59 protein-coding genes (1 of these 59 cut by a window edge) are annotated in these 54,202 nt (G+C 61.0%); 23 read left to right on the top strand and 36 right to left on the bottom strand.

All coding sequences use genetic code 11. From position 1 onward, the window contains the following. From RBR25_RS10280 to atpD, 8 genes are all read right to left on the bottom strand, one after another. On the bottom strand, positions 1 to 340 hold the 5' portion of the coding sequence (locus RBR25_RS10280) for an alternate F1F0 ATPase, F1 subunit alpha (RefSeq protein WP_432819458.1). Its footprint begins 1,211 nt before the window's first position; only the first 340 of its 1,551 coding nucleotides appear in the window; its start codon is at positions 338 to 340; its stop codon lies beyond the left edge, outside the window. Next, positions 316 to 1,134 (bottom strand): hypothetical protein, encoded by an 819-nt coding sequence (locus RBR25_RS10275; protein WP_432819457.1) that lies wholly within the window; start codon positions 1,132 to 1,134, stop codon positions 316 to 318. The genes RBR25_RS10280 and RBR25_RS10275 overlap by 25 nt, the downstream gene beginning before the upstream one ends. Beyond that, a complete protein-coding gene (locus RBR25_RS10270; protein WP_432819456.1) occupies positions 1,135 to 1,416 on the bottom strand; it encodes a F0F1 ATP synthase subunit C in 282 nt (93 codons plus the stop codon). A gap of 265 nt (positions 1,417 to 1,681) precedes the next feature. Next, entirely contained in the window at positions 1,682 to 2,380 is a 699-nt protein-coding gene (locus RBR25_RS10265; RefSeq protein WP_432819455.1) for a F0F1 ATP synthase subunit A, read from the bottom strand. Next, on the bottom strand, positions 2,377 to 2,670 hold the full coding sequence (locus RBR25_RS10260; protein WP_432819454.1) for an N-ATPase subunit AtpR: 294 nt from the start codon (positions 2,668 to 2,670) through the stop codon (positions 2,377 to 2,379). The genes RBR25_RS10265 and RBR25_RS10260 overlap by 4 nt, the downstream gene beginning before the upstream one ends. Further along, a complete protein-coding gene (locus RBR25_RS10255; RefSeq protein ID WP_432819453.1) occupies positions 2,660 to 3,019 on the bottom strand; it encodes an AtpZ/AtpI family protein in 360 nt (119 codons plus the stop codon). Before RBR25_RS10255 ends, RBR25_RS10260 begins: the two co-directional genes overlap by 11 nt. Then, positions 3,016 to 3,399: a F0F1 ATP synthase subunit epsilon gene (locus tag RBR25_RS10250; protein WP_432819452.1), complete on the bottom strand. Its 384-nt coding sequence runs from the start codon at positions 3,397 to 3,399 to the stop codon at positions 3,016 to 3,018. Before RBR25_RS10250 ends, RBR25_RS10255 begins: the two co-directional genes overlap by 4 nt. Further along, positions 3,396 to 4,787, bottom strand: coding sequence for a F0F1 ATP synthase subunit beta (gene atpD, locus RBR25_RS10245; protein WP_432819451.1), 1,392 nt, complete (start codon positions 4,785 to 4,787; stop codon positions 3,396 to 3,398). Before atpD ends, RBR25_RS10250 begins: the two co-directional genes overlap by 4 nt. Positions 4,788 to 4,970: 183 nt before the next feature. Between atpD and RBR25_RS10240 the strand changes: the two genes are divergently transcribed. After that, positions 4,971 to 5,801, top strand: a complete 831-nt coding sequence (locus RBR25_RS10240) for a carbohydrate deacetylase (RefSeq protein ID WP_432819450.1) — start codon at positions 4,971 to 4,973, stop codon at positions 5,799 to 5,801. Then, positions 5,789 to 6,793, top strand: a complete 1,005-nt coding sequence (locus tag RBR25_RS10235) for a glycosyltransferase (RefSeq protein WP_432819449.1) — start codon at positions 5,789 to 5,791, stop codon at positions 6,791 to 6,793. The genes RBR25_RS10240 and RBR25_RS10235 overlap by 13 nt, the downstream gene beginning before the upstream one ends. Here the strand turns inward: RBR25_RS10235 and RBR25_RS10230 are convergent. Beyond that, positions 6,790 to 7,422: a cytochrome b/b6 domain-containing protein gene (locus RBR25_RS10230; protein WP_432819448.1), complete on the bottom strand. Its 633-nt coding sequence runs from the start codon at positions 7,420 to 7,422 to the stop codon at positions 6,790 to 6,792. The two genes, RBR25_RS10235 and RBR25_RS10230, sit on opposite strands and share 4 nt — an antisense overlap. Before the next feature lie 42 nt (positions 7,423 to 7,464). Next, a complete protein-coding gene (locus RBR25_RS10225; RefSeq protein ID WP_432819447.1) occupies positions 7,465 to 8,103 on the bottom strand; it encodes a cytochrome b/b6 domain-containing protein in 639 nt (212 codons plus the stop codon). A 216-nt stretch (positions 8,104 to 8,319) separates the two neighbouring features. Between RBR25_RS10225 and RBR25_RS10220 the strand changes: the two genes are divergently transcribed. Further along, entirely contained in the window at positions 8,320 to 9,840 is a 1,521-nt protein-coding gene (locus tag RBR25_RS10220; protein ID WP_432819446.1) for a SpoIIE family protein phosphatase, read from the top strand. A 51-nt stretch (positions 9,841 to 9,891) separates the two neighbouring features. On the opposite strand, the gene corA is transcribed toward RBR25_RS10220, so the two are convergent. Next, positions 9,892 to 10,959 (bottom strand): magnesium/cobalt transporter CorA, encoded by a 1,068-nt coding sequence (gene corA, locus RBR25_RS10215; protein ID WP_432819445.1) that lies wholly within the window; start codon positions 10,957 to 10,959, stop codon positions 9,892 to 9,894. 163 nt (positions 10,960 to 11,122) lie between these two features. On the opposite strand from corA, the gene RBR25_RS10210 reads away from it, so the two are divergent. Beyond that, the gene (locus tag RBR25_RS10210) at positions 11,123 to 11,326 is read left to right on the top strand and encodes a GSU3473 family protein (RefSeq protein ID WP_432819444.1); all 204 of its coding nucleotides are present in this window, start codon (positions 11,123 to 11,125) and stop codon (positions 11,324 to 11,326) included. A gap of 64 nt (positions 11,327 to 11,390) precedes the next feature. On the opposite strand, the gene RBR25_RS10205 is transcribed toward RBR25_RS10210, so the two are convergent. The 6 genes from RBR25_RS10205 to RBR25_RS10180 all read right to left on the bottom strand — a co-directional run bounded on the left by RBR25_RS10205 (position 11,391) and on the right by RBR25_RS10180 (position 16,751). Further along, positions 11,391 to 12,521: an LbtU family siderophore porin gene (locus RBR25_RS10205; protein WP_432819443.1), complete on the bottom strand. Its 1,131-nt coding sequence runs from the start codon at positions 12,519 to 12,521 to the stop codon at positions 11,391 to 11,393. A 53-nt stretch (positions 12,522 to 12,574) separates the two neighbouring features. Further along, a complete protein-coding gene (locus tag RBR25_RS10200; protein ID WP_432819442.1) occupies positions 12,575 to 12,883 on the bottom strand; it encodes a DUF2325 domain-containing protein in 309 nt (102 codons plus the stop codon). 267 nt (positions 12,884 to 13,150) lie between these two features. Then, positions 13,151 to 13,873, bottom strand: coding sequence for a DUF3793 family protein (locus tag RBR25_RS10195; RefSeq protein WP_432819441.1), 723 nt, complete (start codon positions 13,871 to 13,873; stop codon positions 13,151 to 13,153). Between the two features lie 177 nt (positions 13,874 to 14,050). Further along, complete coding sequence (feoB, locus tag RBR25_RS10190) at positions 14,051 to 16,261, bottom strand: ferrous iron transport protein B (RefSeq protein ID WP_432819440.1); 2,211 nt, start codon at positions 16,259 to 16,261, stop codon at positions 14,051 to 14,053. Beyond that, entirely contained in the window at positions 16,258 to 16,485 is a 228-nt protein-coding gene (locus tag RBR25_RS10185; RefSeq protein WP_432819439.1) for a FeoA family protein, read from the bottom strand. Before RBR25_RS10185 ends, feoB begins: the two co-directional genes overlap by 4 nt. Next, the gene (locus tag RBR25_RS10180) at positions 16,482 to 16,751 is read right to left on the bottom strand and encodes a FeoA family protein (RefSeq protein WP_432819438.1); all 270 of its coding nucleotides are present in this window, start codon (positions 16,749 to 16,751) and stop codon (positions 16,482 to 16,484) included. Before RBR25_RS10180 ends, RBR25_RS10185 begins: the two co-directional genes overlap by 4 nt. Before the next feature lie 276 nt (positions 16,752 to 17,027). Between RBR25_RS10180 and RBR25_RS10175 the strand changes: the two genes are divergently transcribed. The 3 genes from RBR25_RS10175 to RBR25_RS10165 all read left to right on the top strand — a co-directional run bounded on the left by RBR25_RS10175 (position 17,028) and on the right by RBR25_RS10165 (position 19,313). Beyond that, positions 17,028 to 17,207, top strand: coding sequence for an SAP domain-containing protein (locus RBR25_RS10175; protein WP_432819437.1), 180 nt, complete (start codon positions 17,028 to 17,030; stop codon positions 17,205 to 17,207). Beyond that, complete coding sequence (gene pgi, locus RBR25_RS10170; RefSeq protein ID WP_432819436.1) at positions 17,204 to 18,850, top strand: glucose-6-phosphate isomerase; 1,647 nt, start codon at positions 17,204 to 17,206, stop codon at positions 18,848 to 18,850. The genes RBR25_RS10175 and pgi overlap by 4 nt, the downstream gene beginning before the upstream one ends. Before the next feature lie 115 nt (positions 18,851 to 18,965). Further along, positions 18,966 to 19,313 carry a cytochrome c3 family protein gene (locus tag RBR25_RS10165; RefSeq protein ID WP_432819435.1) on the top strand — a complete coding sequence of 116 codons (348 nt, stop codon included), beginning with the start codon at positions 18,966 to 18,968 and terminating at the stop codon, positions 19,311 to 19,313. An 81-nt stretch (positions 19,314 to 19,394) separates the two neighbouring features. Here RBR25_RS10165 and RBR25_RS10160 read toward each other — a convergent pair whose 3' ends face one another. Together RBR25_RS10160 and RBR25_RS10155 are read right to left on the bottom strand one after the other, a co-directional pair. Further along, the gene (locus RBR25_RS10160) at positions 19,395 to 20,219 is read right to left on the bottom strand and encodes a CvfB family protein (protein ID WP_432819434.1); all 825 of its coding nucleotides are present in this window, start codon (positions 20,217 to 20,219) and stop codon (positions 19,395 to 19,397) included. 21 nt (positions 20,220 to 20,240) lie between these two features. Beyond that, a complete protein-coding gene (locus RBR25_RS10155; RefSeq protein ID WP_432819433.1) occupies positions 20,241 to 20,570 on the bottom strand; it encodes a pyrimidine/purine nucleoside phosphorylase in 330 nt (109 codons plus the stop codon). Between the two features lie 156 nt (positions 20,571 to 20,726). Between RBR25_RS10155 and serB the strand changes: the two genes are divergently transcribed. Next, positions 20,727 to 21,923 carry a phosphoserine phosphatase SerB gene (gene serB / locus RBR25_RS10150; RefSeq protein WP_432819432.1) on the top strand — a complete coding sequence of 399 codons (1,197 nt, stop codon included), beginning with the start codon at positions 20,727 to 20,729 and terminating at the stop codon, positions 21,921 to 21,923. Further along, on the top strand, positions 21,920 to 22,618 hold the full coding sequence (gene sfsA, locus RBR25_RS10145) for a DNA/RNA nuclease SfsA (RefSeq protein ID WP_432819431.1): 699 nt from the start codon (positions 21,920 to 21,922) through the stop codon (positions 22,616 to 22,618). The genes serB and sfsA overlap by 4 nt, the downstream gene beginning before the upstream one ends. Before the next feature lie 53 nt (positions 22,619 to 22,671). Here the strand turns inward: sfsA and RBR25_RS10140 are convergent, their stop codons facing one another. From RBR25_RS10140 to RBR25_RS10125, 4 genes are read right to left on the bottom strand one after another with little or no spacing between them, the layout of a single operon-like run. Then, a complete protein-coding gene (locus tag RBR25_RS10140; protein ID WP_432819430.1) occupies positions 22,672 to 25,461 on the bottom strand; it encodes a BPTD_3080 family restriction endonuclease in 2,790 nt (929 codons plus the stop codon). Then, a complete protein-coding gene (locus RBR25_RS10135; protein ID WP_432819429.1) occupies positions 25,458 to 26,021 on the bottom strand; it encodes a DUF4276 family protein in 564 nt (187 codons plus the stop codon). Before RBR25_RS10135 ends, RBR25_RS10140 begins: the two co-directional genes overlap by 4 nt. Continuing rightward, a complete protein-coding gene (locus RBR25_RS10130; RefSeq protein WP_432819428.1) occupies positions 26,018 to 27,214 on the bottom strand; it encodes an AAA family ATPase in 1,197 nt (398 codons plus the stop codon). Before RBR25_RS10130 ends, RBR25_RS10135 begins: the two co-directional genes overlap by 4 nt. 3 nt (positions 27,215 to 27,217) lie before the next feature. Next, complete coding sequence (locus RBR25_RS10125) at positions 27,218 to 30,403, bottom strand: site-specific DNA-methyltransferase (protein ID WP_432819427.1); 3,186 nt, start codon at positions 30,401 to 30,403, stop codon at positions 27,218 to 27,220. A gap of 283 nt (positions 30,404 to 30,686) precedes the next feature. Between RBR25_RS10125 and RBR25_RS10120 the strand changes: the two genes are divergently transcribed. The 7 genes from RBR25_RS10120 to RBR25_RS10090 all read left to right on the top strand — a co-directional run bounded on the left by RBR25_RS10120 (position 30,687) and on the right by RBR25_RS10090 (position 35,999). After that, the gene (locus RBR25_RS10120; RefSeq protein ID WP_432819426.1) at positions 30,687 to 31,922 is read left to right on the top strand and encodes a tRNA(Met) cytidine acetate ligase; all 1,236 of its coding nucleotides are present in this window, start codon (positions 30,687 to 30,689) and stop codon (positions 31,920 to 31,922) included. Between the two features lie 223 nt (positions 31,923 to 32,145). After that, entirely contained in the window at positions 32,146 to 32,871 is a 726-nt protein-coding gene (locus tag RBR25_RS10115) for an MlaE family ABC transporter permease (protein ID WP_432819461.1), read from the top strand. A 58-nt stretch (positions 32,872 to 32,929) separates the two neighbouring features. Then, positions 32,930 to 33,730 carry an ABC transporter ATP-binding protein gene (locus tag RBR25_RS10110; RefSeq protein WP_432819425.1) on the top strand — a complete coding sequence of 267 codons (801 nt, stop codon included), beginning with the start codon at positions 32,930 to 32,932 and terminating at the stop codon, positions 33,728 to 33,730. Then, positions 33,717 to 34,163 carry an outer membrane lipid asymmetry maintenance protein MlaD gene (gene mlaD, locus RBR25_RS10105; protein WP_432819424.1) on the top strand — a complete coding sequence of 149 codons (447 nt, stop codon included), beginning with the start codon at positions 33,717 to 33,719 and terminating at the stop codon, positions 34,161 to 34,163. The genes RBR25_RS10110 and mlaD overlap by 14 nt, the downstream gene beginning before the upstream one ends. Positions 34,164 to 34,171: 8 nt before the next feature. After that, on the top strand, positions 34,172 to 34,882 hold the full coding sequence (locus RBR25_RS10100; protein WP_432819423.1) for an MlaA family lipoprotein: 711 nt from the start codon (positions 34,172 to 34,174) through the stop codon (positions 34,880 to 34,882). A 44-nt stretch (positions 34,883 to 34,926) separates the two neighbouring features. Continuing rightward, positions 34,927 to 35,535 carry an MlaC/ttg2D family ABC transporter substrate-binding protein gene (locus RBR25_RS10095; RefSeq protein ID WP_432819422.1) on the top strand — a complete coding sequence of 203 codons (609 nt, stop codon included), beginning with the start codon at positions 34,927 to 34,929 and terminating at the stop codon, positions 35,533 to 35,535. Next, the gene (locus RBR25_RS10090; protein WP_432819421.1) at positions 35,532 to 35,999 is read left to right on the top strand and encodes a Crp/Fnr family transcriptional regulator; all 468 of its coding nucleotides are present in this window, start codon (positions 35,532 to 35,534) and stop codon (positions 35,997 to 35,999) included. Before RBR25_RS10095 ends, RBR25_RS10090 begins: the two co-directional genes overlap by 4 nt. A gap of 168 nt (positions 36,000 to 36,167) precedes the next feature. Here the strand turns inward: RBR25_RS10090 and RBR25_RS10085 are convergent, their stop codons facing one another. The 9 genes from RBR25_RS10085 to RBR25_RS10045 all read right to left on the bottom strand — a co-directional run bounded on the left by RBR25_RS10085 (position 36,168) and on the right by RBR25_RS10045 (position 46,142). After that, positions 36,168 to 37,538 carry an MFS transporter gene (locus RBR25_RS10085; protein WP_432819420.1) on the bottom strand — a complete coding sequence of 457 codons (1,371 nt, stop codon included), beginning with the start codon at positions 37,536 to 37,538 and terminating at the stop codon, positions 36,168 to 36,170. Positions 37,539 to 37,625: 87 nt separating this feature from the next. After that, positions 37,626 to 38,123: a peptide-methionine (R)-S-oxide reductase MsrB gene (gene msrB / locus RBR25_RS10080; RefSeq protein WP_432819419.1), complete on the bottom strand. Its 498-nt coding sequence runs from the start codon at positions 38,121 to 38,123 to the stop codon at positions 37,626 to 37,628. 18 nt (positions 38,124 to 38,141) lie between these two features. Next, the gene (locus RBR25_RS10075) at positions 38,142 to 38,777 is read right to left on the bottom strand and encodes a TPM domain-containing protein (protein WP_432819418.1); all 636 of its coding nucleotides are present in this window, start codon (positions 38,775 to 38,777) and stop codon (positions 38,142 to 38,144) included. A 158-nt stretch (positions 38,778 to 38,935) separates the two neighbouring features. After that, entirely contained in the window at positions 38,936 to 39,655 is a 720-nt protein-coding gene (locus RBR25_RS10070) for a TPM domain-containing protein (protein WP_432819417.1), read from the bottom strand. A 3-nt stretch (positions 39,656 to 39,658) separates the two neighbouring features. Then, positions 39,659 to 40,249 (bottom strand): LemA family protein, encoded by a 591-nt coding sequence (locus RBR25_RS10065; RefSeq protein ID WP_432819416.1) that lies wholly within the window; start codon positions 40,247 to 40,249, stop codon positions 39,659 to 39,661. Positions 40,250 to 40,433: 184 nt separating this feature from the next. Continuing rightward, positions 40,434 to 41,261, bottom strand: a complete 828-nt coding sequence (locus tag RBR25_RS10060; RefSeq protein WP_432819415.1) for a tellurite resistance TerB family protein — start codon at positions 41,259 to 41,261, stop codon at positions 40,434 to 40,436. 28 nt (positions 41,262 to 41,289) lie between these two features. Further along, positions 41,290 to 41,979, bottom strand: a complete 690-nt coding sequence (gene aqpZ, locus RBR25_RS10055) for an aquaporin Z (protein ID WP_432819414.1) — start codon at positions 41,977 to 41,979, stop codon at positions 41,290 to 41,292. A gap of 130 nt (positions 41,980 to 42,109) precedes the next feature. Beyond that, positions 42,110 to 45,013, bottom strand: coding sequence for an AAA family ATPase (locus RBR25_RS10050; protein ID WP_432819413.1), 2,904 nt, complete (start codon positions 45,011 to 45,013; stop codon positions 42,110 to 42,112). Position 45,014: 1 nt separating this feature from the next. Then, a complete protein-coding gene (locus RBR25_RS10045) occupies positions 45,015 to 46,142 on the bottom strand; it encodes an exonuclease SbcCD subunit D (RefSeq protein WP_432819412.1) in 1,128 nt (375 codons plus the stop codon). A gap of 221 nt (positions 46,143 to 46,363) precedes the next feature. Between RBR25_RS10045 and RBR25_RS10040 the strand changes: the two genes are divergently transcribed. The 5 genes from RBR25_RS10040 to brnA all read left to right on the top strand — a co-directional run bounded on the left by RBR25_RS10040 (position 46,364) and on the right by brnA (position 50,269). Beyond that, the gene (locus RBR25_RS10040) at positions 46,364 to 47,200 is read left to right on the top strand and encodes a TRAP transporter TatT component family protein (protein WP_432819411.1); all 837 of its coding nucleotides are present in this window, start codon (positions 46,364 to 46,366) and stop codon (positions 47,198 to 47,200) included. Positions 47,201 to 47,282: 82 nt separating this feature from the next. Continuing rightward, complete coding sequence (gene dctP / locus RBR25_RS10035) at positions 47,283 to 48,278, top strand: TRAP transporter substrate-binding protein DctP (RefSeq protein WP_432819410.1); 996 nt, start codon at positions 47,283 to 47,285, stop codon at positions 48,276 to 48,278. Beyond that, positions 48,275 to 48,757 carry a TRAP transporter small permease gene (locus RBR25_RS10030; RefSeq protein WP_432819409.1) on the top strand — a complete coding sequence of 161 codons (483 nt, stop codon included), beginning with the start codon at positions 48,275 to 48,277 and terminating at the stop codon, positions 48,755 to 48,757. The genes dctP and RBR25_RS10030 overlap by 4 nt, the downstream gene beginning before the upstream one ends. Next, the gene (locus RBR25_RS10025; protein WP_432819408.1) at positions 48,748 to 50,022 is read left to right on the top strand and encodes a TRAP transporter large permease; all 1,275 of its coding nucleotides are present in this window, start codon (positions 48,748 to 48,750) and stop codon (positions 50,020 to 50,022) included. The genes RBR25_RS10030 and RBR25_RS10025 overlap by 10 nt, the downstream gene beginning before the upstream one ends. Before the next feature lie 22 nt (positions 50,023 to 50,044). Continuing rightward, complete coding sequence (gene brnA / locus RBR25_RS10020; protein ID WP_432819407.1) at positions 50,045 to 50,269, top strand: type II toxin-antitoxin system BrnA family antitoxin; 225 nt, start codon at positions 50,045 to 50,047, stop codon at positions 50,267 to 50,269. A gap of 7 nt (positions 50,270 to 50,276) precedes the next feature. Here the strand turns inward: brnA and RBR25_RS10015 are convergent, their stop codons facing one another. Beyond that, a complete protein-coding gene (locus RBR25_RS10015; RefSeq protein ID WP_432819406.1) occupies positions 50,277 to 50,999 on the bottom strand; it encodes a hypothetical protein in 723 nt (240 codons plus the stop codon). Positions 51,000 to 51,571: 572 nt separating this feature from the next. Here RBR25_RS10015 and RBR25_RS10010 point away from each other — a divergent pair. Next, positions 51,572 to 52,492 carry an MBL fold metallo-hydrolase gene (locus tag RBR25_RS10010; RefSeq protein ID WP_432819405.1) on the top strand — a complete coding sequence of 307 codons (921 nt, stop codon included), beginning with the start codon at positions 51,572 to 51,574 and terminating at the stop codon, positions 52,490 to 52,492. Between the two features lie 14 nt (positions 52,493 to 52,506). Here the strand turns inward: RBR25_RS10010 and RBR25_RS10005 are convergent, their stop codons facing one another. Further along, a complete protein-coding gene (locus RBR25_RS10005) occupies positions 52,507 to 52,728 on the bottom strand; it encodes a DUF1232 domain-containing protein (protein WP_432819404.1) in 222 nt (73 codons plus the stop codon). A 114-nt stretch (positions 52,729 to 52,842) separates the two neighbouring features. Between RBR25_RS10005 and RBR25_RS10000 the strand changes: the two genes are divergently transcribed. Beyond that, entirely contained in the window at positions 52,843 to 53,163 is a 321-nt protein-coding gene (locus RBR25_RS10000; RefSeq protein ID WP_432819403.1) for a molybdenum cofactor biosynthesis protein MoaE, read from the top strand. A gap of 149 nt (positions 53,164 to 53,312) precedes the next feature. Here the strand turns inward: RBR25_RS10000 and RBR25_RS09995 are convergent, their stop codons facing one another. Continuing rightward, positions 53,313 to 53,471 (bottom strand): YqaE/Pmp3 family membrane protein, encoded by a 159-nt coding sequence (locus RBR25_RS09995; protein WP_092058795.1) that lies wholly within the window; start codon positions 53,469 to 53,471, stop codon positions 53,313 to 53,315. A 45-nt stretch (positions 53,472 to 53,516) separates the two neighbouring features. Beyond that, positions 53,517 to 53,933, bottom strand: a complete 417-nt coding sequence (locus RBR25_RS09990; protein WP_432819460.1) for a DUF4112 domain-containing protein — start codon at positions 53,931 to 53,933, stop codon at positions 53,517 to 53,519. Positions 53,934 to 54,202: the final 269 nt, after the last annotated feature.

The following is a 54,202-nucleotide window of genomic DNA, read 5'->3' as shown; positions in this document are numbered from 1 at the left end:
CCCGCCCGAGGAGATCCTCCCCGACCGGCACCGCCAGCACTTCACCGCTGCGCCGAACCAGATCACCGGCGCCGAGGGGTGCGTAATCTCCCAGGAGGATGACCCCGACCTGCTCGGGATCAATATTGAAGGCCAAACCCAGGATACCGTCCCCCATCACCAGCAGTTCTTCACTGCACACGCCGGGCAGACCGTCGACTAAGGCGATGCCCTTGCCGGTGTAGGTGATGTGGCCGATCTCTTCCGGGGCCAGGCGGGCTTCCCCCTCCGCGACCGCCTTGTCCAGGACGGCCATGGCCGCATCCAGCACCGAAGTCAGGCTTTCCGGGGTTCTGTCCATGGTTCCTCCCTCAAGGCATCGCTCTTGGGTGCTCCTGCGCGCTCCTCTTCCTCGAACAACTTCCGTACCCTTTGCCGTACCTCTTCCAGATAACCGGAAACTCCCCAGGCCAAGCGCAGGCCGTCGCCGACGATTTCGATGTCGAGGGTCGCATCAAGGTTCTCTTCCCAGGCGAGTTCGACCGTTGCGCCGAGCTTGTCGCCCAGGGTTTGCCCCAGCTTTTGCCGTACGGCTTTGTCCGCCGCGAAGCCGCCGCGCGCCACCAGCCGCCCGCCGCGCGCCATCGCCAGAAAACGGGCCTGGTCGGACTCCGGCAACTCCTGTAAACGGGTCAGCAGAACCCGGGCCAAGGCGTTTTCCAGCGTTTCATCGGTCAACTCGGCCAAAGCGCGACGGGCCAACGTGAGGACGCCGGTCACCGAGCGCTGTTGCAGTTCGGCGAGAAATTCCCGCTGTTGGCCGCGCAAAGCCTGGCGCCACTGATCGCGCTGGGCTTCCGCTTCGGTCCGCGCCTGGGCGAGCAGTTCCCGGCGTCGGGCTTCGGCTTCTTCGTTCGTCCGGCGCAGCAGCTCGGCGCGCTCTTCCTCCAGTTCCTGTTGTTGATGCAGATAGTCGGCCAGGGCTGCTTCCGCTTCGGAGCGCAGACGCAGAGCCTCGCTGCGAATTTCCGCCAGATCCGCCTCGCGACGGTCCATGGCGCGGGTGATCGGGCCATAGAGGAAGCGCTTGAGCAGCACAACCAGCAGCAGGAAGTTGAAGAGCTGAAAGGCGACCGTGGTCCAGTCGATGAGCATCTACTTCTCCGCCGCCAGCTTGATGAAGTGGTTCCAGAAGGGGTTGGCGAAGAGCAGGATCATGGTGACGACGAAGCAGTAGATGCCTGTTGATTCGACCATGGCCATGCCGACGAAGAGGGTGCGGGTGATGGTGTTGGCTTCATCGGGTTGCTGGGCCAGGGCGCTCAGGGCCTGGGCCAGGGCGCGGCCTTCGCCGAGGGCCGGGCCGATGGCGCCGATCCCCATGCACAGGCCGGCGGAGAAAATCGAAGCGACGGCAATCCATCCGAGAATGTCCATATCGGCTCCTTTCAAGTGCGTAAAGGCAAAATCTTTCATAACCTTAAAACCGCCGGGACTCGCCCCGGCAGGCGACTTACTTTTTTGTTAGCCGACAAAAAAGTAAGCAAAAAAGCGGCTCCACTGCGTGGGGCATGACTGTCGCGGTCGGCAGTGACTTGAAGGCCTTTTCGGGCCGGTTACCTCGGCGGAACTTCGTGGCGCTTCCCCGTGCGCGAGCGCGTGTCGAAGGAAAAAACGGATTACTCACTTCACACCTGGTACCTCACTCATCCCTCGTTTCTCGCTCCTCTCCCTCCCGCGTCTGCACGGCGGCGGCGATGTAGACGGCGGCGAGGATGGCGAAGATGTAGGCCTGGATGACGCCAATGATCAGGCCGAGGAGATTCATGATGACCGGAAAGAGGAGCGGGGCGACGGTGAGCAGGATGGCGGCGATCATTGTTCCGCTCATGATATTGCCGAAGAGGCGTACCGCCAGGGCCAGGGTCCGCGCCAGTTCTCCGAAGATGTTGAAGGGAAGCATGAGCGGCGTCGGCTCAAGGTAGAGCCTGAGATAGTTGCGCACTCCCTGGCGTTTGATGCCCCACCAGGGGACGGCGACCAGCACACACAGGGCCAGGGCCGTGGTGGTGGAGAGGGAACCGGTGGGCGCTTGGTAGCCGGGGACGACCGAAAGCAGATTGGCGGTGAAGACGAAGAGAAAGAGGGTGCCGATGAAGGGAAGAAATTCCTTGGCCGGCGTAAGCCCCAGCGCCTCCAGTTCTCCGAGAACCTGGGTGACTAGGGTTTCGAGCAGATTCTGCCCCCGGGAGCGGGTGTCTCTGGTCGTCAGGCGGGCGGTGATGACCGCCGCCCCGATCGCCAGAAGCAGCATGTTCAGCCAGGTAAAGGTCAAGGTGGCGTTCAGGGCGATGCCCGGTCCTTGCCAGAGTAGGATGTGGTCGGGGCTGATGTGCATCATACCTCCCGGGGAGCGGAGCGGTTGCGCCCCTTGCTTGCCAGCCACAGGTGACGGGAAAAGAGCAGGCCGACCATGGCGGCGGCGACGGCGGTCAGCCCGTGCCGGGCCAGGGGATAGAAGGTCGCCAATAAGAGCGACAGACGCAAGCCATAACTGATCACCAGCAGCTTTTTCGGCTGCCGGGCGGTCGCCAGGCGGCGCACGGTGAGCCAGAGGCCGCCGAAGTAGAGGCCGCCGACAGCGGCGCCGACGGCAAAGGCACAGGCCATGAGAATCGGATCAAAGGGCATCGTCCTTCCCCTCTGGATCGTGACGCTCCCGCTCGATCGCCCGACGCTCATTACCGACCCAGTACCAGGCGTTCAGGCAGCCGAGGGTGATGCCGACGCCGAGCAGCAGCAGCGTCCAAGAGTAGCGACCGGTGACGGTGCGGTCGAGCCAGAGGCCGAGGGCGATGCAAAGCACCGTGGGAATGGCGACTGACCAGCCGACCAGACCGAACATCCCCAGCCCGAACCAGGCCGTTCGCTCCCCCTGCCGCTGGCTGTGCAGGCGGCGGCGTTGTTTGGCGGCCAGTCGCCGCTGAAAGTCCCGATCAGGGGCGGGTGTTTTATCCGGCGTGCGCGGCTTTTCGGTCATTTGAGATCCATCACCCGACGGAGAAAGCCCGCTTCAAGGCGGGCCACCGCCGAACGCACCGCCCGTTCCCGGTCATCCAGTTCGACAAAACGCTCATGGATCGCCGTCAGCAGTTCTTCCAGGGAAACCCCGCCGACGGCGCGGCGGGTTGTGACGGTGACCGCTTCGGCCTGTTTGACCAGAATCCCCCGGTCTACCGCCAGATATTCCCCTTCGGCTGCGTCCTTGCGGGTGAAAAAGAGCAGTCCCGGCGGCAGCGCCGAGACGAAGTCGATATGCCGAGGCTTGATGCCGAAATGTCCGTCTTCCCCTTCGGCCACCAGGGAGACGACCTCCGCATCCAGCACCACCTCGTCGGGAACCAGAACCCGCAGCCTCATCCCTTGCCCTCGCGTTTGACTTCGTCGATGGTGCCGATCATGTACAAGGCCTTTTCCGGCAGATCGCTGAACTCGTCGGCGAGAATCCGTTCGCAGCCGTCCAGGGCCGCTTCCAAGGGAACGGCCCGGCCGGTCATGCCGGTAAACTGCTCGGTGGTGAAGAAAGGCTGGGTGAGAAAACGTTCCAGGCGGCGCGCCCGAAAGACCGTCCGGCGGTCCTCGCGGGAGAGTTCCTCGATGCCGAGCATGGCGATGATGTCCTTGAGTTCTTCGTAGGTGGCCAGGGTGTGACGGATCTCCTTGGCGATGCGGTAGTGGCGTTCGCCGACCACCTCGGGACTGAGCATCTTCGAGCCCGATTCCAGGGGATCGACGGCCGGATAGAGCCCTTCGCCGGCCCGTTTGCGCGAGAGAACAATGGAGGCGGAGAGGTGCGAGAAAGTATGAACGGCGGCGGGGTCGGTGAAATCGTCAGCGGGGACGTAAACCGCCTGGATCGAGGTGATAGCGCCGCGTCGGGTGTTGATGATGCGCTCTTGTAAAGCCGCCAGTTCGGTGGCCAGGGTCGGCTGGTAGCCGAGGCGCGACGGGAGCAGGCCGAGCAGTCCGGAGATCTCCATCCCCGCCTGGATGTAGCGGAAGATGTTGTCGATCAGAAGCAGCACATCCTGCCCGCGATCCTCGCGGAAATATTCGGCCATGGTCAGGGCGGAGAACCCGGCGCGGAAGCGTGCTCCCGGCGGCTCGTTCATCTGGCCGAAGACCATGACCGTATTTTTCAGCACCCCGGCGTCGCGCATTTCGCGATAAAGTTCCTCCCCTTCGCGGCAGCGTTCGCCGATGCCGCAGAAGACGGAAACCCCCTCGTGTTCGCCGGCCATGTTGTGAATCAGTTCGGTGATAAGCACCGTTTTGCCGACCCCGGCGCCGCCGAAGAAACCGGCCTTGCCCCCCCGTTCCAACGGGGCAAGCACGTCGATGGCCTTGATGCCGGTGGTGAAGATTTCTTCGCGGGTCGAGCGCTCGGCCAGGGGCACCGGCTTACGGTGGACGCTGCGCCGCTCCCCGTCGGGCAGGGGCGTGCCCCGGTCGATGGGCTCGCCGAAAACGTTGAAGGCGCGGCCGAGAATCTCCGGGCCGACGGGCACCCGCAGGGGCTCGCCGCGATTCGTGACGGATGTGCCCCGGGCCAGCCCCTGGGTTGGGGTGAGGGCGACGCCGCGCACCTGCCGGGCGTCTAGGTGGAGAGCGACCTCAATGACGATCTCGCCGTTGTCGCCGGCGTGGATCAGGGTGTCCACCCGGGGGAGTTCACCCTCGAAGCGAACATCCACCACCGAGCCGCGCACGGCGACGACGGTTCCCGAGCTGTGGTTTACATCGGCCATAAGGGGGGGCTCTCTTCGTGGCGGCTGGTCAAGGAGGAGAAAACCATTACCCTATAATCATAGCGTCTCTCTGGAAAAGGTCCAGCCGGACGGCGGAAGGCGCTGGGCGACTTTGGGATTGCCGCGAGAGCGCCTGGCGGGTTAATTTGTTTCGGTCGAGTGCTTGCCGTGGAGGATGAGAAAGTGATTCAGCTGATTGTCAATGCCGATGATCTGGGGAGCGGGCCGGAGCGGGACCGGGGAATTTTCCGCTGTTTCGAGCAGGGGATCGTGACCAGCGTTTCGCTCTTGGCCAACGGCCCGCATTTTGCCGAGGCGGCATGCGAGGCCGTCCGCCTGGGGATGCCGCTGGGGGTTCATCTCAACCTCTCCGAGGGGCGGGCGTTGACCGGCGTCATCGCCGGCTTGACCGATGCCGCCGGGGAATTTCCCGGCAAGGCGGATCTGCGGCGGATTCTCGCCGGGGGGGATTTCGACGCCGCTGGAGCGCGGCGGGAACTGGCGGCCCAGCTCGACCGGGTGCGCCAGGCGGGAATCGTCCCCGATCATCTCGACAGCCACCAGCATTTCATCCTCTTCCCCGCCGCTACCGGGCTGGTTACCGACCTCGCCCGCGCCGAGGGAATCAATGCCCTGCGGCGGCCGTTACCGGCGGAAGACCCCCGGCGCGACCCGCCCCCGCCCTTGGGGGACGAACTGGTTCTCTACCGGCGCCTGGCCCCGGCCGCTTCGGCGCAAATCGACGCCTCCGCTCTCTTCGCACCGCAAGGTCTGTGGGGCATGACCCTCCTCGACCGGCTCGACAAGCAGGCTCTGTCGGCACTTTTGGAAGAGATGCCGGACGGAGTTTGGGAGCTGATGGTGCATCCAGGTTATTGTGACTTGGGCCGGCCATTTTCCGGACCGGAGCGGTTGCGGGAAACCCTGGCCCTCACCAATCCGTGCATGAGTCAGCTGATTCGCGAAAAGAATATTTTTCTGACCACCTTTGGAGCCTGCGCATGCGCATTCTGATTCTTTCCCCTCAGCAGGACCGGGCCACCGGCAACTACGTGACCGCGCGCCGTTTTCAGCGGGGGCTGGAGGCTTTCGGGCATGGTGCCAGGATTGCGGAGGTTGCTCCGGATCCGGCCGACGTGGCCGCCGAAGTCGCCGCTTTTTGCCCCGATCTGGCGATTCTGCTCCACGCCTATCGTACCGGCCGCCCCTGGTTCGAGGCGGGGGCCAAGCTGCCTTTTCTCGTGCTGCTGACCGGCACCGATGTCCATCAAGGTCTGGACGATGCCGAGCAGCGTCCCTGGATTCTGCGGGCCTTCCGCGAAGCCGCCGTTGTGATGATCCAGAATCCCCTGACCTGCGCGGCGCTGCGCCGCGATTATCCGCATCTCGGATCCCGCCTGCGCTATCTGCCCCCCGGCATTGATCTGGGCGCGGCGCCCTACGCCTTGCGGAGGATTCATGGCCTCCCTCCGGAGACCTTTCTCTTCTTCTGCCCGGCGAGCCTGCGACCGGTCAAGGGAGTGCTGGAATTGCTCGATCTCTTCGCGCCCCTGGCCCGGGCGCGGCGGGATTTCCTGGTCGCCTTCTGCGGCCCGGAACTGGATGCGGACTATGCCCGTCGCTTCTATGCCGCCCTGAAATTGTATCCCTGGGCCCGATACCTCGGCATCATCCCCGTCGAAGCCATGCCCGCCGCCCTGGCGGAAACGGACGTCATCCTCAACAACTCCGTTGCCGAGGGGCTGCCCAATGCGCTGCTCGAAGCGACGGTCGTCGGCCGGCCGATTCTGGCCCGCGATATTCCCGGCAACGCGGCAGTGGTCAGGCCGGGAATCAATGGGCTCCTTTACGGGGATGGGGCGGAGTTTCTCGCGTGTGCCTCACGCTTGCTCGATGACGGCACCCTGCGGGCTGCGCTTTCCCGCTTCGGTACGGAAGAGTACCGGCCTGAGCGGGAGGCGGCTGAGCTTTTGTCGTTATGTCAACTGGCGGCGGGGAAGGTCTAGCGCTTTTCCTCGGTCCAGCCGTGCAGCATGGTACGGAAACGGGACCAGAAAGTGACGCCGAGGGTCGAGAGGTAGATGTGCAGGAGGAGAAAGGACAGAATCGCGCAGCCGACGATCCAGTGGATGGCGATGAGTGCCTTAATACTGCCGAACAGGTCGATGATCTTCCAGGGGGGGGAGAGGGATTTCAGGGCCATGCCGGTGACCATCTGCGCTGGGAAGAGGCCGAGCATGACCAGCAGGTACAGGGGTTTTTCGATAGGGTTGAACTTGTTGTCCGACGTTGGCTGATGCGGATCGGGCTCGCCGCGGAAATAGCCGCCGAAATAGTAGCGCCACTGGGCACGCAGTTTGCTGCTCAGTTCCCCCTTGCGCGGCAGGTAAAGGGTGCCGAGGCTGCCGGCGAGGATGGCGTGATAGAAGAACCAGATGAAGAAACTGAAAGTGACGAGCAGCCCGGCGGTATTGTGGACTTCGATGGTGATCCGGAAACTGGGCAGGATGTGAACCTGCCCAGGAAAACGCAACTGCGCGCCGGTTACGACGAGAACCAGCACGCAGATGCCATGGAAACCATGCCAAAGGCGTAAAAAGAAGGGGTGTATGTAGTCTTTTCTGGCGACGGCCATGGGGCGATCCTTGGACCGGCCCGGAGCCGGTGGGTTACGCGGTTAGTGTTTCTCCTCGATTTCTTCCCACCCGTCCCACATCGGTTTGAAATGCGCCCAGGGAGTGACCCCCAGGGTGGCCAGGTAGACATGGGTGAAGACGAAGGCGGTGAGGGCGCAGGCGCAGAGAAAGTGCAGATGGACCAGAACCTTCAGGCCGCCGACCATGTTCACCAGGCTCCAGGCCGGGGCGATATAGAGCAGCGTCAGCCCGGTGATAACCACCAGGGGGACGAGCATCAGCATGATGACCATGTAGGCCGATTTTTGCAAGGCGTTAAATTTGTTTTCCGGGGTGGCGTGATGGGGGTTGGGGCGGCCGCGGAAGAAGTTGAAGAAGTAGTAGACCGCCTGCAGCCAGAGGCCGCGCTGGATGTCGTTCTTGCCGGGGATGTAGAGCTTGGCCAGGGAGCCGGCGATCAGGGCATAGTAGCCGAACCAGAGAACGAAGGAAAGGGCAACCGTAATGCCGGCGGTATTGTGCAGGCGGATCGCCGATTTGTACGTTCCGAAGAGGTTGACATACTCGGGGAAGCGGATCTGTAGTCCGCTCAGGATCAGGGTTACGATTCCCAAAGCATGGAGCCAATGCCAAATGCGTACCGGGGTCGGATTCAGATAGATTTTGCGCGTTGTTGTCATTGCCGTTACCTCCTGAACATTTGAGAAGTCGAACGCTTGCGGAACTCTTGAATCAAGCTTACATGGAAAGAGTCGCTCGGCAAGGGGCGCCATGGTTTCTTTGTGCCCGCAGGCGGATTTTCCCGGATTCCGGTTATACTTTTCCAGGGGCTTAACCCCCATCATTTCTTCGTTGTCCATTCTCGGCCTTTTTTCCACAAGCCCCCCAGGGTGCCCATGGATAAAACCCCGCTCCCTATTGTCCTTTCCGCCCAGGACGCCCTGCGTTCCTTTCTGGCCGCCATTGTCGAATCCTCGGACGATGCTATTGTCGGCACCACTCTCGACGGCCGCATCCTCAGCTGGAACCAGGGGGCGGAACAGGTCTACGGCTACGCAGCATCGGAGATCGTTGGGCAACCCCTGGCGCTTTTGGCCGTTCCCGAACGGGGCGACGAGGTCCGGGGGTTGCTTGAGCGGATTCATCGCGGCGAACGTATCCGCCACTTCGAGACCCTGCATCTGCGCAAGGATGGCCGGGTTATTTCCGTGGCCCTCACCCTGTCGCCGATTGTCGACGGGCTGGGGCGGATTCTCGGCACCTCGATCATCGCCCGGGACGAGACTCGGCGCATTCGTTATGAAGAATCGCTGCGCGAGGCGGAGCAGAAGTACCGCCTGCTCTTCGCCGCCGAAACCGACGCTATCGTCGTCAGCGACGCCGAAAGCGGCCGGATCGTCGATTTCAACGATGCCGCCATGCGCCTCTACGACTATCCCCCGGAAGCCTTTTCCCGTCTCAATCTCGACGATCTGATCCTGCCCGAAACGTGCTCTCCGGCTCCGGGCAAAAGAGCGGAGAACGGGACGGTGCTGCGGCTGCCGCTGGAATATCACCGTCGCCGGGACGGTTCGGTCTTTCCCGCCGAGCGTTCGCTGAGCGTCTTCTCTTGGCAAGGGCGGTCCATGCAGGTCGGCATCATCCGCGATGTCAGCGAGTTGCAACGGGGGCGGGAGCTCGACCAGGCGTTGCGCATGGCCAGCGACATCCAGAAACACCTTCTGCCCCGGCGGCCGCCACAGATTCCCGGTTTCGACGTGGCGGCGGGGAGTCGCTACTGCGAGGCTACCGGCGGCGACTACTACGATTTCATTCCCTTTTCGGGAACCGCCGGGGAGCGGCTGGGCTGCCTGGTCGGGGATGTGAGCGGGCACGGCATCGCCGCCGCCCTGCTCATGGCCATGGCCAAGGGGGGGATCTGGGCCGGGGTCGAGCGTTTCGGTGAAGATCTCGACGGGCTTTTCCGCGCGCTGAACAATCACCTTGTCCGCCATTTCGAGGACGACCGCTTCATGACCCTCTTCTTCGCCTGGCTCAACCCCGAGGAGCGCTCCTTTTGCTGGACTTCCGCCGCCCACGGCCCGGTTCTGCTCTATTGCAAGGAATTGGGGATGATCGAAGAGCTGCCGACCTGCGGCCCGCCGCTAGGGATTCTGGCCGATTGCCCCTATCCTCCCTTCGGCCCCTGTTGTTTGGCGGCGGGGGATCTGCTGCTGATCGGCACCGACGGCCTCTGGGAGGCACGCAACGGCGCCGGCGAGATGTTCGGCCTTCAGCGCCTGCGCCAGGTGCTTGCCAGTTGGGCCGACAAGCCCGCCGCCGCCATTTACGGAGCGGTTCTCGACAAGGTCCGGGCCTTCCACGCGCCCTTGGGCCAGGACGACGATATGACCCTGATGGTGATCAAGGCGCTGTGAGGGAGGGATCAGAAGGAGCGGTTTTGTGCTGGAGATGAGAAAGTTGCGCTCTCACAGCCACTTCTTCCTCTGGAAAAACCTCACCATCCCCAGTGCGCAGACAATACTCAATCCCCAGAAGGCGGCATAGCCCCAGCGCCAGCGCAACTCGGGCAGGTAGTCGAAGTTCATGCCGTAGACGCCGGCCAAGAAGGTCAGAGGGATGAAGATGGTGGCGATGACGGTCAGTACCTTCATAATTTCGTTCATGTGGTTGCTGACGCTCGACAGATACAGGTCGAGCATCCCTGCGAGCATGTCGCGGAAAGTTTCCACCGTATCGATGATCTGGATGGTGTGGTCATAAACATCGCGCAGGAAGATGCCGGTATCCGCGGCGATGAGGGGGGATTCGCAGCGTTGCAGGTCGCCGATGAGTTCACGCAGGGGCCAGACCGATTTGCGCAGCAGGATCATCTCGCGTTTGAGATTGTGGATTTGCTGAAGGGTCTCCGGGGATGGCGCGGCGAGGAGTTCGTCTTCAAGCCGTTCGATTTCGTCGCCGATCTTTTCCAGAATAACGAAATGGCCGTCGACGACGGCGTCGATGAGAGCGTAGGCCAGGTAGTCGGCGCCGTGCTTGCGGATTTTCCCCCGATTGCCGCGCAGACGCTCGCGCACGCCGTCGAAAAGATCCTCTTCCCGCTCCTGAAAGGTCAGAAGGTAATCAGGTCCGACAATCAGGCTGATCTGTTCTCCGCGGATCTCTGTCCCCTGTTCAGGTAGGGAGAGCATCTTCAGGACCAGGAAGAGAAAGTCGTCGTGTTCCTCGAACTTGGGGCGGTGGCCGGTGTTGAGAATATCTTCCAGCACCAGCGGATGCAGGCCGAAGATCGCGCCGCACTTTTCCAGAATGTCTACCTGGTGGATGCCGGCGATATCGACCCAGAAGACCCTCGGCTCCTTGACGCGGACAGCGCACTCCTCGATACGGCGCGGGATCTTTTCCGTCAGATGTTCGGCGTTATATTCAAAGACGGAAATCTTTACCGTTTCGACCTTGCGCTCCCCGACGTGAACCAGGGTGCCCGGCGAAGCGCCGATCTTTTTGTCATGGGTACGGATGACTTTTCTGCGCATGGAACCTCTCCCCGTTGTCCGTCGTTAATCCGGAAGTTTCGGAAAGCATAGCGCTTCTTGTCGAAACGGTCCATCAGCTGAAGAAATTCGTCTCCCTTCTTGAAGGCGGCGGGCCCTTCGGATAATATTCAGAAGATCGAAAAAATCCTTTGGGAGGTTGAGGATGATTCTGGTGCGTTTTGAGGATGGCAGTTTTCGCAGGATTCCCGCCGATTTGCTGGGGCGATTGATTTCTTCCGGGGAGATTACCCATTTTCGTCGCTCCTCGGGCTGGGTCGATGCGGCGGGGGACCCGGTGCGTGCTCACTATTCGCCGGCCTATCAGGGGCCGGAGCGGCGACGGCGCCCCCGGGGACAGGGGCAGTAGTTGGCGATTTCACGATTCAAACGCAAAAAAAGCCGGGGCGTCAACCCCGGCTTTTTTTGTGGGTTTAGAACTCGAAGGCGAGTTGCGCGGTGGTGGTGTGGGTCGGGTCGTTATCTTCCCCCTCGCCGTCGCTGTGCAGGTACTCTAAGGCCAGCGAGGTGTTGCGGAAGATGCCGTGAGCGACAACGATCCCGTGGCGTCTTACGTCGTCCATGAAATCTCTGGCCTGCTCGGCCTTTACCGCCACTTCCCAGCCTTCGGCCGGGGTCAGGGCCAACTCCAGGTTCCAGGTTTGGGGGCGACGGCCGGTCAGGCCGCTCGGTTCGTCAAGGGCGAGGTTGGCATCGACCAGTTCCCGGTCGAAATCTTCTAGGGCAGCGAGATATTCCGCCTCGAAGGTGAATGGGCCGTAACTCGCGGAAAGGTAGGCCGCACCCCCGGCGACGCTGGAGCGGTAGCTGTCGCCGGACAGGTCGCCGCTCACCAACTCACCGTCGCTCTCGGCCAGGTCGCTGATGTAGGAGAGGCCGAAGCTCAGGCCCTCGGCGGGGGTGACCTCGACGGCGGCGACAAAGGAATCGATGCTGTTGTTGTCGTCGGCGGTGTCGACTTCACCGTTGAAGAAACCGGTTTTGAATTCCACCCAATCACCCCATTGGTAATCGAGATAGAGGGCGGTGTCGTTGGTTTCCCCCAGTTCCAAGGTCAGAGGGTCGGAGATGAAATGGCTGTTGAACATGCCGAAGGGGACGTACATCTTGCCGCCGTAGATGCCGATTTCGCCGCCGAGGGCATCGACGGAATGGGTCAGGTGGATGATGGCTTCGTCGATCTCCACCGTGTCGTCCTCACCTTCGGCTTCCTCGTAGAGAAAGACCACATTGCCGCCGATATTCTCGTTGACCTCGACTTCCAACTCCACTTGCGCGGTGGCGAGGGTCAGGTCGCTGGTCTCATCGCCGCCTTCCATCTGTTCGGTGAAGGCTTCGAGCTCCAGCAGTCCGTGCAGCCGCAGGTACTTGCCGAAGGTTTCCAGGGTAAAGGGGGCATCCTTTTCGGTTTCGCGCCCTTCGAGCGCGGCGATGCGGCGCTTGAGGTTTTCGATCTCGCCACGTGCATCGGGAGTGTCGGCCAGGGCCGGTACGATGCCGGTGAGCAACAGCAGGCAGGTGAGCAAAAGAAGGTGGATCTTCATTGGCAGAGTTCTCCTTTGTTGTTTTTAATGATAAATATTGTTGACCTGTTCAGCTATGGTGTGGGGGGTAAGCCCGTGATCTCTTTACTGAGACACTTGAGACATCCCCGCAGCGTGCAGACGCCGCAGGAATGTTCCATGAATACCGGGATGGCGCGCTCTTTCACGGCGAGCAACGCTTCGTTTTTGGCCCGATGCGAGACCTTGTTGGTGAAAATCAGCAGGGCATCGACGTTTTTCAGCTTGGTGCCGAGATTCACCTCGGCCTGGCCGAAAATGCGCAGTTTGATGCCGTGGTGGCGAGCTTCCTGGTGGTAATGGGAGTGCAGGCGGTCCATGCCGCCGATCACAGCGATACACATGAGCGACCCTGTATGATTGTGAAAATCAATTTCAATAATGGCCGTTAAAAAAACCCTTACATGTGTCGGTTTCTGTTCTCAGGTTGCAAATCTGCTGGCGTCGAAAAAAGCTCAGTAACTGCGGCGTTTGATGCAAGGGTTTGGCTGTTTCGACGTACGTAAGTGCGTCTCATTGTTCGCCAATGGGGCGCTTTGTATTTGGCGCTTTTGGCTTAGCCAGCCCACGAGACGCGTTTTGCGAAAGCGGCACATGTCTTGGTGCTCTTTTCATGCCGATGCGAGGAGACTTTCGTCCATGTCGCCTTGGACGTCGGTCCTTCCCGCCCGCCTGGGTGGTTCCACGGAAATGTCGGCGCGCAGGCAGGCGATGGCGGCAGCACCGCCGCCGCTAAGCCGTTGGGCCATGCGCCGGCGGCAGATCAAAAAATCGTCGGCCAGGGCGAGGCTTTGTCCGGGGTTGCCGTAGATTTTCCAAGGGCCCTGGATGGTCATGGGGAGATCCACCCAGCCCATGAATCCGGCAACGTCCTTGAGGGGGTAGCCGAGAAAGACGCCGACTTCGTGCGGACACTTCCTGGCTGTGAAGCGCGAGCCCAGTTCATCCAGAGCGCAGTCTACGGCCAGGGGTCGGGGATAACCGACCTGGCGCAGGAATCCGGCCACGTTTGCTTTGGCCAGCAGGGCCGACAGGGTTTGGGGGTGATAGAAGAACAGCAGCAGCGAGTCGCCCCGATCGACCAGTTCGCGCACGGCCAGGGGGCTTTGCTCCACCAGGGCAGCGCCGTGACGCTTCCAGAGCTGGTAAAGATTGCGGCCGCAGGGGCGACGGTGGTTGGGTACGTTAAGCAAATTGGCCGGTTTGGATTCCTCGAGTACCTCGGCGTTCTCCAAGGCAAGGAAGGCTGCGAGGCAGTGCCGTTCATCGGCAAAACGCTCGGCGAGCTCATGCCAGAGCGGGCGTCGGTGCCGGTCGTCACGGTGATGATGCATGGGTTTCGTCTCCTAGGGAAAAATCTGCCGATCTTTTTTATGTCGCCGGGTGCTCAGCGCTCCGGCGAGGAATTGCAGCCAGGGCAGCGCCCCGTCTTCTTGGTTACTGAGCGGTATAAAAGCCAGGTCGCACCGCTCAGGATCGCCGTCATCCACAAAATATCCGTCCAGCCCATGTCAACCCCCCAGGCCAAGGAGCAGGCCGCCTTGATAAATGATCATTGCTGTGCTCCAAGACAGCGCCGTCTGGTAGGCGAAGGCGATGCCGAACCATTTCCAGGTGCCGAACTCCTGGCGCATGGCGATACCGACCACCACGCAGGGCATGTAAAGCAGGACGAAGGCCATGAAGGCGTAGGCCGACAGGGGGGTGAACGAGCCGCGTACCGCTTCTTTGAGGGAGGATTCTCCCTCCTCGTCCTCGGCCGCCAGGCTGGTGACGCCGAAAGTCGAAACGACGTTGCTCGCAGCGTCGCGGACGGCGCCGCCGAAGGAGACGACAATCTCACGCAGATCTTCGCCCAAGGTCGGTACGGTTTCTTCCGCGCTCTCTTCCTGACCGCCGGGGACGTAAATCTCGCCCATGGTGCCGACCACGATTTCCTTGGCGATGACGCCGGTCAGCAATGACGAGGCTGCTTCCCAGGTACCGAAGCCGAGAGGTTCGAAGATCGGAGCGATGGTGGCGCCGGCTTTTCCGAGGTAGGAGTCACGCTTGCTTTCCACCCCCCAGGGGAGATTGAGGGCAAACCAGACGAAGATCGAAACGGCGAGGATGTAGGTGCCGGCCTTGATCAGAAAATGCTTGCCTTTCTCCCAGGTGTGCAGGCACAGACTGGTGAAGGAGGGCATCCGGTAGGGGGGGAGTTCCATGATGAACATCGGCGTCTCGCCCTTGAACAGGGTACGTTTGAAGATCAGCCCCATGACAATCGCCAGGGCGATGCCGAGCAGGTACAGGGACCAGATCACCGTGCCGGCGGCCGCGCCGAAGAAGATCCCGGCGAAGAGGACGTAGACCGGCAACCGGGCGCCGCAGGACATGAGCGGGATCAGCAGGGCGGTCAGCGCCTTGTCCCGGGGATTCTCCAGGGTGCGGGTGGCGTAAATGCCGGGAACGTTGCAGCCGAAGCCGAGGAGCATGGGGATGAAGGACTTGCCGTGCAGGCCGATGGCGTGCATCGCCCGGTCCATGACGAAGGCCGCTCGGGCCATGTAGCCGCTTCCTTCGAGGAAGGTGATGAAGAACATCATTGAGAAGATCACCGGCACGAAGACCAGAACGAAGCCGACCCCGGCCATCACCCCGTCCACCGCCAGCGACACCGTCCAGTCCGGTGCGCCGATGGCGCCCAGTCCAGCCGCCGTCCAGCGCATGAAGGGGCCGGCAACGACGCCGTCAAGCCAGTCGCCGAAAGGGGCGGAGAGGTCGAAGGTGAGCTTGAACATCAGCCACATGGCGGCCAGGAAGATGGGGATACCGAGAAAGCGGTTGAGCACGATGCGGTCGATCTTCTCGGTCAGTTCCTCCTTGCGGATTTCCGGTCGCCGCAGCACTTCGCGGGTCAGGCCGTTGGCCAGGCCGTAGCGGGCGTCGGCGAACAATGCTTCCATATCCTCGTCGTGAGCCCGGCGCAGATGTTCGAGGGTTTCGCCGGCGACGGCATCGGGGCCGAGATTGATTTCCTGGGTCACCTCGGCGTCTTCTTCCAGAAGTTTGCAGGCGAGCCAGCGCAGGGGATAGCGCGTGGCCAAGTCGGGGTGTTTCCCTGCCAGAGCTTCGCCGATGTGGGCGATGGCCGCATCAATATCCTCGCCGTAGCTGAGCTGGCGCGGTTGACTCTCTGGGCGGTGCTCGGCGGTCTCCAGTACCGCGGCGAGCAGTTCCTTCAGGCCGCGCTGCTTGACGGCGACGGTGGGGATGACGCGGATGCCGAGCATTTCGGCGATCCCCTGCACGTCGATTCGGAACCCCTTGGCTTCGGCCTCGTCGAACATGTTGAGGGCCATTACCGTGGGAATTTCCAGCTCAAGCAGCTGGATCGTCAGGTAGAGGTTGCGCTCCAGGTTGGTGGCATCGACCACATTGATGATCAGATCCGGTTTCTGCCGCAACAGATAGTCGCGAGCGATGATCTCTTCCTGGGTGTAAGGGGAGAGGGAATAAGTGCCCGGCAGGTCGACGAGACGGATGGTACGCCCTTCGAATTCGAACTGCGCCTCTTTCTTCTCCACCGTCACGCCCGGCCAGTTGCCGACGTGCAGACGGCTGCCGGCGATGGCGTTGATCAGGGTCGATTTCCCGGCGTTGGGGTTGCCGGCCACGGCCACGGTGATGGCCTGCGCGGCGGTCGCTGGTTTCTTTTTTGTTGTCTCCTGGTTACTCATGCCTGCACCTCCACGGTGATCGCCTCGGCTTCCTGCTTGCGCAGGGAGAGTTGATAGCTTTTCACCGTCACTTCGATGGGGTCTCCCAGCGGAGCGACCTTTACCACCTTGACCGTTTCGCCGACGATGACGCCCATGTCCATGAGCCGCCGACGAATGGGTCCGAGGTTGCCGATGGCGGTGATTCTGGCCGACTGACCGGGTTTGAGTTTGGCGAGATTCATTGGATTCTCCTGACGAAAATTTTCATGGCCATGCCGCGGCTGAGAGCGATGCGCGCATCATCGACGCGCAACAGCAGAGGCCCGGCGCCGTTATGGAGCATCTCCACCACTTTCCCGGCGCGCAATCCCATCTCCTCGGTGCGCTGTCCCCGGTGATGGTGTCTCCCATCACATTGGCCGCAGCAGCAGGAGCGCTTTTCCAGATGGATGTTCACGCTCAGGATTTCTGCGGACTCTCCAGGGCTTAAAAGGGCGAGAGGCATCATGATGTCAACTCCTTGACTGAATTCTTTTGTTGATATTGAAAACTGTTTTCACTTTATACGGGGGAACACCCCCCGATGTCAACCGGAAAATATAATCCTTTTCAAAAAACTCATTGAGCGCAGTTTGGGGGCATAAGTGCTTCTCTGAAAAGTTGTCGGGGCGCGGGCAGAACTCGTGTTCAGGAGGGCGGAAACGTCGGGGGTTTGTGGTTGCAAAAGGGCGGGCGGGTGCTATGTTAACCATCTGTTCACAACCATCAACCGGGAGGTATTCTCATGAACATGGAGCAGATCAAGGAAGTCGCCAAGGCTCGCGGGGTGAAGCCCGGCAAGCTGAAAAAGGCCGAACTGATCCGGGCGATCCAGGCGGCGGAAAGCAATCCCCAGTGTTTTGGTACCGGGCAGGTCGAACATTGCGGCGAACCCGGCTGTCTGTGGCGGGAGGATTGCAAATGAGCCGTCTCGCCGAGCTGCCCGCCTGGCAGGCGTTACAGGACCATTACCGTGAAGTTGCCGGGCTGTCGATGCGCGAGCTTTTCGCCGCCGATCCCGGGCGTTTTGAGCGTTTTTCCCTGCGCTGGGACGATTTCCTCTTTGATTATTCGAAAAATCGGATCACCGAAAAGACACTCCCTCTGCTTTTTGATCTTGCCCGGCAGGTTGGTCTGGGGGCGCGTATCGAGGCGATGTTCGGCGGTCGGCGGATCAATGTGACCGAGGATCGCGCGGTGCTCCACGTTGCCTTGCGCCATCGCGACAACCGGCCGATGCCGGTGGACGGCGCCGATGTCATGCCCAAGGTTCGCGCGGTGCTGGAGAAGATGCGCTCGTTCAGTGAGGCGGTACGCTCCGGGACTTGGCGCGGCTTCACCGGCAAGCCGATAACCGACGTGGTCAATATCGGCATCGGCGGTTCCGATCTCGGTCCGCTCATGGTCTGCGAAGCGCTCAGGCACTATGCCCGGCCCGATCTGAAGGTCCATTTCGTCTCCAATGTCGACGCCACCCACCTGGCGGAAACCCTCAAGGCTCTTGATCCGGCCGGCACCCTCTTCATCGTCGCTTCGAAGACCTTTACCACTCAGGAAACTCTGACCAATGCCTGGTCGGCCCGTGATTGGCTGGTCGCTAAGTTGGGGGACGAGGCCGCCGTCGGCCGCCATTTTGTGGCCCTTTCCACCAACGGCGAGGCGGTGCGCGCCTTTGGCATCGATCCCGACAACATGTTCGAATTCTGGGACTGGGTCGGCGGGCGTTATTCCCTGTGGTCGGCCATCGGCCTCTCCATCGCCCTGGCGGTGGGCATGGACCATTTCGAGGAACTGCTCGATGGCGCCCATGCCGTGGATGAGCACTTTCGCCGGGCGCCCCTGGAGGAGAATATTCCGGTTATCATGGCTCTGCTCGGCGTCTGGTACGTCAACTTTTTCGGCGCCGAATCGCACGCGGTACTGCCTTATGAGCAGTATCTCTCCCGTTTTCCCGCCTATCTGCAACAGGGAGACATGGAGAGCAACGGCAAGCGCGTGACCCTCGACGGCGAGGTGGTCGACTACGCCACCGGGCCGATCATCTGGGGGGAGCCGGGAACCAACGGCCAGCACGCCTTCTATCAGCTGATCCACCAGGGCACCCGGCTTATCCCCTGCGATTTCATCGCCGGGGTCAACAGCCTCAACCCCCTCGGGCGGCATCAGGCCATTCTTCTCTCCAACTTCCTGGCCCAGACCGAAGCGCTGATGAAAGGGAAGAACGAAGCCGAAGCCCGCGCCGAGCTCGAGGCCGCAGGCCTGGTCCCGACCGAGGTCGAAAAACTGCTGCCGCACAAGATCTTTCCCGGCAACCGGCCAACCAATTCTCTGCTCTATCGGCGCCTGACCCCGCGCACCCTGGGGGCGCTGATCGCTCTCTACGAGCACAAGATTTTCGTGCAGGGGGTGGTCTGGAACGTCAATTCCTTCGATCAGTGGGGGGTGGAACTCGGCAAGCAGCTGGCGAAGGCCATCCTTCCCGAACTGGAAGGAGAGAAGGCGCCGAGCGGTCATGACGGTTCGACCCGGGGCCTGATCGAATACTGTCGGACGATGACGGAAGGCTGATCCCATCCCCGTCCACCGGGATTTTCCCCCGGTACCTTGACTTGCCTTGGCGAGACAAGCTAATATGCCGAAATGAAAAAGATTTAGCCTGTCTAATCAATTCCGGGGGTAAGTTATGAAGAGATGGCTGGTTTTGTTCGCGGGGATCGTTTCGGTACTGCTGCTGACGGTTCCCCCGTTAATGGCTGAAGGGTGGGAGAGCTGCCCGGAAACTGTGATCTTTCCTGGTCGGGGGAAACTGGGGTCGGTGAAGTTTTCACCGAAGCTTCATAAGGAAGCCGGAGTGACCTGCCTTCTCTGCCACCATACCGGGACCGAGGACGGCAAGTGTTCCAACTGCCACGACGGCAAGGATCCGAAGGTGCCGAACAGTCAGGACGCCTATCATCTTCTTTGCAAGGGCTGTCACAAATACAAACACATTGACAACTCGTGTGAGTTCTGTCACAAGCCGGGAACCTGATCCGGTGGTCGAACACGCTCACGAAAAAAGCCACGGCGCGATTTCCCCGCTGTGGCTTTTTTCGTGGGAACATCGGGATTTTCATGGGCGGCGGAGCCGGATGCTTTTCGCCGGAGGTTCGATCAGCCCCTCTTTGTAAAGGCCGCCGACCGCGCGCTTGAAGGTCTTCTTGCTCATCCCCAGGCGCTCACGGATCAGTTCCGGCGGGCTGTCGTCATGCAGAGGGAGTTCCCCGTAGCGCGCAAGTTCCGCCAGAATCCGCTCTCGCGCTTCGGTGATCCCTTCGACGCCCACCCGCCTCAGGGTGACGTCGATCTTCCCATCCTCCCGCAGGTGCTTGACGAAACCCCGCAGACGCGTGCCCCGGTGCAGACCGGCGCGCAGCTCATCGCGATAGAGCAGGCCGTCGTAGCGTTCGTTGATGATAACCTTGGCGCCGAGATCGGTAAATTCCCGGATCATCAATCCAACCTCGTCGCCGTCTTTGAGGTCGCCGGCCCCCGATTCAAGGCACTGGTCGAGACGGGCGGTGGCGACGATGCGGCCGCGATTGTCCAGGCAGATCTTGACCAGATATTTGCGCCCGGCCTGCATGCGCCGGGGCTGCTCGGAGAAGGGGACGAGCAGCTCCTTGGGCAAACCCCAGTCGAGAAAGGCTCCAACCGGAGTGACTTGCGTCACCTTGAGCAGGGCGAATTCGCCGACCTGGGCCAGAGGCGCGCGCACCGTGGCGAGCAGGCGGGCGCCGTCATGGTAGACGAAGACCCGCAGGCGCTCGCCGATCCGCGCAGCAGCGGGGACTTCGCGAGCGAGGAGGAGGATCTCCCCGGCGGAGGTGCGGAAATGGGCGCCCTCGGCGTCGAGGGCAGTGATTTCCAGGGTGTTGAAGCGGCCGATTTCCGGCATGGCAGACCTTTCCCGAAAGGGTCAGCGGAAGGAACAGACGTATTCGGCGATGCCGTCGGTCACTTCGATCTCGAAGAAGGAATTGCCCGGGACATCGAACCAGGTGCCGGCGGGAAAGCTGATCCAGTCTCCTTGGCCGGCAATGCGCACGCGGCAGGCGCCGGCGATGATCTCCATCTTTTCGGGGACGCTGGTGGTGAATTTATAGGTTCCGGGGTAGATCAATCCGAGGGTTTTGCGGCTGTCGTCGGCCAGGGTCAGGGTGTGGCTGACCACCTTGCCGTCGAAATAGATGTTGGCTTTGCAGGCGGCGGTGACCTGGGAGAACGCTTCGGGGGCGTGGTAGCTCATGTTGGACTCCTGATGGGGATGGGATCGTTCCGCCCGGCTGTGTAGCATGCCGAAACCGCCCCTGCAAGAAATATTTGCCGATGGTATCGGAACTTGCGGGGTCAGGGCGTTGCAGGTAGAATGCCCCTCACTTTCCCGTTGCGAGAGGCATTGCCCATGGACAACAAAATGGTTCTTCTGACCCTGACCGGCCCGGACCGCACCGGCATCATTGCTGCCGTTACCGGCCATATCGCCGACGCCGGTGCCCGTATCCGCGATATCGAACAGAGCGTCACCCACACCCTGCTCTCGCTGTCGGTGCTGATCGATTTTCCCACCGGCGAAAGCGACCAGAAACCGCTGGTCAAGGAACTGCTCTTCCTGGCCAAGGAACTCGGGCTCGATCTCGACTTCCAAGTGCTCACCGAGGCGGAATACCGGCGCAAGACGACCCGCAACGCCTATGTCGTAACCATCCTCGGCGGCGAGGTGAACGCCCTGGCTCTGGCCCGGGTTTCGCGTATTCTCGCCGAGCACGCGGTCAACATCGAACGCATCTCCAAGCTCACCCAGGGGCAGCTGCGCTGCGTTGAGTTTCTCATTACCACGACGCCGGAACTCGACGTCAAGGCCATGACCCGCAAGCTGCTTCACACCGGGGCGAGTGTCGGAGTCGATATCGCCGTGCAGAAGGAGAGCCTCTATCGCCGGGCCAAGCGCCTGGTGGTGCTGGATATGGATTCGACCCTGATCCAGATCGAGGTTATCGACGAACTCGCCCGGGTTGCCGGGGTCGGCGAGCAGGTGGCGGAAATCACCGAGCGGGCCATGAACGGCGAACTCGATTTCCCGGGCGCCCTGCGCGAGCGGGTCGCGCTGCTCAAGGGCCTCAAGGCTGAAGCGCTGGAGCAGGTCTACCGCAACATCCCCCTGACTCCCGGCGCCCGCAATCTGGTTACCATCCTCAAGCGTCTCGGTTTCAAGACCGCCGTCATCTCCGGCGGCTTCCAGTTTTTCACCGACCGGCTCAAGGCCGACCTTGGCCTCGACTACGCCTACGCCAACGGCCTGGAAATCGTCGACGGCATCGTCACCGGCGAGGTCGCCGGGACCATCGTCGACGGTGCCCGCAAGGCGCAACTGCTCGAAGAGATCGCTGGGAAGGAAGGGATCACCCTCGACCAGACCATCGCCATCGGCGACGGCGCCAATGATCTGCCGATGCTGGGGCGCGCCGGACTGGGGATCGCCTTCAACGCCAAGGCGCGGGTGCGAGAGCAGGCCGATTTTCACATCAATCAGCAGAACCTCGATTCCATCCTCTACCTGCTCGGGCTTTCCGAGCGGGAAATGGCGGAGATCGCCGGGTGAGGCTCCCCGCACCGCTTCGCGAAGGGCGGCTGCTGCGCCGTTACCAGCGCTTTTTCACCGATGTCGAGCTGGCCGACGGCACCGTTGTCACCGCCCACACCCCCAATACCGGCAGCATGAAGCAGTGCGCCGTGCCCGGGCATCGGGTGCTGATTTCCACCGCCGACAACCCGGCGCGCAAGCTGCGCTATACCCTGGAACTGATCGAGGTCGCGGGGCACTGGGTCGATACCCATACCCACACCCACCGCACCAACCGGGTGGTGGAAGAGGGCTTGCGCCAGGGCTGGATCGAGGAACTGGTCGGGTACGAGATCCGGCCCGAATTCCGCTACCACGACAGCCGCATCGACTTTCGGCTGGAAAAGCCTGGGGAGCAGGTGCTGGTCGAGGCCAAAAACGTCACCCTCTGCTGTGCTCCGCAAGTCGCCTGTTTCCCCGACGCCGTCACCACGCGCGGCCAAAAACACCTGCGGGAACTGCTGCGCGCCCGGCAGGAAGGTTATCGGGCGGTGATCTTTTTTCTCGTCCAACGCGGCGAAGCGGCCTTCCTTGCCCCCGCCGACGCCATTGATCCCGACTATGGCCGTCTGCTTCGCCAAGTCACCGCCGCCGGGGTCGAGGCCCTGGCCTACAAAAGTATCGTGACTCCCACGGAAACCCGGGTCGGGGCGCGGATACCGATATTCCTGTAAGGAGGAAAAAGGATAAAGGATCGAGGTTTAATTCATTTTTACTGCTGCGGTTGTTATTGATGCCGCGTGAGAATATCCTGAATCTGATGCGGCTCAAAGGCCACATCCCAGCACCAGGCACCAAATCCCCCCTTGCTGTTGATCGCCTTGATCCAAGTATCTAGTGCCGCGCGCTTGGCCCGGTTCTGTTCCGAATCTTCCCCCTTGATCTCCAGCACCAGGATTTTGCCACCGGCTAAACGGATCAGAAAATCAGGAATAAACCGCCGGCGTGAGCCATTCCAAAGGTAGTGCAGTTGAAAGCCGAGGTGGTCGTTCTTGGCGTAGGCCAGCACCTTGTCGCTCGATTCCAGAAGGTTGGCCGTGTACTGCTCCCAGCTGCTATCGGCGACCATGTGGCTGATCTGCGACTTGCGGGTCGGCTGACAAGGCTTGGTGGTGTACCAGGTCCGCATCCCCGCCGTCGAACCGATGGGGGCTTCTTCGTCAAAGACCGGCTCCAGCCGCTTCTGGTTCTGTTCGGAGACATGGCGCAGCAGGTGTTGCACGATCAGGTCGATGTTCAGGGCGTAAAGAATCCGTTTGCGCAACGGCTCCTGATGGAACAGGGACGGGATGCTCAAACAATTGCCAGACAGAAACTCCTCCACCAACCGAATCAGCTGGTAGACCAGGTACTCCTCGCCTCCACTGTAGGTCCCCCGTAGCGCACTGAACGCCTTGCGCGCCGCCTGAAAAATCAGGCGCTGCAGACGGAAACCTTCCGGCAGCTGTTCCAGATCGATTTTCGTAACCTTGCTTAGGTCGGCCGCGCCGCCAAGAGCTGGCGCCAGATCGGCGGAGATTGGCGTCTGCGCCGGGTCGAGGGTCAGCACGCCGACCTTGTCCCAGTCCACCACCAACAAGGGACGAACGACCGTGTCGATGCGCAGCACATTCGGCCAGCGGATTTCCAGCCCGGCACGTTCCGGCAGGGCTTCGATCTGCGTGCTCGGCTTCGGCGGCGGTGGGGCTTCGCCGCCGGTGCCGACATCCTGAAAGATCGACAGCGGGACGCCGAAAATATTGACGTATTCGGGCAGAAACCGGCCGTTTTCATCGGTATCGTAATTGACCCGTCGCAAACCCCGACCGATCACCTGCTCGCAGAGCAGCTGACTGGTGAAAGCGCGTAGACCCATGATGTGAGTGACGTTCTTGGCGTCCCAGCCTTCCGAGAGCATTGCGACTGAAATCACCTTCTGCAAGTCTTGCCCGGCCGTCCCACGTTTGCCGACATTGTCGACGATCTCCCGCAGCAGCTCTTCCTTTTTCAGCCCGAGCAGCCGTTCCTTGCGGGTTTCAGGGATGTTCGCCGCGGTGACGATCTCCTGCAGCCGTTCTTCGTAGTCCTTGTCGCTGGTGGCCGTTTCTCCGACTTCCGCCTTTTCCAGCACTTTCGAATCGACCCGCAGAGTCCGGTTCAGTGCATGCAGTTCCGGCCAGTGAATATCGCCCTGGCGCACATAGTGTTCGATGCGTGCCGCCGTCTCGGTCCGATTGCAGACCGTCAGCATCACCGGCGGTGATGTGTGCCCGGCGTCGTTCCAATCCTTTAGGGTCGCCCGCCAGTCGGCGCCAAGCAGAGTGTAGGCATCCTGCACCAGTTTGGGAAGAGGTTCGTGCGGCTCGGCCTTGCGGTTGAGATCGTCCGCCACCTCGGCTTCGCGGTAGATGTGATAGAGCTTGGAACGATAGTCTTGGGTGTTGGGCAGGGCATCGTCGCGAATAACCACTCGGGGGGTCTTGACCAGCCCGGCTTCGATGGCGTCGTTCAGGCCAAAGTCTGAAATGATCCAGCTGAACAGTCCGGCCTCGCTGCTCGCCTTGCCGGTCGGGGCAAAGGGGGTCGCGGAGAGATCGAAACAGCGCTGAATCCGCCGGGTTTTATGCAGCCGGTCAAGCCCTTCGATCCAGCGGGTCGCCTCGTCGAGATCGAGTCCCTGCTCGGCCGCCTGTTTCTTGCTGATCTTCGCCTCGGCCGGCACCCGATAAGCATGATGGGCCTCGTCGTTGATCACCACCAGATCCTTGTATCCCGCCAGCTTGCCCAGCACCCGGCGGGTGAAAGCCTCGTCGCTCTCCGGCCCCTTTTTCACCACCGAACGATCGGTCTGCTTGAGGGGCATCAGGGTATGCCAGTTCTCAACCAGCAGCTCCACCTGGTTCAGCTTCTGGCGCAGAGCTTCGGAAGGACAGAGTCCGAACTGGTCGTAGAAATTATCCGGCTCGCCGGGATAGAGGACTCGAAGCCTCTCCTTGACGGTAATTCCCGGGGCGACGATGAAGATGGCGCGGGAAAACTCCTTGTTGCGCTTGGGATAGGTGAGGGCGTTGAGAGTCTGCCAGGTAATGATCATCGCCATCACCGTGGTTTTGCCGCTGCCGGTCGCCATCTTGCTGCACAGCCGCTCCCATGCGCCGCCATCGCCGGGGATATAAATCCCCTGCTTGTACTCCGGTGCGGCCTCGACCCACCAGATCAGGGTTTCGATCGCTTCGAGCTGGCAGAAGTAGAAGGGGTACTGCCGGGCGCTGCGATCGTTCCAGTGTTCGAGCAATCGCCGGGTAACGCTGGTGATGCCGGGATAATCGGCCGCCCGCCAGGCATCGACCCGCTCGCGAATGCGGTTGACCAGCTCCAGTGGCTCGGTGCGCCGGGTGTTGTAGCGCATGTCGATGATGTCGTAGCCCGCAGGTCGGCGGGAATTGGCCAGAGCCAAGGTGCCGTCGGCGGCCTGCTGCCAGTGCTGAGTGGGTACTTCATAAGGCGTGTTGATGATGAGGGAGGCAGGGGCGGTCATGGGTTGGTACCCGCAGTCAGTTTTTGAATTCCCTCCACAAAGACCTGGAAGCTACGTGAGGTATTGCGTTGCACGTCGAGATGATGGCCGATACGCCGAGCGCCCTCGCGTTTCTGATACATCGGCAGATACTTTCGCAGCTCAGCCACCGGGCTGCCGAGATTGTCCGGTTGCCGATAGTTTGCCTTGCCGGCAAGAGTTTTCAGCTTGGCAATTCTAAAGGCATCGCCGACCGCTTCCCAATCCCCAATGAACCACGACTCCAACTCGCGGCAGGCGATGCGAACCAATGCATCAGGTCGCCCGGCCTCGTGACACCTTGCAGCAAGATTCCGTTTAATCACCCGGCAGTCACCGCTATCCTGGTCGCGTAGAACGACAAAGATTGTGTCGGGCTTGAGCCACCCTCGCAGCCGTCGCCCCATGCGCTTTTCAAGATCCTGTTTCCCCTCGAAAACCAGATATTCAATGGCAATGTCGGCGGGCAGAATCCGTGGCAGCAGGCCTTCCAGCGCATCCTGGGCCGATGGCTCCTCCAGCAGAAAAACCAATGTGCTCACTTTGGATTCGCCCCCCTGAACAAACCTTCCTTCCAGAGATAGCCCATCTGATCGCCATCCGCCATGAAGGCCGCCAATTGTTGATCATCCCTGGCCCGATGCACATGGGTGAAACCATTTTTCTTTTCCAGCCAGAAGACTTCGTCCAGTTCAACCGCATTCAAAAAATCAGGTGAATGGGTCGAAACAAACACCTGCCCACCGCGCACGGCATAGGTTCTGAACTCTTCGGCAAGATCCCAGAGCAAGGAGGGATAAAGTTGGTTTTCCGGTTCTTCCACGCACAGCAGCGGATGTGGGGAGGGGTCATACAGCAGAGTCAGGTAAGCCAGCATCTTGATCGTGCCATCCGAAACATACCTGGCCAAAATGGGGTCTTCAAAGGCTCCGTCCTGAAACTTCAACAAGACGCGCCCTTCTTCCGTGGTTTTCGCTTCAACATTGGTGATTCCCGGCACCCGAGCCTTGAGCTTCTCTCTGATCATTTCGAACACCTGCGGATGATGTTTGAAGAGGTATTCGATCACAAGAGATAGGTTCTCCCCTTCGCGGGACAGATGCTCGGCATAACCCGCCTCCTGTTCTGGCCGGGCCTTACTGATATGAAAATCGGACAAATGCCAGTTTTCGATCAGGTTGCCCAGGGCCACCACGGCAGGAAAACGTTCGAATTGTGCCAGGCCTTTAATCGCCAGGATATCCGGGCTTTTCAGTGTCTGGGCCTCACGCACCAGGTCTTTGACATCTTCGACTTTTTCCAACTCATTGGTGACCGCTTCACCCTGTCCCATGCTGAAATCGAGAAAATGCCAAGGTTGACCACCGCTGCCTCGCCGATATTTGAGAATTTCGCGGGCGACCACGGGCCGACCTTCACGCTCGCCAATGGAAAGACTGTAAGTGATGAGGTTTGAAGCTTTGCGCCCGAGATCAGCGCGAATTTTTAATTCAATTTCTATTGGGCCGTCGCAGCCACGGGTGCGAACTTCTTGAAAACCCCGACTCCCCCCCAAACGTCCAAGGGCAGCAGTAATGTTGGTCGTCATAGCATCGCGCAGAAACCCGAATACCGAGAAGAGCGTGCTTTTCCCCGTGCCGTTGGCTCCAACGAGGACGCAGAAAGGGGGTATGTCCTTTAGGGTAACATCCCTGAAAGCCCGAAAATTCTTCAACCGTATGGATTCAATACGCATCGCCTAGTCCTCCAACGTAATAATCTTCAAACTCTCGATCCCCCGGTCATCGACGATCTTTACCGCCACCTTGCGGTTGTCCCCCGCCTCGAACGGCAGGGAGACGGTGCCGTGGAACTGTTCCAGCAGCTCCTCGTTCAACTCGGCGCGGATGTCCTTTTTCAGCCTGTACCACCCCTCCTTGCCCCCGGCCAAGGGGAAGAAGGCCTGGCGGGGAAAGAGGGAGCGTTCGTCGTAGTCGGTGTCGAGCAGCCACAGAGCGATCTTTTTCTTGCCGCCGGAGACCAGCTCCCCTTTGCTGGTGTCGAAGTAGTCGAAGCCGTTGACCTCGACCTCGTACCTGCCGTCCTTGCGTTTGCGCACCTCGACGTCGGGCTGCCCCATCAGCCAGAAGCTCTGGTTGCTGGAGCGGGCTTTCTTGAGATCCTCGGTCAACAGGTCGGTGTTCATCTGCGCCTTCAGCGCGGTTATCCCCTTGAGCAGGTCGATATCCTTGGCCGCTTCGGGGTCGAAGGCGAAGGCGCAGAAGACGATCATCTTCGGCAGCGGGAAGAGTTCCCCCGCCTCGCGCAGGGCCAGCTCTATCTGGCGCTGCTCCAGTGCCGCATGTTCCGGGCCGAAGGAGACAACGACCCGTTCGCCGCTATCCAAATGACCACTGGCGTGCAGGTAGCGGGTGCCGGGGAGGGTTTCCAGCTCGGCGAAGCGGAGCATCTGCCCCCCCTTGCCGCGGATGCCGGTTTTCAGCAGTTCGTCGCGCCATTGGTGTTGACGGGACGACTCCCCCGAACGGGCGATGGCGACGTCGGCCTCTTCGGCCGGCTTGGCCTCATCAAGGGAGAGGACGGTCGGGAAGGGGACCGCCTCCACGGTGAACGGCCCGGTGATGCGCAGTTTGTTTTTATCGGGTTGCGGTTGGTCGTAGAGGATTTCCTGGTCGGCGTGAGCGGCGATGGAGCGGTCCATCTGCGTCTGCATCGCCTGCCGGGCGCGGTGGAAGGCGTCGAAGGGTTTGCGGGCGGTTTCGGCCCAGTCGGTGGGAAAATCGAAGGGGACGGTCCATTCTTTAAGCCCCTCGCCCTTTGGGAGAGGGGTTGGGGTGAGGGCCTTGTTCAGTTCCGCCAGCGCCGGCTCGATGGCCGGGTGCATCCGCTCGTAGATCTCGTCGATCTCCGGGTTGTTGGCGATCGATTTGAGGGTGACGTGGGGGACGGTCTTGTAGATGAAGCCCCCCTTGAGCCCTTCGTGGGGGTACTTCAGCTCGAAATAGTCGAAGCTCGCGGTCATCAGCCGCTGCTTGGCCAGGGTCACCGCCACCCGCGAGGTGTCGCAGGTGATCCAGCGCCGGCCCCATTTCTCGGCGACAAAGGCGGTGGTGCCCGAACCGCAGGTCGGGTCGAGCACCAGGTCGCCGGGGTCGGTGGTCATGAGGAGACAGCGTTCGACAACTTTTATATTAGTTTCGACTACATATGAAACATCCGTTGCGGACCCAAGGTCGCCCCAAAGGTTATTGAGCGGCGACACTGAATAGTCATCTAATGGTAGGACGTAACGAAGTGTTTCACCCCCTGCATACGGTTCAACCCTTCCAGCCAGAGCCACACGTCGCATACCATCTTGATTGGTCTTCCAGCTTCGCCCTGCAGGTGGATAATATTTTTTCGCTTGGAATAAAAAATCAAATAATCCGCTCTGATTAATGCCGGCAGGGTAAAGTTGATGCAGTTGATATAGTCTTGACCCAGAAGGAATCAATTTATGATTCGAAATTTCTTGGGCAGAAAGTTTTCTTCTCCTCCCAGTTGGCTCGATTATTCGATCCCAGTGAGAATCCCCCTCAACACTTTTCTCAAAAAATACATTTCTATATTTAATCGAAGTCTTCGATTTGGCATACCAAATCAAATAATCGACAGTTCCCTCTAGGTGCTTAGCACCCAATGTCATACCCTTTTTGCGAAAAGTAATTAAAGATACAAAGTTATCTGAACCAAATATCTCATCAACCAGTTCCCTAGCATGGTGCAGGTTTTCGTCCCCGATCTGCACAAACACACTCCCCGAATCGCTCAGCAACTCCTTCGCCAACAGCAGCCGATCCCGCAGGTAGGTCAGGTACGAGTGAATCCCCAGCTCCCAGGTGTCGCGGAAGGCCTTGATCATCTCCGGTTCCTGGGTCAGGTCCTCGTCCTTGCGGTCCTTGACGTCGCGCTTGCCGACGAAGGGCTGGAAGTTGGAGCCGTACTTGATGCCGTAGGGGGGGTCGATATAGATCATCTGCACCTGCCCGGCCATGCTCTCCTTCTGCAGCAGCGAGTTCATCACCAGCAGCGAATCGCCGGCCACCAGCCGGTTGGCCCAGCCGCGCTCATGCCGGTAGAAGTCGATGGCGTCGCGCAGGGGCAGGCTCTCAAAAGGGGCCTCGAACAGCCCGGCCTGGACCATCGGCTTGACCTTGCCGGCGCGCCCTTCCTTGAGCTGTTTGCGCACGGCGGAGAGGATGCTCATCGGGTCGATGCGCTCGTGAACATGGAGCGAGACGGTATCGACCGCAAAGCTGGTGCGTTCGGCCTTGCCGGTCCAGGCGAGGTAGGGGGACTGCAGGCGTTTCAACTCCTCCAGAGCCGCGCGCATCTCCTCCCGGTCGCCCGAGGCAAGGGCGTCGTCGATGAGCTTTTCGATGGCGGCGCGGCCGACATCGAATTGCAACTCCGGGTCAAGATGGGGATCGTAGCGCCAGACAGTCGGTGCCTGTGATGGGTCGGTGGCTTCGTTGACCATGCCGACTTCGGGATTGTTTTTGCGGCTGTCGAGGTGACGGTAGGCGATAACCTGGGTCTCTTCGGTGGTTTTTCGCGACGTTTTTGCGGGTTTGACGGAGACTGGTGTGGCGGTGGGTCTAGACATTTCGGGCTCGGAAGGTGCCTCTTGTATCCGCAAGGAAAATTCTTCGGTAGGTTCAGCCAGGCGCACCGACCCGCCGCGCCCCTTGCCTCGCAGCAGAATGCCTTTTGCAATCAGTTCGTCCCGAATGCGTTCAAATTCACCAGCGAAGAGAGCCAGCCCGGCGGCCTTGGCGGTCTCTAAAAAGGCTTTTTCCAGAGCCTGGTTGCCGATGCTGCCGCCGTCGGCGGGAACGTGGCCGAGCAGTTTTGAAATTAAAACATCCCGCTGGCTCTGGTTCATGGGGCGACCTCCTCACAGACAGTGACGCTGGGAATGCAATACAGGCAAAAACCATTTCTACTCCTCGCATATTTCCCCGAGAGAGTCAAGAAATCTGGCTATTTACGGTAGCTTTCGGTAGCTGGGCATTGAGAGCTTCCTCAATGTTTGTAATCGGCCTTTCCCCGTTTTTTACACTGTGTTAAAGTTCGAATCTTTGAAAAAGCAAGAAGGATAAAGGATCGAGGATAAGGGCCTTTAGCTCATCCTTTTCCTTTCTCCTTGAACCTTTATCCTGGCTCTTATGAAATCCGTCGGTCTGATCACCGAATATAATCCTTTCCACAACGGCCATCTGCACCACTTGCGCGAAAGCCTGCGGGTTGCCGAGGCCGAGGTGGCGGTGGCGGTGATGAGCGGGCATTTTTTGCAGCGGGGTGAACCGGCGCTGGTGGACAAATGGGTGCGGGCGGACATGGCCCTGCGCGCCGGGGTCGATGTGGTGGTGGAGTTGCCCTTTCCCTGGGCCTGCAACAGCGCGCCCCAGTTCGCCCTGGGGGCGGTGCGGGCGCTGGAAGCCCTGGGGGTGGATGCCCTTTGTTTCGGCAGCGAAGCGGGGGATCTGGCGGCGCTTCAACGTTGCGCCGAACTCCTGATCAGCGAGGAGGGAAGGATCGCCGAGCGTACCGCTAACCTGCTGCGCCGGGGGATCAACTACCCCACGGCCCGGGCTCGCTGTCTGGCCGAGTTGGGCGTCGCCGACGGCGAACTGCTCGGTGCGCCTAACAACATTCTCGGCAGCGAGTATCTCAAGGCCCTGCGCCGGACCGGCGCCGCCATCGTTCCCCACACCATCCGGCGCGTCGGTGCCGGTTTTCACGAGGAACGGGCCGTCGACGACATCGCCAGCGCCACCGGCATCCGGCTGATGCTGGGGCGGGGGGAGGCCGTGGCCGATTTTATTCCGATTCCGGCCCGCGCGTCTTTCGACCGAGCGCTGGCGGCCGGGCAGGTCCTCGATGAGGACCATCTTTGTCGGCTGTTGCTGGTCCGTTTGCTGCGGGGGGCCGATTCCCTGCGTGGACTCTACCAGATGGAGGCGGGGATCGCTGAGCGTCTGTATGCGGCCGCCGGCGAGTGTGAGGACTATGCCGGGCTGGTCGCCGCCGTCAAATCCCGGCATCTGACCCGCACCCGCGTGCAGCGCCTGCTCGCTTATGTGCTGAATGAAGTGACAGCGGCAGAAATGACGGAGTGGCTGGAGTCCGGCCCCCTCTATCTGCATCTGCTCGGCGCCACGGAAAAGGGGCGGGCCTGGCTCGCTGCTGGACGCAAGGCACGCACCCTGCCGCTGATCGGCAATTATTCTCGAATCGACGCCCTGCTCAAAAAACGCTACGGTGCGCCCAGTCGCACATTCTCCCTGGCTTCGGGGATGTTGTCGCTGGAAACGCGGGCTACGGCCAATTACACCTTGCTGATGCGGCGGTGGCCCGGCGGGGCGCGGCTCCGGGACTATTTCATCGACGTTCTGCCGTAACCAGGGCGCGAAAACGCCCCGCCGGTATTTGTCCCCTGGGTGAATAAATTGTTCTCTGTTGGTAATTTAAAAGAGCCTCTGATATAATATCCGGCTTACGGCAGGGCCTTGCTGTTGTGGCCTGTCTTCTGTTCCGCAGGGGAGTTTCGACGTTTTGAATCTGGCAAAACCTTTTGAAAAAATCGGGGACAGCTGTCTTGGCTTTCTGGAGCAGGGGGGGCGCATGGGGATTTTCCTCTTCGCCTGCCTGCTCAATCTGGTCAAGCCGCCCTATCCCCTGTTCCCGATGATCCGCCAGGCCCATTTCATCGGGGTCCGGTCGCTTTTCGTCATCATTTTCACCGGCGCCTTCACTGGCATGATCCTCGCGCTGCAGGGCTATTACACCCTGACCAAATTCGGCTCCGAGGGGATGCTTGGTTCGGCGGTGGCCCTGAGCCTGGTTCGCGAGCTGGGACCGGTTCTGACTGCGCTGATGGTGGTCGGCCGGGCCGGTTCGGCGATCTGCGCGGAAATCGGCATCATGCGCAACTCGGAACAGATCGATGCTCTCGAGTGCATGGCCATCGATCCCTACAAATATCTGCTGGCCCCCAAATATGTCGCCGGGATTCTGACCGTGCCGCTTCTGACCGCAATTTTCGATGTCATCGGCATCCTCGGCGGCTATCTGATCGGGGTGGTCTTGCTCGACGTCAACGGCGGCACCTATTTCCAGGGGATGTATGCCAGCGTTGATTGGCAAGATATCAAGATGGGGGTGGTCAAGTCGCTGGTCTTTGGGTTGCTGATCGTCTGGATCGCTTCGGCCAAGGGCTATTTCCTGCACCGGGAACGCTCTGGGGGCTTCGGCGCCGAAGGGGTCAGCCGGGTCACTACCGACGCGGTGGTACTGTCATCGGTGGCGATTCTGGTGTGGGATTACCTGATCAGCGCCATCATGCTGTAAGGCTTTTTGCGGAGCATCAGCCTTGGGAACTTTTTTCGTCAACCTGTCAAGGGGGCCTATGTCCAAGGAACAACCGGCCGCCGCCATTGAGCTGGTCGGGGTGGAAAAGCGTTTTGGCCGGCAGACGGTGCTGCGCGACGTCAACCTGTCCGTCGCTTCCGGCAAGACCACGGTCATTGTCGGCGCCAGCGGCGAGGGCAAGAGCGTCATTATCAAGCACATGCTCGGCCTCGTGCGCCCGGAGCGGGGGGAGGTGCTGGTCTTCGGCAGTAATCTGGCCAGGGCGCGCAAAAAGGAGCTGAACCGCATCCGCATGGAGTTCGGCGTGCTCTTTCAGAACGTTGCGCTCTTCGACTCGATGAGCGTCTTCGACAACGTCGCGCTGCCGTTGCGGGAGAGGACCAAACTCTCGGAAACGGTGATCCGCGCCAAGGTTCGGGAAAAACTCGACCTGATGGATCTGATCGACGCCGACGACAAGTTTCCGGCGCAGCTTTCCGGGGGCATGAAAAAACGGGTCGGACTGGCGCGGGCGTTGATGCTCGATCCCAAGGTGGTCTTTTTCGACGAACCGACCACCGGCCTCGATGTCAGCCGCAGCAATGAAATCTACCGGCTTTTTCACAAAACCCAGCGCCAGCTCGGTTACACGGCGGTGATCGTCAGCCACGACGTGCCGAAGATCTTCAAGCTGGCCGATTACGTGGCTCTGCTCGCCGAGGGGAAAATCCAGGGGGTCATGTCCCCCGAGGCCTTTCAGCTGTCGGAGCAGCCCCTGATCCGCCGTTATGTGGAAGAGACCATGGGGCCCATCTATTCCAGCGCCAAGGAGGAGTCTGCTTTATATGAACCGGCTTAACATCGAGGTCGCCGTCGGCCTGTTCATGGTCGCGGGATTTCTCTGCATTGTATGGCTTTCCGTCAAATTGGGGCACGTCGATTTTTTTCGGGGGAACGAATATCCGGTCAGTGCCCGCTTCTCCTCCGTCTCCGGTCTCAAGGAGGGAGCGTCGGTGGAGATTGCCGGGGTCAAGATCGGCAAGGTCTCGCGCATTCGCCTCAATGGCGAAAACTACGAAGCCGATGTGGAGATGCTGCTCAACAAGGACGTCAAACTGCAGGATGACAGCATCGCCTCGATCCGCACTGCCGGGATCATCGGCGACCGTTACGTAAGCATCTCCCCCGGCGGCAGCGACCTGCTGGTCGAGCCGGGCGGAGTTATTTTTGAGACGGAATCGGCTATCAATCTCGAAGAACTGATCAGCAAGTACGTCTTCGAGAAAGACTAGGGGGAAGCATGACCCGGATCGCGCTGCTGCTTCTTGTTTTGCTGCTTTTCTTCAGCTTCCCGGTTGCCGCCGAGGAGGAGTTTTCTCTGGAAGAGGATCCTTTCGCCGAGCCGGAAGCGAAGAAAATCGCCGACCCCCTGGAACCGGTCAACCGGGGCATCTTCTGGGTAAACGACAAGCTTTACATTTACCTGCTCAAGCCGGTGGCCAAAGGCCTGCGGGTAGTGCCCGAGCCGGCGCGGATTTCGGCATCCAACTTCTTTTCCAATCTCGGCACCCCGGCGCGGGCGGCCAATAACCTGTTGCAGCTCAAGTTTGCCAATACCGCCGGCGAGCTTGGCCGCTTTCTGGTCAACAGTACCTTCGGTTTGGCCGGGTTGTTCGACCCGGCCACCAAGTGGGGTTTGGAGAAAAAAGAAGAAGATCTCGGCCAGACCCTTGGCCATTACGGCATCGGCCAGGGGTTCTATCTGGTTCTGCCGGTTCTCGGTTCGACCAGTCTGCGCGACGGCGTCGGCCGCATCGGCGACCATTTCGTAGACCCCTTGCCGCCGGCGCTGAAAGTGGAGGAACTGGTGGCGCTGCGGGCACTCGATGGCGAAAACGAACTTTCTCTCGACAAGGATACCTACGAAGGCATCCGTGAAAACGAACTTGATCCCTATCTCTTTGTCCGTGACGCCTATACCCAGATGCGGGCGGGCAAGGTCAGAAAGTAAGAAGTTTTATGAAATACAAGGAGTTTATGATGCGATTGACTGGAATGATCCAATATCGTTTATTTCTGTGGCTCGGCGTCTTCCTGCTCGCGGCGGGGGCAGCGTCGGCGATGCCGGGTCCGCTGGAGCAGGCTCGGACCACCGTCGATGCGGTGATAACGATCCTCAAGGATTCGGCTCTGGAAAAGGCAGTGCGGCGGGAAAAGCTCTCCAGCACCATCCGTGCGCGCTTCGACTTTACCGAGATGTCCCAGCGCATCCTTGCGCTCAACTGGAAGAATGCCAGTGAAGCGCAGCGTGACCGTTTTGTTCAGATCTTCTCCGATCTGCTGGAGCGCAACTATATCGGCCGCATCGAGTCCTACACCGACGAAAAGATCGATTTCCTCAAAGAGCGGGTGCAGGGGAACCGCGCTGCCGTCGATACCGTTATCGTGACCAAGAGCGCCGAGATCCCCATTTCTTACCGCATGGTGCAACAAGGGAGCGAATGGATGGTCTATGACGTGGTAATCGAGTCGGTGAGCTTCGTCAACAATTACCGCAACAGCTACGGCGAGATCCTGAAGAAAGAAGGTTTTGACGGGCTGCTCACGCGGATGACGGAAAAGCTGGCGCAACTGGAGCAGGGAGGGGATTCCAGCCAGCCATGAATCATACCGCTCCCGAGATATGTGCGCAGATGAAGAACGATCTGCGCTGCTTCACGTTCCTTTCCGAAGCCGATACGGAAATTCTCTCCCCCTACTTTGAGTGCCGTCAGGGCGCGGCCGGCACTGTGCTCTGGAACGAAGGAGATGAATCAAAGTTCGCCGTTTTCGTCATGTCCGGCCGTATCGAGGAAAAGAAGAATACCGAATTCGAAGGGCGGCAGATGGTGATCGGCGTCTACAGCGAAGGGTCGGTGATCGGTGAATTCAGCCTCATCGACGATCTTCCTCGAGCAGTAACCGCCGTCTGCTTGGAGGATGCTCAACTCTTGCTGATGCCCCGGGAAAATTTCGACCGCCTGCTGGTGGAGCATCCCGAACTCGGTCTCCGTTTTCTCAAGGGAGTCCTTCTGACCCTGTCCATTCGCCTGCGTAAATCCTTCGAACGGCTGGTGGCTATCTTCTGATCTCGCTTGGCGAGGTTTCCGTTTCAGGTCCATTGTTGCCGGTGGGTTTCCTGCCTTACGGCGAGTGAACCCGTCGTCGCGACCCCGGCCGTGCCCCGGGTCCATGGATGCCGGGCCGACACGGATCACATCGAATCCCCACCGAGGGCGGCCGCAAGGCCGCCTTTTTTATTTCCGGATGCGGCCCAGGGAACAGAGGATGCCAAGCAGGCAGAGGGCGCAGAAGGTCAGCAGGGCGCAGGTCATGCTACGCAAAAAGGCGTCCTGGGTGGCGGCGGTGACCGGGGCTCCGGCCATGAGCACCGAGAAGATCACGGTGATGATGGTCATGCTCGTCATCATTCCCAGGGTGCGCATGGTCGCACTCAGTCCCGAGGCGACGCCGAGATGGCGGGGCGCCACGCTGCCCATGATGACGCTGGTGTTGGGGGAAGAGAAGAGGGCGAAACCGAGGCCGAGCAGGGCGAGCATGGCCATGATCAATGCGAGTGGACTTCCGGTGTCGAGGGTCGCGGCGATGCCGAGGCCCACGGCGCACAGTCCCATTCCCAATGTCGCCACCTGGGAGGCGGGATAGCGGTCGGCGAGTTTGCCGCACAGGGGAGAAAAAAACGTCTGCATGATCGGCTGGATGATGAGGATGGTGCCGGCCTGATGGGCGTTCATCCCCTTGACGTACTGAAGATAGAGACTCATGAAAAAGGTGAGGCCAAAGGTCGCCGCGTAATTGAGCAGAGCCGCCAGGTTGGAGAGGGCAAAGATCCGGTTCTCGCGCAGCAGGGCCACATTCAAAAGGGGGTGCACGGTGCGGCTTTCCAGCCGTAGAAAGTGAAAGAGTCCGAGCACGCCGCCGGCGGCCAGGCCCCAGGCCCAGCGGCCTTGGTCGAGTTGGGAGGCGCCGACGATGAGCAGCAGGATCGCCGCCGCGTAGACCAGGCTGCCGCGCAGGTCGAAGGGTTCTCCCGCGGCGTCGGCCCAGTCGCCGCGCAGTTTGCGGCGGGAAACGAAGAAGGTGATCAGGCCCAAAGGGATACAGAGGTAGAAGAGCCAGCGCCAACCGAAATGGGTAACGAGATAGCCGCCGATAAACGGTCCGCAGGAGATGCCGGCGTAGACGCTGGCCACGGAAATGCCCAGCGCCTTGCCCCGCTCTTGGGCGGGAAAGACCGAGACGACGATGGCGTTGGTGGTGGCCATGACCATCGCCCCGCCCATCCCCTGCAAAAGGCGCAGGGCGATCATCGCCTCCACCGACCAGGACAGGGAGAGGAGTCCGCCGGCCAAAGTGAAGACGAGAATCCCGATTTCGAAGAGGCGTTTGCGCCCGTGGATATCACCCAGGCGGCCCATGGCCAGCAGAAAGATCGAGGCGGAAAGGACATAGGCGGTTTCGATCAGCCCCAGTTGCCGGGCGCTAGCGGCGAATTCCCGGCCGATGGCGGGCAGGGCGATCCCGACCGCCGACATCATGAAGGGCATGAGGAAATGGGCCGTGCAGACGACGAAGAGGGTGGCGCGACGGGAAATCGGAGAGGTCATGAAAATCCGTTTGGGGAGGGGAAAACGCCCGCCTGGATTACGGATGTGGCGGGAAAAAATGGCGAGGAGGGCGATGACGGGCGGCTTTTACCTTTCCGGAACGAACTCCAGGGCTGCCGAATTGATGCAGTAGCGCTTGCCCGTCGGCTTCGGGCCGTCGTCGAAGACGTGACCGAGATGGGCGTCACAGCGGGCGCAGAGCACCTCGGTGCGGCGCATTAGAAAGTAGTTGTCCGGGGCGGTGGCGATATTTTTCGCGGCGATGGGGGCGGTGAAGCTCGGCCAGCCGGTCCCCGAGTCGAACTTGTCCTCGGAACGGAAGAGGTCGAGGCCGCAGCAGACGCAGGTATAGATGCCCGTTGCGTGGTTGTTCCACAGGTGGCCTGTGAAGGCCTTTTCCGTTCCCGCTTCGCGGGTGACGTGGTACTGGAGCGGGGTCAGCTGCTCACGCCATTCAGCGTTGGATTTGCTGATTTTTTCCGTCATAACGTAGGTTTCCTCGGACGCAGAAAAGATTTCTATCGATTGCGCCGCCGCCGGGTGCGCGCCCGCCAGCAGCAGAACAAGCCAGAGGATCTGAGGCATGCGACCTCCACGCGGCTCTCAGCCGAGAATCAGATTGGGCAGTTCGTCCGTATCGTCCACTTTTTTCGGGAAATGGGTCTGAAGCAGATCGCCGCAACGGCCGATGGCAACGCATAGGGCCTCGCAGGTGCGGCTAGAGCGGATACCTTCGGTGACGATATGGACGATTTCGTCCCAGGTCTCTTTTGGCACCCGGTTGTTGATTCCCCGGTCGGCGAGGACGAAGACCCGGTGCTCGAAGAGAGAGACGAGGATCAAAATGCCGGTTTCGTCCCGGGTATGATGCAAGCCCTGCTCGATGAAGGAGACCAGGGCCTTTTCTTCCACTTCGGCGGCGATTTCGGTGGGATGGATCAGTCGCCGCTTGAGCTCGGGAAGGTGGCGGAGCAGGCATCTGAACGGGAAGAACGCCAAGAGGAAGAGGGGGAGGAAGACCCACACCGACGAACCGCCGAAGGCCCAGCTTAGGGTGACCGCTGTGGCCAGGGCGAAAAACCCGGCGCCGACCAGTTCGGCCTGGGGATAATCGTAGGATTCGTCCACTACCAGCGGCACGATCTCACCGCTGGTGCGGTTCTCGGCGTCGCGCACCGCTGCTTCGATGAGCTGTTTTTCGGCGTCGTTGAAAATCGTTTGAGCGGTCAGTCTGGTCATGAAAAAACCTTTTTAAAAGCGGCTCTTGCCCCTTCGCTTCGCTCACTAAAGCACGCAGAGAGCGCGGAGAAAAAGCAAAGAGGGTGATTTTGTCTTTTCTCTGTGGCCTGCGAACTCTAGCGACTGCAAGAGCGGGCGCGAGTCCGAAGTTGATGCTGTCACCAGCTGCCCGACGATCCGCCGCCGCCGAAGCCGCCGCCGCCGAAGCCACCGAAGCCGCCACCGCTGCTGCTGCTGCCGCCGAAGGGCGGACCACCGATCCAGAAACCACCCCGACGCCGGTGACTGGACGGGCCGCCAAGCAGCATCAGGCCGGGACCGAGAAAGAGGAGCAAGGCAAGAATCCCCCAGGGGTTGTCCTCTTTTTTTTGGCCGGTACGCCCGGTCCCCTGATATTCGCCCCGCACCGCCTCGGCCATGGAGGCAACCCCGGCGAGTATCCCGCCGTCGAAATCCCCCTGCTTGAAGCGCGGGGTGATTTCATAATCGATGATGCGCCCGGCCAGCAGGTCGGTGAGCCGTCCTTCCAGGCCGTAGCCGACCTCGATGCGCACCTTGCGCTCGGCCTTGGCCACCAGCAGCAGGGCGCCGTTATCCTTTTCTTTCTGGCCGATGCCCCAAGTTTCCGCCACCTTGATGGCATAACTTTCCAAGGCGTCGTCTTCGAGAGAGGGAATGGTCAGGACAGCGAGCTGGGTCGAGTCGCTCTTCTCGAAGTTTTCGAGAAACTGTTCGAGCTTGAGCCGAGTGCCGGGGGAGAGGAGGCCAGCGCGGTCGACCACATATCCGGTCGCCGGCGGCACGTCGAGGGCGACCGTCGGCAGGGGAAGCAACAGCAGCGCTACCACCGCCGGCAGTATTTTAGACAACCAAGCCATCGGCTAGAACTGCACCTTGGGGGCGACAGCGGCGCCGGCTTCGGCTTTGAAAGGCTCCTTGCGGTCGAGCTTGAGCAACCAGTTGTTGGTCAGGCTGTTGGGGAAAGTACGGATTGAGGTGTTGAAGACCTGCACCGTTTCGTTGAAGCGTTGGCGGGCGACGTTGATGCGGTTTTCTGTCCCTTCAAGCTGGTGTTGCAGGTCGAGGAAATTCTGGTTGGCCTTCAGGTCGGGATAGTTCTCGGCCACCACCAAAAGCCGGGAGAGGGCGCCGGAAAGTTCCCCCTGGGCGGCCTGGAAGTTCTGGATGGCGTTGGGGTCGGCGAGATCCTTGGCGCTGAGATTGATTTGTCCGACTTTGGCCCGGGCCTCGGTGATTGCCTGCAGGGTCTCTTTTTCGTGGGCGGCGTAGGCCTTGACCACCTCGACCAGGTTGGGAATGAGATCGGCGCGGCGCTGGTAGGTGGCCTCGACGTCGGCCCAGGCGGCGAAGACCGCCTCCTCGTTCTCCTGAATCTGATTGTAGCCGCAGCCGGAGAGGGCGGGCAGGGTGATCAGCGTGGCGAGCAGCAGCGGAAGAAAACGTTTGAACATGGGACGGACTCCTTATCGATAGGGAACAAATGATGAAAATCGCAACGGTTGCACTATAGTCATCGAGCGCCGGATTGTAAAGGGCGCCGGCCGCCGGTTGATGAGAAGGCCGCCTGCGTGATCTGACTGCGCGGCGGCCTTCCCTGGTTCTGATTTATCCTTTCCCTGTTCGGAGAACGGCCGCTCAGGTCGGTTGCAGACCGATCATCTCTTCGATGCGTCCGGTGGTCTGCGGATCGAGACGCAGCCCCGAAGCCAGCTGATTCAGATACATCTTTTCCGCCGGGGTATCGACCTCGATCGCCATGAGCGAGGCGGCATAAATTTCGGCGGCGACTTCCGGTTGTCCTCCGGCTGCGGCGATGAGATGATCGGTGCGCATGGGGGCCTGCATCTCCGCCCGCACATAGTTGAGGGCTTCCTCATCCGCCCCCATCTCCTGCAACTTGCCGACGATTCGCTGGATTTCCTCGCGGTCGATCGAACCGTCCGACTTGGCCGCGTTGATCATCGCCTGCAACACCAGTTCCGCCTGCTGCTCCAGGGCGCGCTGGTCGGACTCGGTTTGCGGCTCCGTCAATCCCAGGGGGACCTTGCCGCTCTCCTGACCGCTGCCTTGCAGAGCCTTGAAGGCCATCGCTCCGAGCAGGGCCATGACGCCGCCGCCGAGGGCGCTGCGCATGGACCGGCCGCCACCGCCGAGAACGGCGCCGGCCAAGGCCCCGAGCCCGCCGAGGGCCAGGTTCCGATTGCCCCCTGTCATCCGGCCGGCCTGGCCCAGAACGTCGCCGAGCATGCCGCCAAGGCCTCCCCCTCCTTTGCCGCCCAGGGCGCCGGAGAGCAGATCCCCCAAACCGCCCGCACCGCTTCCGCCACTCTGACCGCCGAGCATGCCGCTGAGGCTTTCGAGGAGGCCGCCGTCTTGTCCGCCCATGGCGTTTTGCAGGCGGCGGTTGGTCGAGGGGGCCATGCCGGCCTGCATCAGGCCGCCTAACAGATCCGTGATATTCATGGCTTATCCTTTCCTGTCGGCGCGCGAACTAGCGCCCGGGTTTGCCGATGAATTGATAGATAAGCGCGCCCAGGATCGCCCCGACGATGGGCGCAATCCAGAATAGCCACAATTGCGCCAGCGCCCAGTCGCCGACGAAGAGGGCGACGCCGGTGCTGCGCGCCGGGTTGACCGAGGTGTTGGTGACCGGGATGCTGATCAGGTGGATCAGGGTCAGCCCCAGACCGATGGCCAGCGGCGCGAAGCCCTGCGGGGCGCGCTCATCCGTGGCACCGAGGATGATGAGAAGAAACATCATGGTCATGACCACTTCCGTGATCAGCGCCGCCAGGAGGGAATAGCCCCCGGGGGAGTGCTCGCCGTAGCCGTTGGAGGCGAACCCCGCCGCAACGTCGAAACCGACCTTGCCGCTGGCGATGAGGTAGAGAATGCCGCCGGCGACTACCGCCCCCAGAACCTGGGCGACGATATAGGGCATGAGCTGATTCGCCGGGAAGCGGCCGCTGGCCCAGAGGCCGACGGAGACCGCCGGATTGAGATGGCAGCCGGAAATATGGCCGATGGCATAGGCCATGGTCAGGACGGTCAGGCCGAAGGCCAGGGCAACACCGAGCAGGCCGATGCCGACCTCGGGAAAGGCGGCGGCGAGAACCGCGCTGCCGCAGCCGCCGAGAACGAGCCAGAACGTACCGAAAAATTCCGCTCCATACGCTTTCATGATTTCCTCCATTTCGCTGTTCAAAAATCACGAATAATAAACGTGGCGAAATGCCGCAAGAAACATCACGAGTATGGTTCGAAATTGGGAGATTGCAAGTCGATGGTGAGAGAAACTTCGCCGGGATTCGTCAGGGTCTGACCAGCCGCACCCGGCTGCCGGCACGGTCGGCGATGACGTCGAGGCGCAGGGGCATCTGTTCTTTGAGTTCGGCGACGTGGGAGATGATGCCGATCATGCGGCCGGTGGCCTGCAGGTCGATCAGGGTGCGGATCGCCAGATCCAGCGACTCGGCATCAAGGCTGCCGAACCCCTCGTCGATAAAGAGGGTGTCGAGGCGGATGCCGCCGGCGTAGGCCTGGACCACATCCGACAGCCCCAGGGCGAGGGCGAGAGCGGCCAGGAAACTCTCGCCTCCGGAAAGGGTCGCTACCGGCCGAGTCTTGCCGGTGTAGGCGTCCTCCACATCCAGTTCCAACCCTGAGGCCTTGTTCCCCTTGGCGCGGTCTTCCTTGCGCAGCAGCTGATAGCGCCCCTTGCTCATGAGCTGGAGGCGATGACTCGCTTCGATCAGCACGTCATCGAGCAGGACCCCGAGAACGAAGCGTTGCAGACTGATCTTGTCGCCGGTTTGGCCGTTGGCCACGTCGCTCAGGGTGCCGACCACGGCATACCGGCGGTCGAGTTCGGCCATCTCGGCGGCGGTTTTGTCGAGTTTTTTGCGGGTGTCGCGCAGCAGACTCAGGCGTTTGTCGAGGCTGCTCCATGTTTCGGTGGTCGTATCCTTCGCCTTTTTCGCGGCTGCCGTTGTGGCCACGAGCGCGGCGAGATCAGGGCGTGCTACTCCCTGAAGCTGCTCGCTCAGCTGCTTGTGGGCGCCGGTCAACTGCTCCAACTTCTTCTCGAAGGCTTTCTCCTCCACTTTTCGTTGCTGCAGTTCCTCGTCATCGAGGAGGGCGGAGCGGTAGGTCGTTTCATCGGCGAAGGAACTTGATCTTAGGGCATTGGAGGCAGATTGCTGCGCCACGGTGAGAGCGGTTTCGGCTTTTTGTCGTTGTGCTGCGGCGGCATCACCGGCCGTCCTGGCGGCGGTCAGGGCATTGGTTGCCTGCTGGAAACAGGTTTCGAGCCGTTCGATTTTCTTCTCGATCTGAGTAGCGGTTGCCGCGGTCTTGGCGATGGCGCCGTCGAGGGTTCCCCGTTCGCGATAGTCCTCCGGGAGTTCCTGTTCGGCACTCTCCACCTGCGCCTGCGCCGCCGCTGCGTAGCTCCGCGCCGATTCCCGCTCGGTACGCAGCGTTTCAGCGTCGAGGTGCTGAATCCGTTCGCGGTCGGGGAGAGAGAAGGCCAGGTTCTTGGCCTCTTCCTGCATGGCGCGAATCTCTTCCTTCAATCGGTCGAGGGTGACGTCGGTGGTGACGAACTCCTGCAGGCTCTTCGCCTCACGTTCGAGGTCGCGCAGCCGCTCCTGTTTTTTCGTTTTCTGCTGCCTGGCTTCTTCTAATCTTTCTGTCGCCAGCCGCACCGCTTCGCGGGCCTGTTCCACCTGCTGTTGATTGGGGAGATCCCGGTCGGTATGGGCCGGGGTCGGATGTTCGATGCTGCCGCAGACGGGGCAGGGGGCACCCTCCTGCAACTCGCGGGCGAGGATGGCGGCCTGCCCCTGGTGCCAGGCGAGTTCAAGGCGTTTGGCGAGTTTTTCTCGCTCCTGGTGTTCACGGCGCCGGGTCTCTTCCTGTTCCTCCGCCTTGGCGAGGATCCCTTGCTGCTGCTCGACTTCCAGTTTTTTCTTTTCGAGGTTGTGGAGGGCGAGGTAGCGGTCGGCGAGCTGTTTGAACTGCAGCACCAACTGGGTCTGTTTCGCTGCACGGTCGGCTGCCTCTTTTTGGGTGCGGGCTTTTGCCAGTCTTTCGACCCGCTCGTGATATCCCTTCAGGCGGGTGAGTTCCTCGTTCGCCTGTTTCTGTTCGATCTGTAGTTGAGCGGTCTCCTTGCGGTTTTCGGTCGCCTCATCCAGCGCTTTCCGGGCGGAAGCAAGGTGTTTGGTCGCTTCATCGGCTTCGCTTTTCGCCTGTGCCAGATCCTTTTCGCAGCGATTGCGGTCGGCAAAGAGGGGGGCAAGTTTGGCGGCCCGTTCGGCGTTGGCGATCTGGGCGCGGATGGCATCGATCCGGGGTCGATTTTCTTCGCACTGCTTGAGCTCCGCTGCCGTTTTATCCCACCGGACAAAATTTTGTTCGAGCGCCTGCCCCTGGGTCAGCGCCTTCTCTGCCGCGGAGAGTGCTGTTTCTTTGGCCTCTTGCTCTTTCCGGGCTGTCGTACAAGCCGGCTCGCAGGATGTCAATTCCGTTTCGAGTTGTTCGATGCTCTCCAACTCGGCTCCGCTCAGAATCCCCGCCTGCAGAATCCGCTGTTCCTCCCGCTCCCGACGGATCTCGGCGGCCTGGGTTTTAAGACTCTCCTCCAGCCGGCGGTAGATACGGGTTTGGAAGAGTTGGCTGAATATCTTCTCGCGCTCGTTGGAATCGGCCAGCAGCAACTGGCGAAATTTCCCCTGGGGCAGCACCATGACCTGGCGGAACTGGTCGACGGAGAGGCCGGTCAGTCCCTCGATCTCCCGCGTCGCTTCGCTGACCTTGGCGGCGACGATGAGCCGTTCGCCGCCGCCCGCCAAAAGTTCTACCAGTTGCGCCTCGGGATTCTGGGTGGTGGTCCCTTCCCCCTTGGCCTTGGGGCGTTGCTGCTCCGGCACCCGGCGGATGCGGAAGCGATGGCCGCCCAGTTCGAACTCGAAGCTGACCTCGGTGAGGGTATCAGTGGCGGCGAGGTCGCAGCGCATCTGTGCCCCCTCCCGCTCGTCGCCGGTGGTCTTGCCGTAAAGGGCGAAGCTGATGGCGTCGAGAAGGGTGGTCTTGCCCGCGCCGGTGGGGCCGTTGATGAGAAAGAGGGGGTTGTCCCCGAAGTCGGAAAAGCGGATCGTTTCGCTGCCGGGAAAGGGGCCGAAGGCGCTCAGGGTCAGGGTCAGGGGACGCATCTCAGAACTCCTCCCGGTGCAGACTGTCGAGCACGTCGGCGACGACGCGGCGCTGCTCTTCGCTCGGAGGGTCTCCCGTCACCTGCGCGAAGAAATCCTCGAACATGGCCAACTCCCCCTGTTTCAGGCGGTCGCGGTTGACCTGTACTCGTTCCGTGCCCGCCATCAGGCCGGGACGTTCCAGATGCAGCACGTTGGGGTAGACCGCGCGCAGCTTGCCCATGGGGTCGAGAATGGCATGGCGGTCGGTGAGGCGCACCAGCAGGTAATCCTCTTTTCCGGGATCGTTTCCCCCTGCCGCGAGCAGTTCGGTGAGGCTTCCTTCGAGACAGCGCATGTCGTGGCGAGGCGTCAGGGGGATGAGTTCGATGGCGGCCTTGCCGTCTGCATTGAGTTCGACCAGGGTCACCGATTTGCGCTGGCGTGCCTCGGAGAAGGAATATTTGAGGGGTGAGCCGGAATAGCGGATATGCTCGGCGCCGCGCCATTGAGGGCCGTGCAGATGACCGAGGGCGGCGTAGCTGAAATTTCGGAAATGCTCCGGTGAAACGGCATCGGCACCGCCGAGGGACAGGGGGCGTTCCGACTCGGAAGGCTCGCTTCCGTCGAGAAAGCAGTGGGCGAGAACCACGCAGGGACGGGTGGGGCCGTTGTCCTGGCGCACCCGGCTGAGCAGGTAGGCCAAGGCGCTGTCGTGATCGGTGACCTCGACGCCGTGAACCTCCCGCACCGTTGCCGGGTCGGCATAAGGGATGGGGTAGAAGGCCACTTCGCCAAGCAGGATCGGGCGTGGCACACTCCACAGCGGCCCGGCTACATGCAGCCCGGCGCCGGCCAGCTGACGGGCGGCAAAGCCCAGGCGTCGGGGACCGTCGTGGTTGCCGGCGAGAAGGATCATCGGCACCTTGAGCTCGGCGCAGATGCGATGGATGATGTCGTCGAGCAGTTCCACCGCCCCGGCCGGCGGCACCGAACGGTCGTAGATGTCGCCGGCGACCAGCACCACGTCGACCTTGCGGTTGCGGACGATGGCGACGATCTGATCGAGAATGTGACGTTGATCGTCGAGCAGAGAAAGGTTGTGAAACTGGCGGCCGAGGTGCCAGTCGGAGGTGTGCAGGATGCGCATGGTTGGTCCTTGAAAAGAGTCGGGGCAGAGAATAGCAGGGGGAGTGGAAGGGGTAAAGGAAAAGCCGCGTTTCCCGTGGAGCGGTCCGGTCAGGTCCGGCGGCCAAGCGCTCCTTGCATGAGTTGCCGGGGATGGTATAAATTCATGAAGATTCTTTCTCTTCGCGCCCACTGGATTGCCCGTCGATGAAGGGCGTTTCATTGAACCTCGGAGTTGTTTTTATGACATGCCGATGCCTTGCTCTTGCCAGCGCCTTAGTCGCCATCCTGTTACTGCTGGGCGGCTGTATCGGCCGCATGAGCAACGATCTCTCCCGGGCGGTCCTCGATCATCCCGATCCCCAGACCGTGCGCCAGGGGATCCCCGCCTATCTGCTGCTGCTCGACAGCCTGCTGCTGGACGATCCGACGGATAAAAAACTGCTTTCTTCCGCTGCTTCCCTTTATGCGCTGAACAGTTCCCTGACGGGGGCTGACCCCGTTCAGCGGCGCCGGCAGGCGGAACGCGCGTGGGTGTACGGCAGGCGGCTGGTCGAAGTCCGGGACGCCGAGCCCTTATGGGAACGGGCGGCGGACGATTTCGCCTCGGCGCTCACCCGCTTTGGAAAGCGGGATGTGCCCCGTCTGTATGCCTTCGGCGTCGCCTGGCTGGCACGCTTGCAGGCAGGTGAGGGCGATCCTGTGGCGCTCGCTGATCTGCCCAAGGTCGAGGCGCTCTTTGCGCGTCTGGTGGAACTGGATGAGGGTTACCAACAGGGCGCTCCGCAGCTCTACCTCGGCATTCTGCGCTTGCTGCGGCCACCGGCTCTGGGCGGCGCGCCCGAGCAGGGCCGCGCCCATCTGGAACGGGCTATGGAACTTTCCGGCGGGCGCTATCTGGCGGCCAAGGTCGAGCTGGCCCGACGCTACGCGCGCATGTTCTACGACCGCGAACTGCATGACCGGCTGCTTTTAGAGGTGCTGGCCGCCGACCCGGTCGCCGAGGGGCTGACCCTGTTCAACGTGCTGGCGCAGGAGGAAGCCCGTGCCCTGCTGGCATCGGCGGACGATTATTTCTGATCGGGACGGTAAAGGGCGAGGCAGCGCCTCGCCCCTGCGCCAAATTCACCGTAATCGCCGGGTTCCCGGCGGGGAGTTCATTATGCGTTATCTTCTAATTATATGTCTGACTCTGTTCTTGGCCGCGCCTGTGTCGGCGGTGACAATCAAGCTGGGGACCCTGGCGCCGGAAGGCTCGGCGTGGATGAACGAGATGCGCCGGGGCGCGGCGGAGATCAAGGAGCGCACCGCCGGGAGGGTGGAGGTCAAGCTCTATGGCGGCGGGGTGATGGGTAACGAAAAGGGCATGCTGCGTAAAATCCGCATTGGCCAGTTGCAGGGCGGGGCCTTCACCGGCGGCGGTCTCGCCGAGGTCTATCCGGATATGAGCCTGTACGGCCTGCCCCTCCTCTTCGACTCCCTGGACGAGGTCGACGCGGTGCGCGCGGAATTCGACCCGCTGCTGGGTAAGGGTCTGGAAAGACGAGGTTTCGTCAGCTTCGGTTTCGCCGAAGGGGGGTTTGCCCTGCTCATGGGGAACCGTCCCATCGCCCGGCTTGACGATCTGAAGGGGCAGAAGCTCTGGGTGCCGGAGGGGGATGCCGTGACCTCGGCGGTCATGGAGGAACTTGGCCTTTCCCCCATCTCGTTGCCGATCAGCGACGTGCTCACCGGTTTACAGACCTCGTTGGTGCATATCGTCGGCGTCTCTCCCATCGGGGCCCTGGCTTTTCAGTGGCACACCAGGGTCAAGTACGTTACCGAGGCGCCCATGGCCTATCTTTGCGCGGTGCTGATCATCGACCGCAAGGCTTACGACAAGATCGCGGAGGCTGATCGGCAGGTGGTGCGCGAGGTGATGGAAGGGGTTTATCGGGGCTTCAACCAACAGAACCGGGCGGACGAGGCGGCGGCCGTCGCCACCCTGCGCAAGCAGGGGCTGAGTTTCGTGACGCCCCAGCCCGGCGAGGTGGCGCTCATGCGCGAGCGGGCGCAATCAGCCATCGTCCGGCTCGGCACCCAGGGCGCTTTTTCGCCGGAACTCTATGCGAGGATCGTCGCGCTGCTGAAGGAGCGCCGGAGCGGCAACCGGCCATGAATCGGTTGCTGACGGGATTGGAAAATCTGGTTTTATGCGCGCTCTTGCTGGTGATGGTAGCGCTGGCGGTCTGGCAGATCGTCGCCCGTAACCTCTTCGGCGGCGGCTTTCTCTGGGCCGATGAGTTCCTGAAGCTGTTGCTGCTCTGGCTTGGGTTGGCGGGGGCGGTGGTCGCCAGCGGCGAGGGAAAGCATATCAAGATCGATGTCCTTTCCCGTTTTTTGCCGGAGCGCTTCGCGGCACCGGCGGAACTTGTCACCGCTCTCTTTACCGCGGCCGTTTGCGCCCTTTGCGCCTGGCACGCCGGGCGTTTCGTGCTGATGGAGCGGGAATCTGAGTCGATCCTGCTTGGCAACCCCCCGGCCTGGATTTTCGAGGCCGCCATCCCCCTGGCCTTCGGCCTGATCGCCTGGCGTTATCTGGTCGTTGCCGCTCGCCGCCTGCGGGGACTTTTCGCTAAGGCGCCGCCATGCTCCTGATCGCTCTCGGTCTGCTCCTCCTCGCCCTGTTCGGCGCGCCGCTCTTCGCCATCATCGCCGCTGGCGCCCTGCTCGGCTACCAGCGGGCCGAGATCGACCTCGCCGCCTTGGCTGTGGAGGTCTTTCGCCTCGCCGAGATGCCGGTGCTGCTCGCCATTCCTCTCTTCACCCTGGCCGGCTACCTGCTCGGCGAAAGCGGAGCGCCCCGTCGTCTGGTCAATCTCACCCGCGCCCTTTTCGGTTGGCTCCCCGGCAGCCTCGCCGCCGTCGCCCTAGTCGCCTGCGCCTTTTTCACTGCCTTCACCGGCGCCTCGGGAGTGACCATCGTCGCCCTCGGCGCGCTCCTCTACCCGGCCTTGCAGCAGGCGGGGTACGATGAACGCTTTAATCTCGGTCTGATCACCACCTCGGGGAGTCTTGGCCTGCTCTTCGCGCCGTCCCTGCCCCTCATTCTCTACGGCATTGTTGCCCAGCAGACCGAGGTCGGTCGGGGAGTCGGCATCGACCGGCTCTTTGTTGCCGGTCTTTTGCCCGGTCTGCTGATGTTGGCACTGCTGCTTGTCTACGCCTTCCGGCACAGTTTCCGTTTGCCCCGGGACAACGCAGCCTCTGTCGGGCCGGGTCGGGCGCTTCTGGATGCGGCCTGGGAACTTCCGCTCCCCTTCATCGTGCTCGGGGGGATCTACAGCGGCTATTTCGCTGTCTCCGAGGCGGCGGCCGTTACCGCTCTCTACGTGCTGGTGGTCGAGGTCGTCGTCCTGCGCGAGATCAAAGTGACGCAGCTGCCGGGGGTCGTCCGCGAGGCAATGGTCATGGTCGGCGGCATCCTCATCATCCTCGGCGTCTCCCTCGCCTCGACCAACGTCCTCATCGACGCCGGGGTGCCGGAACGCCTTTTCGACTGGGTGCAGGCCCACGTCTCCAGCCGCCTGACCTTCCTCCTTTGGCTCAACCTCTTTCTACTGCTGCTCGGTTGCCTGCTCGATATCTTCTCGGCGCTGGTGCTGGTGGTGCCGCTGATTTTGCCGGTGGCGGTCGGTTTCAATGTCGATCCCCTGCACCTGGGGATCATCTTCCTTGCCAACATGCAGATCGGCTACCTCACCCCGCCCGTCGGCCTCAACCTCTTCATCGCCAGCTACCGTTTCGACCAGCCGATCCTCACCCTCTATCGCGCCACCTTGCCGTTTCTGTTCATACTCCTCTTCTGTGTCCTGCTCATCACCTACTGGCCCTGGCTGAGTCTGGGATTGGTGGGAGGATGATGGAAAACGGAGATTGAACTGTATGAAAGCTAAAGACTTCGATCAGGCATTCGACAATGGCGAGGATATAACCAGTCAGCTCGATCTTGCCAAGGCACGGTGGCCGGCACAGGAACAGAAGCGGGTCAACGTCAATTTTCCTCTGTGGATGATCCATCAGTTGGATAAAGAGGCCAAGCGCCTCGGTGTGCCGAGGCAGTCGATCATCAAGATATGGGTCGCCGAACGGCTCAAGCAAGCTTCCTGATATCGTTTCACCCTACCCGGATGCCGAAGCGGCTGACGCGGCTGGCATTCAGACGACTTTCCCGGCCGATGATCTTCAGCGCCTCGGCCGCGTTTTCGGAAACCCGTCGTTGGTTGGCCGTGCCGGTTCCCCGGCGGCTGAATTCCAGGCAGAAATCGATGGCGCGGGTGAGTTCCGGACCTTTGAGCTCCTTGAATAGGCTCACGTATTCTTGCACCTCGGCTTTGCCCATCCGTTCCTCTTCCTCTTCGCCCCCCCTGCCGTCGACCAGTCTGGCGCAAATTTCCCTGAGAGGATCTCCCGCCCGCATCTCCCGCAGTTGCCGGGTAAACTTTTCCACCACTTCGGCATCCTTGATCTCGGCGGGAACGATGGAAAGGCTTTGCGAGAAGATAGTCGGTTCGTCCCGGCGTATGTCGATATAAAGATCGATGAGCTTCGTGGCGACGGTGTTTTTCCCCAGATGCCGCAGCAGGCGGACGGTGCCGTCGAGATGCGCCGGGCTGATATGACGGGCGTTGTCCTTGAAACTTTCCGAGAGGCATTTGATGACCTCCTGGCTGTCATCGTCGAAGGAGTCATAAAACCGGCGCCAGGCCTCCTGAAAGGAATATGCCGAGTCGGCGGCCTGGATCTTCTGCTGGAGTAACGCCGCTTGCGCTTGGATGCCGGTTTCATCCACATAGCCGTATTCGACGAGACGGGCAATCGGGCGGTCGAATTCATCCATAGAAAAATTATCGTAGTGACGCAGGATCGAGCACCAGTGGAGTTGCTGCGTGGAAAGGGGTTCTTCATTCAGGTCGTCGAAGTTGCTGGTCCGTCCCAGGACAAAGTTGTAATGGGGCGCGTCGCTCGACTGGCTGTAAAAACACCAGGTCAGCAGGGTCAGGGTTTTTAAGGCTTTTTTCAGGACGGCGTCATCGTAACATAGGCGTACTTTTCCGGAGCGAGCCGGTTGCGGTTTTTCGCCTCGACCAGGTAGGTGTTCCAGGCGTAGGTCTTGCCCACCCCCCCCAGGCCCCTTTGATGGAAATGACTTCCGGCGTCTGGCTTGACAGAAACCGGTTGATTTGCTGCTTGATGAGCGTGATCGACATAGGCCCTCGTTTCGGGGGGAGCAAGGCATAGGGTTGGTTTGTGATTGCCAGGGCGGCATTTCAGTCTTCCTGAGAATAAAGGTTCGATGAGGTGACGGGATTTGTCAACGGCGGAGCATTGACAAATCCCCGTCTCGCCGCCACAATCGGGACCTTCAGGCGTCTTACGACGCCGGTGATCCCCATCTCCCGCGAGGCGCCCATGAATCCCGCTCAACTTTTTTGCATCGATCTCGACCAGCCGACCTTGCCTGGCTTTCGCCAATTCATCAGCTCTTGGTGCTATCGGGGGGACGATTTCACCCTGATGGTCGATCCCGGCCCGCTTTCGACCATCTCCCATCTGGTGACGGAATTGCGCCGCCACGGTGTCGAACGGATCGATTACGTTCTGCTGACCCACATCCACATCGATCATGCCGGCGGCACCGGCGAACTGCTCAAGGCCTTTCCCGAGGCCTTCGTCATTTGCCACCCCGAAGGCGTGCGCCATATGGTTGCGCCGGAAAAACTCTGGCAGGGCTCCCTCAAGGTTCTGGGCAAAACCGCTGAGGCCTATGGGGAGATTGTGGCGGTGCCGGCGGACAGAATCGGTTTTCAGGAGAGGGTTGGCGCCACCGGCGTGCGCGCCTTTCTCACCCCCGGCCACGCCCAGCACCATCTCTGCTATCTGCTCGATGACCTGCTCTTTGGTGGAGAAGTGGCGGGGGTGCGGAACCCGGTGCCGGAGGGAATCTGCATGCGCCCAGCGACGCCGCCCAAGTTTCTGCTCAACACGGCTCTCGACTCCATTGAGCGGATGCTCGCCCTCCACCCCCGGTATCTGGTCTTTGGTCATTACGGCATGGTCGACAGCGCTGCGGAGCATCTGCGCATTGCCCAAGGCCAGCTCAAGCTGTGGGTGCGCGCCGTGGCGAAGACCGCTCACCTCAAGGAGAGTTGGCGGGAAGAGGCCTGCTATCAGTGGCTGCTTGAAGCCGACGAACATTTCCGTCGTATCAACCAGCTTCCCGCCGACATCCTTCACCGGGAGCGGATGTTTTTCGGCAACACCTATCGCGGTATGCTCGAATATGTCGAGAGCTTGCCCGAAGAGGAGCGGCGGAAGCTGGCGGCGGAATAGGGGGGGCGGTGTCCTCAGCGCTTGGGGATGTTCGGGTCCGAGTCGCGCCGGAAAAAGCTGGTCAGGTCGAAACCGAAGTAGCGCAGGCAGGCGAGCAGCAGGGCGACGGCGCCGGCTTCGTCAAGGTTGCCGATGTAGGGGATGTTGTCGGGGATCAGCTCGAAAATGCCCGCGCCGGGATTGAGCAGATAGAGCAGGGCGAGCAGGCCCGTGGCGATGACGACGATTTTTTTCATAAAGTCCTCGTTTCGGGGGATGGAAAGATCTGTCCCATAGTATAGCCGATTCGAGATCAATGAGGGCAGTCGCCATGAAGCGGAAAAGGGAAGGAAGACCCTCTGCTCGCCGGGATGGCGGAACTGGCGAGGGAACTGGTGCACAACGGCATTGTCCGTGCCTGGTCGCGGGGGGATCGCAGTCCGGTCAACCGGGTCGAGGTTCGGGTGGATCAGGCCAAGCTCGAAGGGATTCGGCAAGAGGTCGAAGGGAGAGAGGGGATTTGCCGGGTGCTGGTCGAGGCCCGCTCGGGGACTCTGCGTCCCGGCGACGACCTGCTCTTTCTCATCGTCGCCGGCGACATTCGCGAAAACGTCAAACCGGCTCTGGCCCTGCTGCTCGACCGCATCAAGGCCGAATCCATTGGGAAATGCGAAAGTTTTTCAGTCGAGTGAGGGGGTGGGTGGGAAAGGGGGCACGATCCCGCCGTCCGCGCGCTCTCGGGGCAAGGTCAAAAAAGGCAGGTCGTTCCCTATCAGCAAAACGGCTTGCCTCTCAGCTCACGTCGAATGTTGCCGACCCCTTGAATGCGGGAGTTAAGGCATCAGCGCTTGGCGATAATCCAGACGGCATGAATGATACCGGGGATATACCCCAGCAGCGTCAAGAGAATGTTCAGCCAGAACGCTCCGCCGAAACCCACCTGCAGAAAAACACCAAGGGGCGGCAGGAGAATAGCAATCAGAATGCGAACCAGATCCATATTTTCCTCCTTAAGTTTTTTCCTTCGAAAAATCCAACAAAAAAATCAGACGCCGCCGGCATTGAGCAGTGCCCGAACCAAGGCAAAGCCCAGCGTGCCGACCACGATCGCAAAAACGGCCAGCACCGCACCGAGCCCCCAGGCGAAAAGGCGACTGGTTACCAGGGTTTCCCGAGGATGTTCCAGATAGTCATTCAGAAGAACCACGTTGCGTTGATTGGATTTCCAGACAAAATCAAAAATGTCTCCAAGCACGGGAACGGCCCCCACGAGAACATCGAGAGCAATATTGAAAGCCATCTTCAGCAGCACGGATTTTGGCACACCCATGTGCACCGCTTCTGAAATGACGATGCTGGAAATAAGGGCACCCATCGTATCGCCCGCGCCAGGGATAAGGCCAAGCAATCCGTCGAGACCCACGCGGGCATTGAACCCCGGAATCTTGATGGAACTGTCCAGATATCAGGCCAACCTCTCCAGCCGCTTTCGGGAAGTGCCTTGCGCGGTTTCGCCCTCGCCTCTTTTCATTTCCGACCTCGGTTTAGATAATAAAACGGCAACCGCCCAAAAACGTTGGTCCGAAGATTCCCTGATGATTAACTTTGATGCCACCGCAAAAAGAGAAGATCCGACAAATAGTTTAAATCATTAGATTATTTGCAATTTTTTTCTTGCGCCGGGACGTAATCTATGGTATATTCCTCAACAATTCCAATGCCTTGCGAGGG

Origin of the sequence: Trichloromonas sp., assembly GCF_034006665.1 — a bacterium.
Lineage (GTDB): Bacteria > Desulfobacterota > Desulfuromonadia > Desulfuromonadales > Trichloromonadaceae > Trichloromonas.
Note: the sequence above shows the minus strand (reverse complement) of the source record. Positions and strands in the feature narration are given on the sequence as shown.

Coding starts and splice junctions, on each gene's coding strand:
- RBR25_RS10275 (WP_432819457.1), bottom strand. CDS start 1,134: ATGCTCATCGACTGGACCACGGTCGCCTTTCAGCTCTTCAACTTCCTG.
- RBR25_RS10270 (WP_432819456.1), bottom strand. CDS start 1,416: ATGGACATTCTCGGATGGATTGCCGTCGCTTCGATTTTCTCCGCCGGC.
- RBR25_RS10265 (WP_432819455.1), bottom strand. CDS start 2,380: ATGATGCACATCAGCCCCGACCACATCCTACTCTGGCAAGGACCGGGC.
- RBR25_RS10260 (WP_432819454.1), bottom strand. CDS start 2,670: ATGCCCTTTGATCCGATTCTCATGGCCTGTGCCTTTGCCGTCGGCGCC.
- RBR25_RS10255 (WP_432819453.1), bottom strand. CDS start 3,019: ATGACCGAAAAGCCGCGCACGCCGGATAAAACACCCGCCCCTGATCGG.
- RBR25_RS10250 (WP_432819452.1), bottom strand. CDS start 3,399: ATGAGGCTGCGGGTTCTGGTTCCCGACGAGGTGGTGCTGGATGCGGAG.
- atpD (WP_432819451.1), bottom strand. CDS start 4,787: ATGGCCGATGTAAACCACAGCTCGGGAACCGTCGTCGCCGTGCGCGGC.
- RBR25_RS10235 (WP_432819449.1), top strand. CDS start 5,789: ATGCGCATTCTGATTCTTTCCCCTCAGCAGGACCGGGCCACCGGCAAC.
- RBR25_RS10230 (WP_432819448.1), bottom strand. CDS start 7,422: ATGGCCGTCGCCAGAAAAGACTACATACACCCCTTCTTTTTACGCCTT.
- RBR25_RS10225 (WP_432819447.1), bottom strand. CDS start 8,103: ATGACAACAACGCGCAAAATCTATCTGAATCCGACCCCGGTACGCATT.
- RBR25_RS10220 (WP_432819446.1), top strand. CDS start 8,320: ATGGATAAAACCCCGCTCCCTATTGTCCTTTCCGCCCAGGACGCCCTG.
- corA (WP_432819445.1), bottom strand. CDS start 10,959: ATGCGCAGAAAAGTCATCCGTACCCATGACAAAAAGATCGGCGCTTCG.
- RBR25_RS10210 (WP_432819444.1), top strand. CDS start 11,123: ATGATTCTGGTGCGTTTTGAGGATGGCAGTTTTCGCAGGATTCCCGCC.
- RBR25_RS10205 (WP_432819443.1), bottom strand. CDS start 12,521: ATGAAGATCCACCTTCTTTTGCTCACCTGCCTGCTGTTGCTCACCGGC.
- RBR25_RS10200 (WP_432819442.1), bottom strand. CDS start 12,883: ATGTGTATCGCTGTGATCGGCGGCATGGACCGCCTGCACTCCCATTAC.
- RBR25_RS10195 (WP_432819441.1), bottom strand. CDS start 13,873: ATGCATCATCACCGTGACGACCGGCACCGACGCCCGCTCTGGCATGAG.
- feoB (WP_432819440.1), bottom strand. CDS start 16,261: ATGAGTAACCAGGAGACAACAAAAAAGAAACCAGCGACCGCCGCGCAG.
- RBR25_RS10185 (WP_432819439.1), bottom strand. CDS start 16,485: ATGAATCTCGCCAAACTCAAACCCGGTCAGTCGGCCAGAATCACCGCC.
- RBR25_RS10180 (WP_432819438.1), bottom strand. CDS start 16,751: ATGATGCCTCTCGCCCTTTTAAGCCCTGGAGAGTCCGCAGAAATCCTG.
- RBR25_RS10175 (WP_432819437.1), top strand. CDS start 17,028: ATGAACATGGAGCAGATCAAGGAAGTCGCCAAGGCTCGCGGGGTGAAG.
- pgi (WP_432819436.1), top strand. CDS start 17,204: ATGAGCCGTCTCGCCGAGCTGCCCGCCTGGCAGGCGTTACAGGACCAT.
- RBR25_RS10165 (WP_432819435.1), top strand. CDS start 18,966: ATGAAGAGATGGCTGGTTTTGTTCGCGGGGATCGTTTCGGTACTGCTG.
- RBR25_RS10160 (WP_432819434.1), bottom strand. CDS start 20,219: ATGCCGGAAATCGGCCGCTTCAACACCCTGGAAATCACTGCCCTCGAC.
- RBR25_RS10155 (WP_432819433.1), bottom strand. CDS start 20,570: ATGAGCTACCACGCCCCCGAAGCGTTCTCCCAGGTCACCGCCGCCTGC.
- serB (WP_432819432.1), top strand. CDS start 20,727: ATGGACAACAAAATGGTTCTTCTGACCCTGACCGGCCCGGACCGCACC.
- RBR25_RS10140 (WP_432819430.1), bottom strand. CDS start 25,461: ATGACCGCCCCTGCCTCCCTCATCATCAACACGCCTTATGAAGTACCC.
- RBR25_RS10130 (WP_432819428.1), bottom strand. CDS start 27,214: ATGCGTATTGAATCCATACGGTTGAAGAATTTTCGGGCTTTCAGGGAT.
- RBR25_RS10125 (WP_432819427.1), bottom strand. CDS start 30,403: ATGAACCAGAGCCAGCGGGATGTTTTAATTTCAAAACTGCTCGGCCAC.
- RBR25_RS10120 (WP_432819426.1), top strand. CDS start 30,687: ATGAAATCCGTCGGTCTGATCACCGAATATAATCCTTTCCACAACGGC.
- RBR25_RS10115 (WP_432819461.1), top strand. CDS start 32,146: ATGGGGATTTTCCTCTTCGCCTGCCTGCTCAATCTGGTCAAGCCGCCC.
- RBR25_RS10110 (WP_432819425.1), top strand. CDS start 32,930: ATGTCCAAGGAACAACCGGCCGCCGCCATTGAGCTGGTCGGGGTGGAA.
- mlaD (WP_432819424.1), top strand. CDS start 33,717: ATGAACCGGCTTAACATCGAGGTCGCCGTCGGCCTGTTCATGGTCGCG.
- RBR25_RS10100 (WP_432819423.1), top strand. CDS start 34,172: ATGACCCGGATCGCGCTGCTGCTTCTTGTTTTGCTGCTTTTCTTCAGC.
- RBR25_RS10095 (WP_432819422.1), top strand. CDS start 34,927: ATGATCCAATATCGTTTATTTCTGTGGCTCGGCGTCTTCCTGCTCGCG.
- RBR25_RS10090 (WP_432819421.1), top strand. CDS start 35,532: ATGAATCATACCGCTCCCGAGATATGTGCGCAGATGAAGAACGATCTG.
- RBR25_RS10085 (WP_432819420.1), bottom strand. CDS start 37,538: ATGACCTCTCCGATTTCCCGTCGCGCCACCCTCTTCGTCGTCTGCACG.
- msrB (WP_432819419.1), bottom strand. CDS start 38,123: ATGCCTCAGATCCTCTGGCTTGTTCTGCTGCTGGCGGGCGCGCACCCG.
- RBR25_RS10075 (WP_432819418.1), bottom strand. CDS start 38,777: ATGACCAGACTGACCGCTCAAACGATTTTCAACGACGCCGAAAAACAG.
- RBR25_RS10070 (WP_432819417.1), bottom strand. CDS start 39,655: ATGGCTTGGTTGTCTAAAATACTGCCGGCGGTGGTAGCGCTGCTGTTG.
- RBR25_RS10065 (WP_432819416.1), bottom strand. CDS start 40,249: ATGTTCAAACGTTTTCTTCCGCTGCTGCTCGCCACGCTGATCACCCTG.
- RBR25_RS10060 (WP_432819415.1), bottom strand. CDS start 41,261: ATGAATATCACGGATCTGTTAGGCGGCCTGATGCAGGCCGGCATGGCC.
- aqpZ (WP_432819414.1), bottom strand. CDS start 41,979: ATGAAAGCGTATGGAGCGGAATTTTTCGGTACGTTCTGGCTCGTTCTC.
- RBR25_RS10050 (WP_432819413.1), bottom strand. CDS start 45,013: ATGCGTCCCCTGACCCTGACCCTGAGCGCCTTCGGCCCCTTTCCCGGC.
- RBR25_RS10045 (WP_432819412.1), bottom strand. CDS start 46,142: ATGCGCATCCTGCACACCTCCGACTGGCACCTCGGCCGCCAGTTTCAC.
- RBR25_RS10040 (WP_432819411.1), top strand. CDS start 46,364: ATGACATGCCGATGCCTTGCTCTTGCCAGCGCCTTAGTCGCCATCCTG.
- dctP (WP_432819410.1), top strand. CDS start 47,283: ATGCGTTATCTTCTAATTATATGTCTGACTCTGTTCTTGGCCGCGCCT.
- RBR25_RS10030 (WP_432819409.1), top strand. CDS start 48,275: ATGAATCGGTTGCTGACGGGATTGGAAAATCTGGTTTTATGCGCGCTC.
- RBR25_RS10025 (WP_432819408.1), top strand. CDS start 48,748: ATGCTCCTGATCGCTCTCGGTCTGCTCCTCCTCGCCCTGTTCGGCGCG.
- brnA (WP_432819407.1), top strand. CDS start 50,045: ATGAAAGCTAAAGACTTCGATCAGGCATTCGACAATGGCGAGGATATA.
- RBR25_RS10015 (WP_432819406.1), bottom strand. CDS start 50,999: ATGGATGAATTCGACCGCCCGATTGCCCGTCTCGTCGAATACGGCTAT.
- RBR25_RS10010 (WP_432819405.1), top strand. CDS start 51,572: ATGAATCCCGCTCAACTTTTTTGCATCGATCTCGACCAGCCGACCTTG.
- RBR25_RS10005 (WP_432819404.1), bottom strand. CDS start 52,728: ATGAAAAAAATCGTCGTCATCGCCACGGGCCTGCTCGCCCTGCTCTAT.
- RBR25_RS10000 (WP_432819403.1), top strand. CDS start 52,843: ATGGCGGAACTGGCGAGGGAACTGGTGCACAACGGCATTGTCCGTGCC.
- RBR25_RS09995 (WP_092058795.1), bottom strand. CDS start 53,471: ATGGATCTGGTTCGCATTCTGATTGCTATTCTCCTGCCGCCCCTTGGT.